Source organism: Lentzea xerophila, from assembly GCF_051094245.1.
In the GTDB taxonomy this organism is placed as follows: Bacteria; Actinomycetota; Actinomycetes; order Mycobacteriales; family Pseudonocardiaceae; genus Lentzea; species Lentzea xerophila.
On the sequence record NZ_CP194934.1, the window covers coordinates 1 to 57,671 of the forward strand.

48 protein-coding genes, 3 tRNA genes and 1 pseudogene (1 of these 52 running past the window's edge) are annotated in these 57,671 nt (G+C 69.7%); 27 read left to right on the forward strand and 25 right to left on the reverse strand.

The genetic code is table 11. The features are described 5' to 3' along the window. Positions 1-1,677, forward strand: a complete 1,677-nt coding sequence (locus ACRSBM_RS00005) for an FAD-dependent oxidoreductase (RefSeq protein ID WP_434438381.1) — start codon at positions 1-3, stop codon at positions 1,675-1,677. Positions 1,678-2,049: 372 nt separating this feature from the next. On the opposite strand, the gene ACRSBM_RS00010 is transcribed toward ACRSBM_RS00005, so the two are convergent. After that, positions 2,050-3,309 carry an IS701 family transposase gene (locus ACRSBM_RS00010; RefSeq protein ID WP_434438383.1) on the reverse strand — a complete coding sequence of 420 codons (1,260 nt, stop codon included), beginning with the start codon at positions 3,307-3,309 and terminating at the stop codon, positions 2,050-2,052. 35 nt (positions 3,310-3,344) lie between these two features. On the opposite strand from ACRSBM_RS00010, the pseudogene ACRSBM_RS00015 reads away from it, so the two are divergent. The 3 genes and pseudogenes from ACRSBM_RS00015 to ACRSBM_RS00025 form a co-directional block, all read left to right on the forward strand. Continuing rightward, positions 3,345-3,608 (forward strand): annotated as a pseudogene (locus ACRSBM_RS00015) (zinc ribbon domain-containing protein); the annotation flags it as partial. A gap of 181 nt (positions 3,609-3,789) precedes the next feature. Beyond that, a complete protein-coding gene (locus ACRSBM_RS00020; protein WP_434438385.1) occupies positions 3,790-4,749 on the forward strand; it encodes an MBL fold metallo-hydrolase in 960 nt (319 codons plus the stop codon). Further along, the gene (locus ACRSBM_RS00025) at positions 4,746-6,002 is read left to right on the forward strand and encodes an FAD-dependent monooxygenase (RefSeq protein WP_434438387.1); all 1,257 of its coding nucleotides are present in this window, start codon (positions 4,746-4,748) and stop codon (positions 6,000-6,002) included. Before ACRSBM_RS00020 ends, ACRSBM_RS00025 begins: the two co-directional genes overlap by 4 nt. On the opposite strand, the gene ACRSBM_RS00030 is transcribed toward ACRSBM_RS00025, so the two are convergent. Together ACRSBM_RS00030 and ACRSBM_RS00035 are read right to left on the reverse strand one after the other, a co-directional pair. Further along, positions 5,993-7,438, reverse strand: a complete 1,446-nt coding sequence (locus ACRSBM_RS00030) for an aldehyde dehydrogenase family protein (protein WP_434438389.1) — start codon at positions 7,436-7,438, stop codon at positions 5,993-5,995. The genes ACRSBM_RS00025 and ACRSBM_RS00030 overlap by 10 nt on opposite strands. Before the next feature lie 9 nt (positions 7,439-7,447). Next, entirely contained in the window at positions 7,448-8,119 is a 672-nt protein-coding gene (locus ACRSBM_RS00035; RefSeq protein WP_434438391.1) for an aminoglycoside phosphotransferase family protein, read from the reverse strand. A 19-nt stretch (positions 8,120-8,138) separates the two neighbouring features. Here ACRSBM_RS00035 and guaA point away from each other — a divergent pair, with 19 nt between their 5' ends. After that, the gene (gene guaA, locus ACRSBM_RS00040) at positions 8,139-9,698 is read left to right on the forward strand and encodes a glutamine-hydrolyzing GMP synthase (protein WP_434438393.1); all 1,560 of its coding nucleotides are present in this window, start codon (positions 8,139-8,141) and stop codon (positions 9,696-9,698) included. A gap of 43 nt (positions 9,699-9,741) precedes the next feature. On the opposite strand, the gene ACRSBM_RS00045 is transcribed toward guaA, so the two are convergent. Continuing rightward, a complete protein-coding gene (locus ACRSBM_RS00045; RefSeq protein ID WP_434438395.1) occupies positions 9,742-9,939 on the reverse strand; it encodes a hypothetical protein in 198 nt (65 codons plus the stop codon). Beyond that, the gene (locus ACRSBM_RS00050; protein WP_434438397.1) at positions 9,932-11,104 is read right to left on the reverse strand and encodes a PspC domain-containing protein; all 1,173 of its coding nucleotides are present in this window, start codon (positions 11,102-11,104) and stop codon (positions 9,932-9,934) included. Before ACRSBM_RS00050 ends, ACRSBM_RS00045 begins: the two co-directional genes overlap by 8 nt. Positions 11,105-11,212: 108 nt before the next feature. Here ACRSBM_RS00050 and ACRSBM_RS00055 point away from each other — a divergent pair, with 108 nt between their 5' ends. From ACRSBM_RS00055 to ACRSBM_RS00065, 3 genes are read left to right on the forward strand one after another with little or no spacing between them, the layout of a single operon-like run. Continuing rightward, entirely contained in the window at positions 11,213-12,406 is a 1,194-nt protein-coding gene (locus tag ACRSBM_RS00055; protein ID WP_434438399.1) for an ATP-binding protein, read from the forward strand. Continuing rightward, a complete protein-coding gene (locus ACRSBM_RS00060) occupies positions 12,403-13,053 on the forward strand; it encodes a response regulator (RefSeq protein WP_434438401.1) in 651 nt (216 codons plus the stop codon). Before ACRSBM_RS00055 ends, ACRSBM_RS00060 begins: the two co-directional genes overlap by 4 nt. Before the next feature lie 16 nt (positions 13,054-13,069). After that, positions 13,070-13,660 (forward strand): phosphatase PAP2 family protein, encoded by a 591-nt coding sequence (locus ACRSBM_RS00065; RefSeq protein ID WP_434438402.1) that lies wholly within the window; start codon positions 13,070-13,072, stop codon positions 13,658-13,660. On the opposite strand, the gene ACRSBM_RS00070 is transcribed toward ACRSBM_RS00065, so the two are convergent. From ACRSBM_RS00070 to ACRSBM_RS00080, 3 genes are all read right to left on the reverse strand, one after another. Next, complete coding sequence (locus tag ACRSBM_RS00070) at positions 13,644-14,930, reverse strand: serine/threonine-protein kinase (RefSeq protein ID WP_434438404.1); 1,287 nt, start codon at positions 14,928-14,930, stop codon at positions 13,644-13,646. The two genes, ACRSBM_RS00065 and ACRSBM_RS00070, sit on opposite strands and share 17 nt — an antisense overlap. Before the next feature lie 373 nt (positions 14,931-15,303). Beyond that, a complete protein-coding gene (locus ACRSBM_RS00075; RefSeq protein ID WP_434438406.1) occupies positions 15,304-15,723 on the reverse strand; it encodes an SsgA family sporulation/cell division regulator in 420 nt (139 codons plus the stop codon). Between the two features lie 121 nt (positions 15,724-15,844). After that, the gene (locus ACRSBM_RS00080; RefSeq protein ID WP_434438408.1) at positions 15,845-16,771 is read right to left on the reverse strand and encodes a DMT family transporter; all 927 of its coding nucleotides are present in this window, start codon (positions 16,769-16,771) and stop codon (positions 15,845-15,847) included. An 81-nt stretch (positions 16,772-16,852) separates the two neighbouring features. On the opposite strand from ACRSBM_RS00080, the gene ACRSBM_RS00085 reads away from it, so the two are divergent. After that, complete coding sequence (locus ACRSBM_RS00085; protein WP_434438410.1) at positions 16,853-17,755, forward strand: LysR family transcriptional regulator; 903 nt, start codon at positions 16,853-16,855, stop codon at positions 17,753-17,755. 3 nt (positions 17,756-17,758) lie between these two features. Here the strand turns inward: ACRSBM_RS00085 and ACRSBM_RS00090 are convergent, their stop codons facing one another. The 6 genes from ACRSBM_RS00090 to ACRSBM_RS00115 all read right to left on the reverse strand — a co-directional run bounded on the left by ACRSBM_RS00090 (position 17,759) and on the right by ACRSBM_RS00115 (position 24,415). Then, complete coding sequence (locus ACRSBM_RS00090; protein WP_434438412.1) at positions 17,759-19,399, reverse strand: serine/threonine-protein kinase; 1,641 nt, start codon at positions 19,397-19,399, stop codon at positions 17,759-17,761. Between the two features lie 124 nt (positions 19,400-19,523). Then, complete coding sequence (locus ACRSBM_RS00095; protein WP_434438414.1) at positions 19,524-20,855, reverse strand: serine/threonine-protein kinase; 1,332 nt, start codon at positions 20,853-20,855, stop codon at positions 19,524-19,526. A gap of 146 nt (positions 20,856-21,001) precedes the next feature. Continuing rightward, complete coding sequence (locus tag ACRSBM_RS00100; protein ID WP_434438416.1) at positions 21,002-21,880, reverse strand: hypothetical protein; 879 nt, start codon at positions 21,878-21,880, stop codon at positions 21,002-21,004. Positions 21,881-22,045: 165 nt separating this feature from the next. Further along, positions 22,046-22,870, reverse strand: coding sequence for a hypothetical protein (locus ACRSBM_RS00105; protein WP_434438418.1), 825 nt, complete (start codon positions 22,868-22,870; stop codon positions 22,046-22,048). 172 nt (positions 22,871-23,042) lie between these two features. Then, complete coding sequence (locus tag ACRSBM_RS00110; protein ID WP_434438420.1) at positions 23,043-23,885, reverse strand: hypothetical protein; 843 nt, start codon at positions 23,883-23,885, stop codon at positions 23,043-23,045. Between the two features lie 203 nt (positions 23,886-24,088). Continuing rightward, positions 24,089-24,415, reverse strand: a complete 327-nt coding sequence (locus ACRSBM_RS00115; protein WP_434438422.1) for a hypothetical protein — start codon at positions 24,413-24,415, stop codon at positions 24,089-24,091. Between the two features lie 70 nt (positions 24,416-24,485). On the opposite strand from ACRSBM_RS00115, the gene ACRSBM_RS00120 reads away from it, so the two are divergent. Then, a complete protein-coding gene (locus ACRSBM_RS00120) occupies positions 24,486-25,538 on the forward strand; it encodes a histone deacetylase (RefSeq protein ID WP_434452899.1) in 1,053 nt (350 codons plus the stop codon). Positions 25,539-25,559: 21 nt separating this feature from the next. On the opposite strand, the gene ACRSBM_RS00125 is transcribed toward ACRSBM_RS00120, so the two are convergent. Next, complete coding sequence (locus ACRSBM_RS00125) at positions 25,560-25,817, reverse strand: chorismate mutase (RefSeq protein WP_434438424.1); 258 nt, start codon at positions 25,815-25,817, stop codon at positions 25,560-25,562. Positions 25,818-26,124: 307 nt separating this feature from the next. On the opposite strand from ACRSBM_RS00125, the gene pcrA reads away from it, so the two are divergent. Together pcrA and ACRSBM_RS00135 are read left to right on the forward strand one after the other, a co-directional pair. Next, positions 26,125-28,437 carry a DNA helicase PcrA gene (gene pcrA, locus ACRSBM_RS00130; protein ID WP_434438426.1) on the forward strand — a complete coding sequence of 771 codons (2,313 nt, stop codon included), beginning with the start codon at positions 26,125-26,127 and terminating at the stop codon, positions 28,435-28,437. Positions 28,438-28,955: 518 nt separating this feature from the next. After that, complete coding sequence (locus tag ACRSBM_RS00135) at positions 28,956-29,183, forward strand: hypothetical protein (protein WP_434438428.1); 228 nt, start codon at positions 28,956-28,958, stop codon at positions 29,181-29,183. A gap of 462 nt (positions 29,184-29,645) precedes the next feature. On the opposite strand, the gene ACRSBM_RS00140 is transcribed toward ACRSBM_RS00135, so the two are convergent. Further along, positions 29,646-30,434, reverse strand: coding sequence for a M23 family metallopeptidase (locus tag ACRSBM_RS00140; RefSeq protein WP_434438430.1), 789 nt, complete (start codon positions 30,432-30,434; stop codon positions 29,646-29,648). A gap of 208 nt (positions 30,435-30,642) precedes the next feature. After that, positions 30,643-31,623, reverse strand: coding sequence for an esterase/lipase family protein (locus tag ACRSBM_RS00145; protein ID WP_434438432.1), 981 nt, complete (start codon positions 31,621-31,623; stop codon positions 30,643-30,645). 136 nt (positions 31,624-31,759) lie between these two features. Here ACRSBM_RS00145 and ACRSBM_RS00150 point away from each other — a divergent pair, with 136 nt between their 5' ends. The 7 genes from ACRSBM_RS00150 (at position 31,760) to purH (ending at position 40,521) form a co-directional block, all read left to right on the forward strand. After that, positions 31,760-33,439 (forward strand): hypothetical protein, encoded by a 1,680-nt coding sequence (locus ACRSBM_RS00150; protein ID WP_434438434.1) that lies wholly within the window; start codon positions 31,760-31,762, stop codon positions 33,437-33,439. A gap of 207 nt (positions 33,440-33,646) precedes the next feature. Continuing rightward, positions 33,647-34,813 carry an ADP-forming succinate--CoA ligase subunit beta gene (gene sucC / locus ACRSBM_RS00155; protein WP_434438435.1) on the forward strand — a complete coding sequence of 389 codons (1,167 nt, stop codon included), beginning with the start codon at positions 33,647-33,649 and terminating at the stop codon, positions 34,811-34,813. 5 nt (positions 34,814-34,818) lie between these two features. Further along, positions 34,819-35,706 carry a succinate--CoA ligase subunit alpha gene (gene sucD / locus ACRSBM_RS00160; RefSeq protein WP_434438437.1) on the forward strand — a complete coding sequence of 296 codons (888 nt, stop codon included), beginning with the start codon at positions 34,819-34,821 and terminating at the stop codon, positions 35,704-35,706. Positions 35,707-35,872: 166 nt separating this feature from the next. Next, positions 35,873-36,589 (forward strand): DUF5336 domain-containing protein, encoded by a 717-nt coding sequence (locus ACRSBM_RS00165; RefSeq protein WP_434438439.1) that lies wholly within the window; start codon positions 35,873-35,875, stop codon positions 36,587-36,589. Between the two features lie 134 nt (positions 36,590-36,723). Then, complete coding sequence (locus ACRSBM_RS00170) at positions 36,724-38,280, forward strand: cell division protein PerM (RefSeq protein WP_434438441.1); 1,557 nt, start codon at positions 36,724-36,726, stop codon at positions 38,278-38,280. 55 nt (positions 38,281-38,335) lie between these two features. After that, complete coding sequence (gene purN / locus ACRSBM_RS00175; protein WP_434452900.1) at positions 38,336-38,953, forward strand: phosphoribosylglycinamide formyltransferase; 618 nt, start codon at positions 38,336-38,338, stop codon at positions 38,951-38,953. Beyond that, on the forward strand, positions 38,950-40,521 hold the full coding sequence (gene purH / locus ACRSBM_RS00180) for a bifunctional phosphoribosylaminoimidazolecarboxamide formyltransferase/IMP cyclohydrolase (protein ID WP_434438443.1): 1,572 nt from the start codon (positions 38,950-38,952) through the stop codon (positions 40,519-40,521). Before purN ends, purH begins: the two co-directional genes overlap by 4 nt. A 55-nt stretch (positions 40,522-40,576) precedes the next feature. Here purH and ACRSBM_RS00185 read toward each other — a convergent pair whose 3' ends face one another. Beyond that, entirely contained in the window at positions 40,577-41,326 is a 750-nt protein-coding gene (locus ACRSBM_RS00185) for a hypothetical protein (protein ID WP_434438445.1), read from the reverse strand. Positions 41,327-41,548: 222 nt separating this feature from the next. On the opposite strand from ACRSBM_RS00185, the gene ACRSBM_RS00190 reads away from it, so the two are divergent. The 6 genes from ACRSBM_RS00190 to ACRSBM_RS00215 all read left to right on the forward strand — a co-directional run bounded on the left by ACRSBM_RS00190 (position 41,549) and on the right by ACRSBM_RS00215 (position 51,087). Next, the gene (locus tag ACRSBM_RS00190) at positions 41,549-42,526 is read left to right on the forward strand and encodes a hypothetical protein (protein ID WP_434438447.1); all 978 of its coding nucleotides are present in this window, start codon (positions 41,549-41,551) and stop codon (positions 42,524-42,526) included. After that, positions 42,523-44,025: a DNA polymerase Y family protein gene (locus tag ACRSBM_RS00195; protein ID WP_434438449.1), complete on the forward strand. Its 1,503-nt coding sequence runs from the start codon at positions 42,523-42,525 to the stop codon at positions 44,023-44,025. The genes ACRSBM_RS00190 and ACRSBM_RS00195 overlap by 4 nt, the downstream gene beginning before the upstream one ends. A gap of 73 nt (positions 44,026-44,098) precedes the next feature. Continuing rightward, positions 44,099-47,386, forward strand: coding sequence for an error-prone DNA polymerase (locus ACRSBM_RS00200; protein WP_434438451.1), 3,288 nt, complete (start codon positions 44,099-44,101; stop codon positions 47,384-47,386). 140 nt (positions 47,387-47,526) lie between these two features. After that, entirely contained in the window at positions 47,527-48,669 is a 1,143-nt protein-coding gene (locus tag ACRSBM_RS00205) for a tyrosine-type recombinase/integrase (RefSeq protein WP_434438453.1), read from the forward strand. Positions 48,670-49,043: 374 nt separating this feature from the next. Then, the gene (locus ACRSBM_RS00210; protein ID WP_434438455.1) at positions 49,044-50,681 is read left to right on the forward strand and encodes a tyrosine-type recombinase/integrase; all 1,638 of its coding nucleotides are present in this window, start codon (positions 49,044-49,046) and stop codon (positions 50,679-50,681) included. Continuing rightward, positions 50,674-51,087: a DUF6262 family protein gene (locus ACRSBM_RS00215; protein ID WP_434438456.1), complete on the forward strand. Its 414-nt coding sequence runs from the start codon at positions 50,674-50,676 to the stop codon at positions 51,085-51,087. Before ACRSBM_RS00210 ends, ACRSBM_RS00215 begins: the two co-directional genes overlap by 8 nt. Positions 51,088-51,259: 172 nt before the next feature. Here the strand turns inward: ACRSBM_RS00215 and ACRSBM_RS00220 are convergent. From ACRSBM_RS00220 to ACRSBM_RS00235, 4 genes are all read right to left on the reverse strand, one after another. Beyond that, positions 51,260-51,348 (reverse strand) — tRNA-Ser (locus ACRSBM_RS00220). 11 nt (positions 51,349-51,359) lie between these two features. Further along, positions 51,360-51,431 (reverse strand) — tRNA-Phe (locus tag ACRSBM_RS00225). A gap of 104 nt (positions 51,432-51,535) precedes the next feature. Further along, positions 51,536-51,607: transfer RNA gene (locus ACRSBM_RS00230), tRNA-Arg, on the reverse strand. Positions 51,608-51,867: 260 nt separating this feature from the next. Continuing rightward, positions 51,868-52,437 (reverse strand): dihydrofolate reductase family protein, encoded by a 570-nt coding sequence (locus tag ACRSBM_RS00235; protein WP_434438458.1) that lies wholly within the window; start codon positions 52,435-52,437, stop codon positions 51,868-51,870. A gap of 98 nt (positions 52,438-52,535) precedes the next feature. Between ACRSBM_RS00235 and ACRSBM_RS00240 the strand changes: the two genes are divergently transcribed. Continuing rightward, positions 52,536-53,105 (forward strand): TetR/AcrR family transcriptional regulator, encoded by a 570-nt coding sequence (locus ACRSBM_RS00240; RefSeq protein ID WP_434438460.1) that lies wholly within the window; start codon positions 52,536-52,538, stop codon positions 53,103-53,105. Here the strand turns inward: ACRSBM_RS00240 and ACRSBM_RS00245 are convergent. From ACRSBM_RS00245 to ACRSBM_RS00255, 3 genes are read right to left on the reverse strand one after another with little or no spacing between them, the layout of a single operon-like run. Beyond that, a complete protein-coding gene (locus ACRSBM_RS00245) occupies positions 53,095-53,388 on the reverse strand; it encodes a DUF3017 domain-containing protein (protein WP_090005596.1) in 294 nt (97 codons plus the stop codon). The genes ACRSBM_RS00240 and ACRSBM_RS00245 overlap by 11 nt on opposite strands. A 13-nt stretch (positions 53,389-53,401) precedes the next feature. Then, a complete protein-coding gene (locus tag ACRSBM_RS00250; RefSeq protein WP_434438462.1) occupies positions 53,402-54,250 on the reverse strand; it encodes a bifunctional methylenetetrahydrofolate dehydrogenase/methenyltetrahydrofolate cyclohydrolase in 849 nt (282 codons plus the stop codon). Then, a complete protein-coding gene (locus ACRSBM_RS00255; RefSeq protein ID WP_434438464.1) occupies positions 54,247-55,167 on the reverse strand; it encodes a DMT family transporter in 921 nt (306 codons plus the stop codon). The genes ACRSBM_RS00250 and ACRSBM_RS00255 overlap by 4 nt, the downstream gene beginning before the upstream one ends. Positions 55,168-55,305: 138 nt before the next feature. Between ACRSBM_RS00255 and ACRSBM_RS00260 the strand changes: the two genes are divergently transcribed. After that, on the forward strand, positions 55,306-57,671 hold the 5' portion of the coding sequence (locus ACRSBM_RS00260; protein WP_434438466.1) for a glycohydrolase toxin TNT-related protein. The gene runs 364 nt beyond the window's last position; 2,366 of the gene's 2,730 nt are visible here — the first part of the coding sequence; its start codon is at positions 55,306-55,308; its stop codon lies off the right edge, out of view.

Below are 57,671 nucleotides of genomic sequence, written 5' to 3' on the forward strand. Positions count from 1 at the left end.
ATGGGTGAACTCGCCGGTAACTTCGATGTCGTCATCGTCGGCTCCGGGTTCGGTGGCAGCGTGGCCGCGCTCCGCCTGACCGAGAAGGGCTACCGCGTCGCCGTCCTGGAGGCGGGGCGCCGGTTCGCTGACGACGAGTTCGCCAAGACCAGCTGGAACCTCCGCAAGTACCTGTGGGCGCCGCAGGTCAAGTGCTTCGGCATCCAGCGCATCCACCTGTTGCGCAACGTCATGGTGCTCGCCGGTGCGGGCGTCGGCGGCGGCAGTCTCGTGTACGCGAACACGCTGTATCGGCCGCTCAAGCCGTTCTACGAGGACCGGCAGTGGGCGCACATCACCGACTGGCAGGACGAGCTGGACCCGTTCTACGACCAGGCGAGCCGGATGCTGGGTGTCGTCACGAACCCCACGACGACCCCGAGCGACGTCGTCATGCAGAAGGTCGCGAAGGACATGGGCGTCGAGGACAGCTACCACCCGACGCCCGTCGGCGTGTTCTTCGGCGAGCCCGGCAAGAAGGCCGCGGACCCGTACTTCGGTGGTGCCGGGCCCGAGCGGACCGGCTGCACCGAGTGCGGCAGCTGCATGTCCGGGTGCCGGGTCGGCGCCAAGAACACGCTGGTCAAGAACTACCTGTACCTCGCGGAGAAGCTCGGCGCCCAGGTCTTCCCGCTCACCACGGTCACGGGGCTCAACGAGAACGACGGCCGGTGGACGGTCGAGACCAGGATGACCGGCGGCCGGGCCACGAAGACCTTCACGGCCGACCAGGTCGTCGTCGCCGCCGGCACGTGGGGCACCCAGCAGCTGCTGCACAAGGCGCGCACGAGCACGTTGCCGAAGATCTCGAAGAAGCTCGGCGAGCTGACCCGCACCAACTCAGAGTCGATCATCGGGGCCGCGCGGTACACGGTCGACCCGGCCAACGACTTCACGCAGGGCGTCGCGATCACGAGCTCCATCCACCCCGACGAGATCACGCACATCGAGCCCGTCCGGTACGGCAAGGGCAGCAACGCCATGGGCATGCTGCAGACCCTCGCCACGGACGGCGCGCTGAGCACGCCGCGCTGGCTGCAGTTCATCAAGCAGGCCATCCGGCACCCGTTCCGGCTGCTGCGGCTGCTCAGCGTGCACCGGTGGAGCGAGCGGACCGTGATCCTGCTGGTCATGCAGAGCCTGGACAACTCCATCACCACGTTCCTCCGGCGCGGCAAGCTCACCAGCGAGCAGGGTCACGGTGAGCCGAACCCGGCGTTCATCCCGGCGGGCCACGAGGCGAACCTGCTGGCGGCCAAGCACATCGACGGCATGGCCGGTGGCACGTGGGGCGAGCTGTTCAACATCCCGCTGACCGCGCACTTCATCGGTGGTTGCGCGATCGCGGCCAGCGAGGACGACGGCGTGATCGACCCGTACCACCGGGTCTTCAACTACCCCGGACTGTCCGTTGTGGACGGTGCGGCGATCAGCGCGAACCTCGGCGTGAACCCGAGCCTCACGATCACCGCGCAGGCCGAACGGGCGTTCTCGCTGTGGCCGAACAAGGGTGAGCAGGACCAGCGGCCCGCGCAGGGACAGCCCTACCGCCGGATCAGCCCGACGAAGCCGAAGAACCCGGCGGTGCCCGAGCAGGCTCCGGCCGCGTTGCGGTTGCCCATCGTGAAGGCGTCCTGAGCCGGAGTCATTTGGCTACCGGTAATGCGGGCCAGTGCACCGGGCTTCAGCCCGGTGGTGAAGGCCCGCGCGGGAGGCCGGTCACGGCCGAGCGCTCCAAGCCGGGCGGTTCTGCTGCTCGATGTACTGCCGCGGCACGGAGATTGGGGTGCCGTCGACCGAGCTGGTGAAGTATGACCCGGACTAGGGCTGTTGTGTCCGCCAGCAGTGGCGGGCGAGTTTTGGGGAACTGGCTAGTAGTGCTTTGTTAGGTGTTGCTGACCTGGGGTGTTGTTGTGGGTGTTGGGGTCTGGACGGGTTGTCGGCAGGTGTGGCAGACGCCTGTCCAGACCGCGAGTAAGGCCTGGAGTTCGCGCAGGACCGCGTAGAGCGTCAGGCCTGCGCAGGGGCTTTTGGGGTGCGGCGGAGCTGGGTGCAGATGGCTTGGGCGACGGCGGCGAGGGTGACGTGGCGGTGCCAGCCCAGCCAGGAACGGCCTTCGAAGTGGTCCAGGCCGAGGCCGTCTTTGAGTTCGCGGTAGTCGTGCTCGATGCGCCAGCGGATCTTGGCCAGCCGCACCAGATCCCGCAGCCGGATGTCGGCGGGCAGGGTGGAAAGCCAGTAGTCGGTGGGCTCGGGTGCGCCGGGCGGCCACTCGGCCAGCAGCCAGCACTCGGGCAGGCTCCCGTCGGGATTGCGGGGAATGTTGCGGTTGGCCGGCCGGACCCGCAGCGCGAGGAACCGCGACCGCATGCTCGCGGTCGGATTGCCTGGCGTCTTCTTAGTTCCGTGCCGCCAGACCACGAACTTGCCCGCCGACCGGCCGGCGTTCATGGCAAGAGTCTTCAGATCCACAGGTTTGTCCTGGTAACGCGGTCCTGGCGGGCGGCCGTTACCGGCCCAGGCCGCGGTGGTCGGCACCGCGTCGGCGAGGTGGGCGGTCGCGTCTGCCCTGACGGCCAGCACGTAGGCCAGGCCGCGCTCGGTCAGGCCGAGCCGGAACTCGGTGGCATCGCCATAGCCGGCGTCGGCCACCACGGGCCGCTGGGGCAGGCCCCACTCGGTGATGACCTCGTCGAGCATGTCCAGCGCGAGGCGCCACTTCTCCCGATGACGCACCTCGTCCGGGACCTGGCTGCGGGCCCGCCGCGCACGGATCTCGGCGGCGGCCTGCTCATCGGTGGTTTTCTCGTCGTCCCAGGATTCCGGCAGGAACAGTCGCCAGTCGATCGCGGCCGAGGCCCAGTCGGTGACCGCGTGCACGCTCACCCCGATCTGGCAGTTCCCGGTCTTGCCCAGCGCACCGCAATACATGCGTGCCACACCGGGGGAATCCTTGCCGTCCTTGGGAAACCCGGTGTCGTCGATGACCAGCGCGTCCGGATCGACGAACTCACCGGCCCAGGCCGCCAGGCGTCGCCGCACCTCGACGTGATCCCACGTCGAGGTGCTCACGAACTGCTGCAACTGCTGATGATCGACCCCGAGCCGCTCCGCCATCGGCTGCATCGACTTGCGCTTGCCGTCCAGCATCAACCCGCGCAGATACAGCTCGCCCTTCGCCCGCTGATCACGCCGCGCGAACCCGCCGAACATCGACGCGGCGAAGTCCTCGATCACCGGCCGAACCCGAGCCATCTCCTCCGGAGTCACCCGGCAAGAAGATCACACACGACAGCCACCCGAACATCCCACCTAACAAAGCACTACTAGGATCGTGCCGTGCTGCTGCGGTACAACTTCCGCGTCTATCCGATGCCGGCTGGGCCGGTTTCACCGGGATGCTGGAGTACAAGGCGGCCCGCTATGGACGCGTCTTCGCCCGGATCGACCGGTTCGCGCCCACGTCGCAGACGTGCTCGGAGTGCGGGCGGATCGACGGGCCCAAGCCGCTGTCCGTGCGGTCGTGGACGTGTCCGTGTGGCAGCGTCCATGACCGGGACGTCAACGCCGCGAGGAACGTGTTGGCCGCCGGGCAGGCGGACAACTCAAACGACCGTGGAGCGCGGGTAAGACCAGCACGTGTGCCGGCACCGCGCCGCGAAGCGGTAACCCACCCGGACGTCGCGCGGTTCACGCGCGGCGTGGAGGAAATTTCCGCCTTTAGGGCGGAGAGGATGTCAAGGTGGAGGCATGGCCACCAAGCCGTTCGCCTCCAGCGCCGACCTCACCCCCAAGGACGAGGTCTTCGTCGAGCTCGCCGAAGGCGTCTACACCCTGACCGCCGAGGGCGACCCCAACGTCGCGGCCATCGAGGCCGAGGACTTCCTGATCTGCTTCGAGGCCCGCGCCACCCCCGCGGCCGCCCGCAGATGGCTCACCCAGCTGCGCAAACACACCCGCAAGCCCGTGCGCTACCTGGTGCTCAGCCACTACCACGCCGTCCGCACGCTCGGCGCCAGCGCGTTCGACGCCCAGGAGATCGTCGCGCACGAGATGACGCGGGTGCTGATCGCCGAACGCGGGCAGCAGGACTGGGAGAGCGAGTTCGGCCGCATGCCGCGGCTCTTCGAGTCACCGGAGGAGATTCCCGGCCTGACCTGGCCGACGCTCACGTTCTCCGACCGCATGACGATCCCGCTCGGCGACGAGCGCGGTGACCTCGTGCTGCAGTTCCTCGGACGCGGGCACACGGCCGGAGACATCGTGGCGTGGCTGCCGCAGCAACGGATCCTGTTCGCCGGCGACCTGGTCGAGTCGCAGGCCGCGCTCTACACCGGTGACGCGTTCCACGACGAGTGGGCGACGTCCACTTTGGACGAGATCGAGGACCTCGGCGCCGAGGTACTCGTCGGCGGCAGGGGCAAGGTCGCGCGCGACCGCATCGAGGTCGAGGCGGCGATCAACCAGAGCAGGCACTTCCTCAACGAGTTGCGCCGCACGGTCGGCGGTGTCCACGCCGAGGGCGGCACGCTCAAGCAGGCGTTCGAGCTGGCGCACGAGACGCTCGTGGGCCGCTACGGGCGTTGGCCGATCTTCGAGCACTGCCTGCCGTTCGACGTGAAGCGCTACTGGGACGAGTGCGACGGCAAGGACTGGCCGGAGATCTGGACCGCCGAACGCGACCGCGCCGTCTGGGACGCCCTGCAATGACGGTCCTGGTCGTCGGCGCCGGACCGGTCGGCCTCACCGCCGCGCTGTTCCTCGCGAGGGCGGGCGTCCCGAGCATCGTGCTGGAGCAGGCCGAGCGGCGCGCGGCGACCGGCAGCCGCTCGATCTGCGTCCAGCGCGACGTGCTGGAGATCCTGGAACGGATCGGTGTCGGCCAGGCCGTCGCCGACGCCGGCGTCACCTGGTACACCGGCCGCACCTACCACCGCGACCGCGAGGTGCTGACCCTGACCTTCCCGCGGGCCGGGGACTTCCCGCCGTTCGTGAACACCCCGCAGACCGTCGTGGAACGGCTGCTGGAGGAACGGGTCCGCGCGGAACCGCTCATCGAGCTCCGTTACGGGCACGCACTGGAGAGCCTCACCCAGGACGACGACGGAGTGTCCACATCGGACGGAATCAGGGCCACCCACTGCGTCGCCGCGGACGGCGCGCACTCGAAGGTGCGGCGGCTGCTGGACATCCCGTTCGAGGGCTTCTCGTTCGACGACAGGTTCATCATCGCCGACGTCCGCGTCGACCTGGACTTCGCGACGCCCGAACGCCGCTTCTACTTCGACCCGCCGTGGAACCCCGGCCGTCAGGTCCTCCTGCACCCGCAACCGGAGGGCGTCTGGCGGATCGACTGGCAGGTGCCCGAAGACGTCCAGCTCACCGACGACCACATCCGCGCGATCGTCGGAGACAAGCCGTACGAGGTCGTCTGGCAGTCCACCTACCGCTTCCACCAGCGCCGGGCGGCGAAACTCCGCGACAACAGGGTTCTGCTGGCCGGCGACGCCGCGCACGTGATGAGCCCGTTCGGCGCCCGCGGCCTGAACTCCGGGATCTGCGACGCCGACAACGCGGCCTGGAAGATCGCGGCCGACCGCGCCGGCGAGGCCGGCCCGCACCTGCTCGACTCCTACGACGCCGAACGCGGTGCCGCCGCCGACGAGAACCTCCGCATCACCGGCGACACCATGAGGTTCCTCGTACCGCGCACGCCCGAAGAACGAGCGCACCGGCAGGACGCGCTCGAATCCGGCGAGGGCATCGACTCCGGCAAGCTCTTCACCCCGTTCTCCTACGAGAACTCGCCGCTGACGACGGACGGCGGTGAGCTCATGGCCGGGTCACGCGCCGCCGGACCGGGTTTCACGGTCGCGAACGGGCGCCTGATCAGGCCCGACGGCCACGTCGCCGGGAACGCCGGCGACGAGCGCGTGCTGCGCAGAGCCCTCGGCTACAACTGAATTCCGGTCAGGACGGTCACGCGTTCCTCGGTGAAGTCCTCCATCGCCGACCGGACGCCCTCACGCCCGGTGCCCGACCCCTTCACGCCGCCGTACGGCATCTGGTCGGCGCGGTAGGACGGCACGTCACCGATGATCACGCCACCGACCTCGAGCTCGGCCGCGGCCTCGAACGCCACCTGCACGTCACGGGTGAACACTCCGGCCTGCAGCCCGTACTTGGTGTCGTTGGCCTGCGCGAACGCGTCCTCCACGCCGTCCGCGACGGACACCACGAGCACCGGCCCGAAGATCTCCTCGGTCCACACCTTGGCGGTCTTCGGCACGTCCGTGAGCACCGTCGGCTCGACCGTCGCCCCGGTCCGCTTGCCGCCGAGCAGCACCTTCGCGCCGACGTCGGCGGCCATGTTGACCCACTCCTCGACGCGCCGGGCGTTGTCCTCGTCGATCAACGGGCCGACCTCGACCTCGGGGTCGTGCGGGTCGCCGTTCTTGAGCGCCGCCACGGCTTCCACGAGCTTCGGCACGAACTCGTCGGCCTTCGAGCGGTCCACGATCACCCGCTGCACGGCGATGCACGACTGCCCGGCCTGGTAGTTGCCGAACGTCGCGATGCGCCGCGCCGCGTGGTCGAGGTCCGTCCAGTCGGGGCAGATGATGGCCGCCGCGTTGGAGCCCAGCTCCATCACGACGTGCTTGCGCGGAGCGGCTTCCATCAACGACCAGCCGACCTTCGTGGAGCCGGTGAACGAGATGACCGGCAGCCGCTCGTCCTTCACGAGGGCGTCCATGTCCTTGCCCCGGACGGGAAGGACGGAGAACACGCCCTCCGGCAGGCCGGTCTCGGCCAGGATCTCGCCCAGCAGCAACGCGCTGAGAGGCGTCGCCGAAGCGGGCTTCACGATCACCGGCGCGCCCACCGCGAGCGCCGGCGCGACCTTGTGCGCCACCAGGTTCAGCGGGAAGTTGAACGGCGCCACGGCGAGCACCGGCCCGCGCGGCACGTGCCGGACGACCGCCATCCGCCCCACGCCACCGGCGTCGGTGTCGAGCCGCTGCAGCCCGCCGGTGAACCGGCGCGCCTCCTCCGCCGCGAACCGGAACGTGTTGACGGCGCGCTGCACCTCGATCTCGGCCCACTTGAGCGGCTTGCCGTTCTCGGCGGTGATCGTCTCGGCGATCTCCTCCGCGCGTTCGGCGAGAGTCCGCGACACCTGCATCAGCGCCTCGGCCCGCACGTGCGCGGGCGTTCGCCGGAACTCCTTGGCGACGGCCGCGGCCGCCGCGACCGCGCGTTCCACCTGGTCTCTGCCCGGTACGGCGACCGAGGCGACCTCGGTGCCGTCGAACGGGTGGAGAACTTCCAGCGCCTGCTCGCCCTGCTCGGGGCGGCCGGCGACCCAGCACGGCCTGGGTTGCGGCGTGAACGCGTCCATGTGGCCACGTTAAGCCCTATTGGCCTGCACGTACCTGACGAGGTTCAAGTAGTGGCCGACATGCCCCTCCGCCCGTTGGAGCGCGAACGCCGGATGCTCCCGAATCGTCCGGATCATGTCGTTCAGGCGTATCAGCACGTGCTCGGGTTCGTACTCGATCCCGTACGTGTCGCAGAACAGCCGTGTGCGGCGGGCGCGGTCGTCCGGCAGGCCCAGCACGAACTGGATCACCGCCCAGCTGACGTCCCACCAGCCCGGTCCTGGGTGTGCGCTGTCCCAGTCGAAGACGCCTACCGGCAGGCCTTCGCGGTAGACGGTGTTGTAGGGCGCGAAGTCGCCGTGCAACACCACCTCGACGGGCTCTCTCGCCGGGTGTTGCCAGCCGTCCAGGCCAATCGAGACGAACCGTCTCGTCTCGTCGTGCAGCCGCCGCAGCATCCGCGCCGACTCGATCAGCGAGGCGTCGTCGGACGGAAACACGTGGCCAACGTCACCGGCCAGGTAGGAGAGCAGCTCGTGCCGGCCATCCAGCCCGAGCGGAACCGGCGCGATCCCCAAAGGTGCCAAGCGCCGCAACAACTCGTGCACCCGAGGCGCCCAGGGACCCGCCGGCCTGCGCACCGCGTCACCCACCCTGATCACCTGGTTCAGCCCGCCACCGGTCAGCAGTTCCCCGTCCACGCATGAGATCCTTGGCGCTGTGTCCGACACCAGCAACCGCCCTGTTCTCGTCGTCGACTTCGGCGCCCAGTACGCGCAGCTGATCGCCCGCCGCGTGCGCGAGGCCCAGGTCTACTCCGAGGTGGTCCCGCACACCGCGACGATCAGCGAGATCCTCGACAAGAACCCGCTGGCCATCGTTCTGTCCGGTGGCCCGTCGAGCGTCTACGAGGAGGGCGCGCCGCAGGTCGACTCGAAGCTGTTCGAGACCGGCGTCCCCGTCTTCGGCATCTGCTACGGCTTCCAGGCGATGGCGCGCGCACTGGGTGGCGAGGTCGAACAGACCGGCACCCGCGAGTACGGCCGCACGGACCTGAGCGTGCCCACCGAGGGTGGCGCGCTGCACCAGGAGCTGCCCGCGAGCCACCCGGTGTGGATGAGCCACGGCGACGCCGTCACGAAGGCGCCCGAGGGCTTCACGGTCACCGCGACCAGCGAGGGCGCCCCGGTCGCCGCGTTCGAGGACACCGAGCGCCGCTTCGCCGGTGTGCAGTACCACCCGGAGGTGCATCACTCGCCGCACGGCCAGGAGGTGCTGCGCCGGTTCCTGCACGAGATCGCGGGCCTGCGTCCGCAGTGGACCACGTCGTCCATCGTGGACGAGCAGGTCGCGCGGATCCGCGAGCAGATCGGTGACGGCAAGGCGATCTGCGGCCTGTCCGGCGGTGTCGACTCCGCTGTCGCGGCCGCTCTGGTCCAGCGCGCCATCGGCGACCGCCTGACGTGCGTCTTCGTCGACCACGGCCTGTTGCGCGCCGGCGAGCGCGCCCAGGTCGAGCGCGACTACGTGGCGGCCACGGGCATCCGGCTGGTGACCGTCGACGCGCGCGAGCGCTTCCTGAACGCCCTGGCCGGCGTCACGGACCCGGAGGAGAAGCGCAAGATCATCGGCCGCGAGTTCATCCGCGTGTTCGAGCAGGCCGAGCGCGACCTCAAGGCCGAGGGCGACTACAAGTTCCTGGTCCAGGGCACGCTCTACCCGGACGTCGTCGAGTCCGGCGGCGGCGCCGGCACCGCGAACATCAAGTCGCACCACAACGTCGGCGGCCTGCCGGACGACCTGCAGTTCGAGCTGGTCGAGCCGCTGCGCGCGCTGTTCAAGGACGAGGTCCGCCGCGTCGGCACCGAGCTCGGCCTGCCCGAGACGATCGTGCAGCGCCAGCCGTTCCCCGGCCCCGGCCTCGGCATCCGCATCATCGGCGAGGTCACCCAGGACCGCCTCGACACGCTGCGCCAGGCCGACGCCATCGCGCGCGAGGAGCTGACCCTGGCCGGTCTCGACCGCACGATCTGGCAGTGCCCGGTCGTGCTGCTCGCGGACGTCCGCAGCGTCGGCGTGCAGGGCGACGGCCGCACGTACGGTCACCCGATCGTGCTGCGCCCGGTGTCGTCCGAGGATGCGATGACCGCCGACTGGACCCGCCTGCCGTACGAGGTGCTGGAGCGGATCTCGACCCGGATCACCAACGAGGTGGCGGAGGTCAACCGCGTGGTGCTGGACGTGACGTCCAAGCCGCCGGGCACCATCGAGTGGGAGTAGCGACGTGCAGAGATGGCCCCGGTCAGCTGACCGGGGCCATCTCTCATTCGGAGCGCCCTCTTCGCCGCAGTGAGTTGGTCAGCAGGACCACACCCACCAGGATCGCCGTTCCCCCGAGCGCCCACCGGAAGTCGAACCAGAACGACCCGCCGCTCAGCACGTAGGCCGCCATCAGCCCTCCGCCGAGCCCGGCGACCAGCGTCACCGGGTCGATCCGCCTGCGCATCCCCTGCTCAGTCACGGAGCACCTTCACCTCTCCGACGCCGGCCTGCACGTCGAGCTCGATCTTCAGGCCGCCCTCGCCGTTCTCCCCGAGGTCCCTGCCGCTGATGCTCGCGCCGGTGCCGTCCGTCCGCTTGCCGAGGCAGTCGAGCTCGCCGATGGACCCGGCCTCGCACCTGTACGTCACGTCCGCGTTCTTCGGCACGTGGACGATCGCTTCGCCGAGATCGACCTCGACCGCGGTCCGCACCTCGCCGGAGTCCGGCAGCTGGCGGAGGTCGAGCTTGATGCTGCCGACGCTCGTCTCGTACCGTTCGCGCACGTCACCTACGGCCTTGGGCGTCTCGTCGACGCTGCTCAGCCGCGCCGGGCCGCCGTCGAAGTCGATCACCGTCAGGCCGAAGCCCGCCACGGACAGCGGGACCAGCAGCCAGATCAGGCCACGGCCACCGCCGGTGAACGACCCGACCAGCAGACCCGCCGCCAGCACCGCGATGACCAGGCCGATGGTGTGCGGCGCCGTGAACCACGGCGTCCAGATCCCGGCGATCGCGGACCCGGCGATCACCAGGGTCGCCACGCCGAGCGTCATCAGGCCCACGCGCGGCCCGCGTTGCCGGGGTGCGGGCGGCTTCGGTGCGGGAGCGGGTTCGGGCAGGTCCCACGCGAACGGAGCGGCACCGAGCGGGTCCCAGGCCGGTGCCCCCGGCACAGGTGGCGTCGGCAAGGGGTCGGCGAGCGTGGCCGGCTGCAGGTGCCCACGGTTCTTCTGCAGCAGGTAGATGCCCGCGACCGTCGCGGCGAGCGTCACCACGACCTGGAACCCGCCGCTGCCGAACATGAACGCCAGCGCGGGGAACATCAGCAGGCCCATCAGCGCCGTCTGCACGTGGGACATCGAGCTGGAACCCTTGCCGATCAACGACTCCAGCGGTGAGACCTCGTCGCCCTCCTCGGGCAGCAGCAGCCAGCCGGCCAGGTACAGCGGCACGCCGACGCCACCCGACAGCGCGAGCGCGACGAACGCGATCCGGACGATCACCGGGTCGATCTGGAAGCGCAGGCCGATCCCGGTGGCGACGCCGCCGAGCTTGCGACCTGCACGGGGCCGCACCGGACGGTGGGCCCAGAACTCTCTGAGCGTGTCCGCCACGCCCTGCATCGTCTTCTCTGTCCCGCTCACGACGACAAGGTTGCTACGACAGTCGCCCAGCCACATCAGGGACCAGCCCTGATTAACGGAACCGGGGTCATCCCTGATGAACAACCGGCCGGGACGTGTGACGATCGGATGGTGAGTGCACGGATTGAGCCGATGCGGCGTCGACGCACCGGCCGGGTGGTCGCGGGCGTCGCGAGCGGACTGGCGGACCATCTCGGCGCACCCGTCTTCTGGGTGCGCGCGGTCTTCGCCGCGTTCACCGCGTACAGCGGGATCGGGATCATCGCCTACGCGTTGCTCTGGATGTTCGTCCCGCAGTCGGCCGCGGCGGAGCCGGAGACCGAGAAGGACCGCAAGGAGTGGCAGCAGGCCGTCGGGCTCGCCGCCCTCGGCATCGGCGTCGCGGTGTTCACCGGCCTGATCGGCGGCACCTGGAGCGGCTGGGTCACCGGCCCGATCGTCGTGGCACTCGTGGGCGCCGCGGTCGTCTGGCGCGAGGCGGACGAGGCCCAGCGGCGGCGCTGGAAGGACGGGGCGTTCGCACAGGGGAAGACGGGAATCGTGCGGACGGTCGCGGGAGGTGTGCTGGTCGTGACGGGCGTCGCCGCGTTCCTCGTGGTGAACGACTCCGTCCAGAACCTCTCGACCGTCGTGCTCTCCGTGCTGGCCACGTTGATCGGCGTCGCCGTGCTGACCGTGCCGCTGTGGATGCGGCTGGTGCGCGACCTCGACACCGAACGTCACGCGCGCATCCGCACCGAGGAACGCGCCGAGATCGCCGCCCACCTGCACGACTCCGTGCTGCAGACCCTTGCCCTCATCCAGAAGCAGTCCGAGTCGCCGCGCGAGGTCAAACGCCTGGCCCGCAGCCAGGAACGCGAGCTGCGCAGCTGGCTCTACGGGCGTGAGGTGGGCGAACAGCCGCACTCCATCAGCATCGCGATCGCCCAGGTGTGCGCGGAGGTGGAGGACGACTTCGCCATCGCCGTCTCGCAGGTCGTGGTCGGCGACTGCGAGCTGGAGGACGGGATGTTCGCGCTGGTCCAGGCGTCGAAGGAGGCGGTGGTCAACGCGGCCAAGCACGCTGGGGTGGCCGAGGTCAGCGTCTACGCCGAGGTCGAGCCGGACAAGGTGACGGTGTTCGTGCGCGACCGGGGCAAGGGATTCGATCCGGACGCGGTTCCGGACGACCGGCATGGTCTCGCCGGCAGCATCAGGGGGAGAATGACCAGGCACGGCGGGGAGGTGCGACTGCGCACGGCTCCGGGAGAGGGGACCGAGGTGCAGCTCGAGATGCTGAGGAAGACGGAGGCCAGGACATGAGCGTCAGGGTGTTCCTGGTGGACGACCACGCGTTGTTCCGCGCGGGGGTGCGGGCCGAGCTCGACACCATCACCGACGAGATCGAGGTGGTCGGCGAGGCCGGCGGCGTCGGCGAGGCGGTCGTCGGGATCGCGCACCACAAGCCGGACGTGGTGCTGCTCGACGTCCACATGCCCGACGGTGGCGGCGCCGAGGTGCTGCGGCAGATCCGCACCAAGATCCCCGAGGTCACGTTCCTCGCGCTGTCGGTCTCCGACGCGGCCGAGGACGTCATCAACGTCATCCGCGCCGGCGCGCGCGGGTACGTGACCAAGACGATCTCCAGCCAGGAGCTGGTCAGGGCGGTCGTGCGGGTGTCGGAGGGCGACGCGGTGTTCTCGCCGCGCCTCGCCGGGTTCGTGCTGGACGCGTTCGCCGACAGGCCGGGTGCCGCGCCGATCAGCGACCCCGAGCTCGACCTGCTGACGCCGCGCGAACGCGACGTCCTGCGGCTGCTCGCCCGCGGATACGCTTACAAGGAGATCGCGTCCGAGCTGTTCATCAGCGTGAAGACGGTGGAGACGCACGTGTCGAGCGTTCTGCGGAAGACCCAGCTCTCCAACCGGTACGAACTCTCCCGCTGGGCCACTGACCGCAGACTGGTCTGAGAGGTTTCCGGGGGATTTGGTCGAGAAGGTCGCCCGCGGTGCCACCGAGGTGCTGGCGCCGTGGGTCTGGGTGGTGCTGCTGCCGTTCGCGATCGCCGGTGCGGCGGAAGGCTTCTGGAAGACCCTGCTGTGGGGGCTCGTGGTCGCACTGACGGCGTCCGTCATTCCGATGGCCGTCATCGTGCGCGGGGCGCGCAGGGGCAAGTGGGACGGCCACCACGTCCGCAACCGCGAGGGCAGGCTCGTTCCGCTGGTCACGGCGGGTGCGTCGCTGGCGGCCGGCACGGTGATCATGATCCTGGGCGATGCGCCGCGAACCATGCTCGCGCTGGCGGGCAGCATGTTCGCGTCGCTGATCGTCAGCATGGCGATCACGTTCGGGCTGAAGTGGAAGATCTCGCTGCACGCCGCCGTGGCGTGGGCCGCCGTCGTGACGATGGCGATCGTCCACGGGCCGTTGCTGCTGCTGATCGCGTTGCCCGCCGCGCTGGTGGCGTGGTCACGCGTGGAGCTCGGCGACCACACGACGGGGCAGGTGCTGGCCGGCTCGGTGATGGGCGTGGTCGTGGGCGGTGGCAGCTTCTGGCTGCTCAGCTCATCCTGGTAGTGCTGACGATCTTCATCTCGTTCCGTACGTTGCCGACCTCGATCTCGTAGATGCCCTCCGCCTGCTCACCCTTGGCCGTCGTCATCCTGAGCTTGACGGTGACGACCCAGTTCGCGCCGTGCGACCGCACGGGCACGTTCGCGTCGAGGCACTGGACTTCGGTGTAGCCCCTCCATCGGTCGATGTAGGTCTTGATCGGCTCGCTCGCGCGTTCGTAGAGGTTGTGCCAGGCGCTCTCCGGGGCCTCGGGCAGCATCCCGTAGTGCTCCGTGACGAACACGCTCGCCTCGGCCGCCGAGTAGTAGCGGACCTCGTTGTCCACCGGGAAGTCCGCCAGGCTGGTGGGGGAGCCGCCACCGGTGCCGCTCCAGTACGCGGCGGCCGCGCCGCCTCCGATCCCGAGCGCCGCGATGACGGCGAGGATGACGAGGATCCGCGTGTTCGGCCGCTTGAGCCCGCTTTGCTGCTGCGGAATCTGCAGCGGCTGGGACGGCTGCGGCTCGGCGGCCAGCAGATCGGCGGCCTCCTGCGCGGCCGGCCGGTCCTTCGCGTCCTGGGAGAGCAGGCGCATCAGCAACGGCGTGAGCTCACCGGCGTTCTTCGGGTCGCGGAGCTGGCCGCTGGCGGCGCGGTAGATGAGGCCGAAGCTGTTGTCGCTCGGCCCGAAGACCGACTCGCCCTCGATGGCCGCGTAGATGGTGGCGCCGAGCGAGAACACGTCGGACGCCTCGCCGGGCTGCTCACCGCGCGCCACCTCGGGTGCGAGGTAGGCCGGGGTGCCGGAGATCATGCCGGTGTCGGTCATCGTGCCGTCGCCGGTGGCCTTGGAGATGCCGAAGTCGGTGATCTTGACCGTGCCGTCGTGGCCGATCAGGACGTTGCCGGGCTTGATGTCGCGGTGGACCAGGCCCGCGGCGTGCGCCGCGGCCAGCGCCGAGGCGACCTTGGCGCCGATGCTCGCCGCCTGGGCCGGCTTGAGCGGCCCGCGCTCGGCGATCAGCGCCGAGAGGCTGAGTGACGGCAGGTACTCCATCACGATCCACGGCTCTTCGTCGTCGCTGCCCACGACGTCGAACACCGCGATCGCGTGCTGGTGGTGCAACCGGGCGGCGTTGCGGGCCTCCCGCATCGCCCGCTGGTGGTCACCGGTGACGAGCTGTTTGACCGCGACCTCCCGGGCCAGCACCTCGTCCCGTGCTCGCCAGACCACCCCCATCGCACCGCTGCCGATGCGCTCGAGCAGCGTGTAGCGGCCCCCGATGGTTGTCACACCCTGAGACTAATCAATCGCGCAGACGTGCATCGGAGGTTCCCCCGCAGCCCACGATCAGGTGAAGTGACGAGGCGGCGCAGGCGCTGACCGGGAGGACGGACTCGACCGGGAGCGAAGAAGACACCGCGTGCGCTGGAAGGGGTCCTGCCTATGGCAGATCGAAAAGAACGGGTGGGGACCGCGTCTGGTACCTGCTCGCCGTCGGCAAACGGCACGTAGGCCGATCAGCGGTGTTGCCGTCGCTGCCCACGACGTCGACACCGCGGTTCTCCCCTGTGGTCTCCGGTGACGAGCTGGTCGGCCACGCTGCCCCGCGTGCCGGCACCTCGCCCCGCGCCCGTTCGACCACCCTCGGGAGACGGCTGGAGAACTAGTCGATCGTCGAGACCAGCTTCTGCAGCTCGCGGTCGAAGTCGATCCACAGGTCCTCCTCGCCCGGCTGCACGACGTCGTAGGAGGCGTCCAGGAACGCCGCCACGTCCTCGGCGACCGCGCTGAGGATGGCGAACCCGGTCGGCGCGTTCAGCTCGACCAGGACGCGCTCCGGGTCGTCGGAGGCGGGCCGGACCAGGATGTCGCCCTCACCGGACGGCGTCAGCAGGCCGTCGGCCAGCAGGTCGCGGGCGAACATCCACTCGACCCGGCCGGAGCCCGTGAAGAAGACGACGGCGACCGCGTACGGGTCGTCCGGGTCGTAGACGAGCTCCGCCTCGACCGGCGCAGGGGCCGCGCCGGGGGCGAGAAGCTGAAAAGTCGTCCGCGTGGCGACCTTCAGGTTGTCGTTGTTCATGTCGATGTCCTTTCCAGGCCGGTCTTCATGTCCGCCTACAAAGAGGAGACGTCCAACCAGCCCGATAAGGACGCGATTCGTCTCGGAACCATCCTTCTGGGGGAGACGTGCGTCTCACCGTTCAGCGTTTGACCAGGTCGCGTGTCTCGTTTGGTGAGACGGTCTGACCAGCCGAGACGGGCTGCCTCCTGGTCAGCGCGACGCCCACGAGCACCACCAGCATGCCCACCACGACCCTGGCGTTGAGCTGCTCTCCGAGGAAGATCGCTCCGAGGAGTACCGAAACCACGGGCAGCAGGTAACCGACGGTAGTCGCTGTGGTGGCGCCCTCGTCCGCGATGACGCGGTAGTTGAGGATGAACGCGACGCCGGTGCCGAAGACGCCGAGGATCACCACGGCCACGATGCCCAGCCAGTGCAGGTGCAGCGGCTGCAGGCCACCGAACGGCGTCGCCAGGATCAGCATTCCCATCGCGGTGGTCAGCTGCATGGCGGCGAGCTGCGTCGAGGTGGCGCCCGTGTTGACCAGGTAGCGGCCCGCGTAGGAGTAGCCGATGGCGTAGCTCGCGGCGCCGATGAGGCACAGCACCGCACCCCAGCTCGCGATGCTGTTGGCCGCCTGCCACGGCGCGAAGATCAGCAGTACGCCCGCGAAACCAAGTGCGAGGCCCAGCAGCCGGACCAGGTTGCTGATCTTCTCCGAGCCGAGCACGAGACCGATGGCCAGCGCGAACAGCGGCGTCGTGGAGTTGAGCACCCCGGAGACCCCGGAGTCGACGGTCTGGCCGCCGAACGCGAAGAGCGTGAACGGGATGGCGCTGCCGAACAGGGCCACGAAGAGCATGTGCCCCCAGATCCGCCGGTCACGCGGCAGGCTCATCTTCGCCAGCACGAGGACGACGAACAGCACGACCGCTCCGAAGAACGTCCGTGCGAGCGAGATCTGCAGAGGCGCGAGACTGCCGAGCGCGAGCTTCATCCACAGGAAGCTGGATCCCCACAGCAGGGCGAGCACGCCCATCCTGATCAACGTTCCGCGTTGGTTCACACGTCAACCTTGCGCTTCCGGACCCGTGAAAACAATTTAATTGTTGTGGGAAACCTTTAAGCGGCGCTGTAGTGTCGAGGCATGCTGGACGTGCGCCGAATGCAGGTTCTCAGGGCCGTCGTGACCACGGGTTCCATCACCGCGGCGGCGACGAACCTCGGGTACACCCCGTCCGCCATCTCGCAGCAGGTCGCGGGCCTCGAGAAGCAGGCGGGCCTGCCGCTGCTGGAACGCGTCGGCAGAGGCGTGCGGCCCACCGCGGCCGGCCGTCTCCTCACCGACCACGCGGGCCGCCTCGCCGAGCAGCTCGCCGAGGCCGAGAGCGCCTTGACGGCGTTGCGCAACGGCTGCGCCGGAACCCTGCGCGTCCGCTACTTCGCCACCGCCGGCGCCGCCCTCGTGCCACCTGCCGTGGCGACGTTCCGGACCGAGCGCCCGGGCGTCGAGCTCGACCTGAAGCTCACCGAGCCCACCGACCCCTTCGTGGAACTCGCCGCGGGCCGCGCGGACGTCGCGATCACCGTCCTCGAACCCTCCGAACCGGCTCCGGAGGGCATGGTCACGCGGCACCTGCTCGCCGACCCGTTCTACGCCGTGCTCCCGCGAGGCCACGCACTGGCCCGCAAGCGCGTGCTGGACCTGGCCGAACTGTCCGACGAGCCGTGGATCAACGCGGACTGCGGCGCCACGGGCCCGTGCGCGGACCTCGTGACGAACGCGTGCGCGGGCGCGGGCTTCGCTCCGAAGGTCGCCGTGGAAAGCGACGACTACGCGACCGCGCAGGGATTCGTGGCGGCCGGGCTCGGCGTCACCATCATTCCCCGGCTCGGCCTGGGATATGCGCATCCCGGCGTTGTTCTGCGTAAGGTGCGCAATCCCGAGCCGGTGCGGCACATTCACGTGGTGTACCGCGAGGACGCCGCGTGGAATCCCGCCGTGGTGGCGTTGGCGGAAGCCCTCGGGAAAGCCGCGAGGGCCTCCTGACGGTCAGTAGCCGCTGGCCGGGCCGAGCGACTTGTCGCTGGACAGCAGGAACTCCGGGCTGGCCCACTGGAACGAGATACCGCGTCGTTCGGTGGTCTTGTCACCGTTCTTCTTGGTGTACTCGACGTCGACTTCCCAGTAGAAGCTTTGCTTTTCGTCGGCCTTGAGAACCTTGGCTTCCTTGACTTCGGACCAGAAGCTCTGGAATCCGCTGAGGCCACCGGGATAGCTGCCCTTGAAGTTGGCGTTGCCGAAGTTCCAGGCCTCGTCCGGCGCGGTGGGCGCCGTGCTGAAGTACTCGGTGAGGAAGCCGCGCATGTCGGCAGGCGTCGGCTGGGTCGTCCACTGGCCGGCCTTGCCCGCGGACTTCTGCGGCGTCGACTGCTTGGTCTGGCCGCCGTCCGGGGTCTGCTGGGTCGAGGTGGTCGCGCCCGCGTTGTTGCCGGAGCCCCCGCCTTCACCGCTGTCCGAGAGCATGCTCGCGAACATGATGCCGACCACCGCCGCCGCCACGATGGCGAGCGCGGTGTAGACGGTCGACTTCTTGTTCTTGGCGGACGACAGCGGCGCCGGCCTCGGCTTCGGGCGCTGCGAGTACTGCGGCGCGGCGGCCGGGCGGTGGTTCGACGGCGGCTGGTGCTGCTGCGACGGAACGGCGCGCGGCGGCGTGTGCAGGTCGACGCGGGTGGCGTTCGGCGGGGGAGGCGGCGTGGGCGTCAGGGCCCGCGTGGCGGCCTGCTGCTGCGGCTGCTGCACGGGGGCACCGCGCCACGACGGCGGGTGGGTCGGGGCGACCACGGCGGGGGTGAAGGCCGGGGCGGCCTGGCCGTTCGCGACCGCGGCGAGTGCGTCGCGGGCCTCGGCCATCGTCGGGCGGTCTTCCGGCTCCGCGCGCAGCAGGCGCATCAGCAGCGCGGTCAGCGGACCCGCGTTGCGCGGCGGGTTGACCTTGCCGGAGGCGACCTTGTGCAGCAGCGCGATGGTGTTCTCGCTCAGGCCGAACGGGGGCTCGCCCTCGATCGCCGCGTAGAGCGTCGAGCCGAGGGAGAACACGTCGGACGGCGAGCCCGGGTCGTAGCCCTTGGCCACCTCGGGGGCGAGGTAGGCCGGGGTGCCCGCGAGCATGCCCGTCGCGGTGACCGTGACGTCACCGGTCGCGCGGGAGATGCCGAAGTCGGTGATCTTGACCGTGCCGTCGTCGCCGAGCAGCACGTTGCCGGGCTTGATGTCGCGGTGCACGATGCCCGCGTTGTGCGCGGCGGCGAGCGCCGAGGCCACCTGCATGCCGATGGACGCCACGTCGCGTGGCGGCAGCGTGCCGCGTTCGGAGAGCACCGCGGAGAGGCTCTTCGACGGCAGGTACTCCATCACGAGCCACGGCTGGCTGTCGTCCTCGGCCACGTCGTAGACGGCCACGGCGTGCGGGTGCTGCAGGCGCGCCGCGATGCGGCCCTCGCGCATCGCCCGTCTCTTCGCCTCGTCCGTGTCGGCTTCGGCGAGCCCGGGCTGCAGGAGAAGCTGCTTGACCGCGACGGTGCGGTGCAGACGTTCGTCGTGTGCCGTCCAGACGACGCCCATGGCGCCGCTGCCGATCCGCTGGCTCAATCGGTAGCGACCAGCGACCAATCGGCCATCGTCGGTCACAGTTGCTCCCCGCTGTGCGGTCAATTGCTCTCTGTTCAACGGCTGATCACACCATCGGGTTCAGATCACCCAACGGTGCGGGTACCCACCTTACGAGATTTCTACGGCGTAACTGCGCTTAGCCCTACGGACCTGACACAGGGATCGAGCTCGGCGGAACCGAGCTCGACGGTGTTACCGCCGAGGTCGTCGTACGGACACTGCTAGTGGTGCTCGGCGTGCTCGGTGGTGGGGTGGTTGTAGTCGTCCTAGGTGCAGACGTCGTTTGCTGCGTTGTGGTTGCCTCGACCGTGGTGGTGGTCACCTCGGAGCTCGGCGCCTCGGTGGTCGTCGGAGCCACGGTCTGCGAGGACGACGACGGCGGAGCCAAGGGCGTCTGCTGCTCCTTGTCGAAGACGCCCAGCGCGACCATCAGACCACCGATGACCAGCAACAACGCCAGCACCACCGCCGCGACCACCAGCGGCCGGTTGTCCTGCTGCCGGTTGACGGGCGCCATCGGCGGGGCGGTCCGCGGTGGCGAGGTCCTCGCCACCGGACGGACCACGCGGGTCCGGTCGGGCTCCACGATCGCCGTCGGGTCGGGTCCGACCGGCACCGGCAGACCGCTGAACGACGGCGACCTGCCGTGGGCCACGGCGTTGAGCAGCTCGCGGGCCTGGGGCATGGTCGGCCGGTCGTCCGGCTCGAAGTTCAGCAGGTACAGCAGCGTGTCGGCGAGCGGGTGGTCGACGGTCGGCGGGTTGATCCGCCCGGCCGCGACGGCGTGCAGAACACCGAGAGTGTTCTCGCTCACTCCGTAGGGCGGCTCGCCCTCCATCGCGGCGAACAGCGTCGAGCCGAGCGAGTAGACGTCGGAGGCCGGTGTCGGGTCCTGGCCGCGCGCGATCTCCGGCGCGAGGTAGGCGGGCGTGCCGGCGATCAGTCCGGTCTTGGTGACCGTGATGTCGTCGGAGGCGCGCGAGATGCCGAAGTCGGTGATCTTGACGACGCCGTTCTCGGCGATCAGCACGTTGCCGGGCTTCACGTCGCGGTGCACGATCCCGGCCGCGTGGGCCGCGGCGAGTGCCGCCGCGCACTGGGCGCCGATGCTCGCGACCTCGATCGGGTCCATCGGCCCGCCCTCGGCCAGCGCGTCGGCGAGGCTGTAGGACGGCAGGTACTCCATGACCAGGCACGGGACGCCGTCCTCCTCGACGACGTCGTACACGGCGATGGCGTTCGGGTGGTGCAGCTTGGCGGCGATGCGGCCCTCGCGCATGGCGCGCTGGATGGCCTCGTCCTGCTCGGCCTCGTCGAGGCCGGGCGCCAGCAGCAACTGCTTGATCGCCACCTCACGGCCGAGGCGTTCGTCGTGGGCGCGCCAGACGATGCCCATCGCGCCGGAGCCGATGCGGTCGAGGAAGCGGTAGCGGTCGGCGATCAGGCGGCCGTCCGAGGTGTCGGACGTTGTCACGCGACCACCCCGGCGGTGCTGAACAGCGGAACTGCAGCTTTGGCGGCAGGTCCCACGCTCGTGCTCCTCGTGCGGTAGTCAGCGGTCGTCCGGAATGCCCGCACAGGGTACCTGTCGGGGGCCGTCGCCGAGCTACCTGTCGTACATCAGTTCGCCGGGGCGAAGAAGTCGAAGCCGCCGACGACGTCACCCACGGTGTTGAGCACCGGGTCGAGGAGGCCGAGGTCGACGCTCACGTCGACCGGGTTGGACGGGGTGGGCAGCGGCGTCTGCGAGCTGGGCGGGGTGCTGCTGCTCGGCGGGGTGCCGGCGGACGAGGACGGCGGCGGGGACGTCTCGGTCGACGGCGGCGTGCTCGGCTGGCTGGTCTCCGTGGACGTCGACGGCGTGCTGGCGACGGGCGGCGCCTCGGAGGTGGGCTGCTGCGTCGGCTGCTGGGTCTGCGTCTGCGGCTGCTGCGCCGGGCGCTGCTGCTGGGTCTGGACGTACGGGGCGACGCGGGTGGTCGGGCCCGTCGTCGGGTCGGCCTGCGTGGTCTCGGTGGTCTCGGCCTGCTGCGTCTTGTTCGACGGCAGCTTCACGACGCCCTCGGTGCCCGCGCTCGCGCCACGGGCCTGGGCGCGCTCGTCGAACCGCACCTCGGCGAGCGGGCGCTCGTCCGGCGAGGACAGCCACGAGGAGGCGGCGAACGCCACCGAACCGCAGAGGATCACGCCACCGCTGGCCGCGGCGGCCAGCTTGCCGACGGTGAACCCGCCGTTCTGCGTGTCGTCGGCCCGGCCCTCACGGCGCAGCAGCTCGGTGATGTGCAGCTCCTTCATGGGCTGCTTCTTCGGCTTGCTGCCCGGAGCCTTGACCGGCTTGAACTTGATCGTCGGCTCGAACGCCTCGGGGGTGATGTCGTCGGTGATCACCGGGATCTCCACGGTTTCCGCCTCGCGGCGGGCGATCAGCTCGGCGACGGACAGCTGGCCGGTCGACTCCGCCGAACCGTTCAGCCGCCTACGATGGTCTTCAATCGACACCGTTCGTTCACCCTTCCAAGTTCGCGTTTGCGCACTGGCGGGAACATGGATACCGAATCGTGACCCGAGATGTAACCCCTATGGGGGAATTTTCACGTCCGAACACGGTTTTCGCGACGAACGGTCACCGTTCGACTGCGAACGGCGCTCTCAGTTGGGCGCGACCTAACTCCGTTGCGCCGAAAGGACCTCGGTACCGACGATCCGCGGCGTGGTCGTGTCGGTGAGCCAGAAGAGTTGTTCGATGCGCAGCCAGCTGCCGTCGAGCTCCTGCATCGAGACCACCGCGAGCACCGACCCGTCCGGCCGGACCGACGTCTGGTCGACGTTGACCGTCTTGATCTTCCCCCAGGACTCGGTGAACTCCGTGAGGTTCGTGCCGACCAGGTCCGGCGACAGCAGCTTGGCCGCCGCGTTCGGCTTGGTCGTGAGCAGCTCGTAGAACCGCTTCACCACGTCGACCTGCGGCTGAGGGCCTACCGAGACCTCGGGCGTGGACGGTTCGGCCGTCTCCAGCAGCAGCGCGGACGGCTGCGGCATCGGCATCGGTGTGGTGCCCGCGGTGGTCTGCGCCGGCGGCCGTTCGTTCGGCAGCTGGGCGGACAGGACGTCGGGACGCAGCGCGCTCGCGCCGGACAGCGCGACCGGGCGTTCGGAGACGGGGACACCGGTGTTCGCCGGGCGCTTGCCCACGAGGACCGCCGCGCCCGTGATGGCCGAGACGAGCACGATCGCGCCCGTCAGCAGGCCCGCGGCCCTGGCTGCGGGGCTGGTCTTCGCGCGCCGGCGGCGGCCGGGGACGACGGGGATCACCGCCGTCGTCGCGGTCATGTTCTCGGTCGGGCCGAGCAGCGAGGTGACGAGGGCGTCGGTGGCGGCGTCCTCGGTCGACAGGATGCGCACGGGGCCCGGCTGCTGCTTCATCAGCTCAGCCACGCTGATCGAGCCGGCGCGGGTGTGTCTCCGGCCGGTCGTCGCGGGACGCTGCACTGCTCTGGCCCTCCGTACTGTCCGTGTTCACCTGAAGACGTACCGTGGCCTCGCGTGGACACGCCAGCTTGTTGGTGGACTTCATCCGTCCGTGGCGTTCAGCGGTGCTCTGGGTTCGCTCGAAGGTGCTACCTACTACGTTCGGTAGCTCCAGCCGTGACCTTTAGCCACTTCAGCCGCCGAGCTTCAACCGTTCACCGTTGATCAGCGGCAGGTCGCCGGTCGTGAAGCTGAGCTCGCGCTTCTCCGTGCTGACCGAGCCGTCCTTCTTCGTCACCTGCAGCAGGCTGACCGTGAGGCCCTTGCCGGGGTCGACCACGATCTCCTTCACCTCGATCAGCGAGATGTCGGCGAGCCTGCCCTCGAGCAACGCGTCGGAGTTCGACCGCACGGTGTCCGTGGCCATGGCGAGCGCGGTGTCGGAGTTCGTGGTCATCTCGCGGTAGAAGGTCTCGGTCTGCTGGGCGATCTCGGCGCCGTCGACGACCGGGACCTGGGAGACCGGCACGGTCGTGATCACGGGCAGGGTGGTCCCGGAGGGCTGCGTGCTCGTCGCGGACGCCTGACCGCTCGCGCCCGGTGAGCTGGAGCCCATCCGCGGCGTGGGGGTGATCTTGTCGATGTCCGCGGCGAACTGCCTGGTGCCGGTGGGGGCCGGGGCTGTCGCGCTAGTGGACAGCTGGGAGATCAGCGGCACGTCCGACGGGTAGCCGGGCAGGCCGATCTTCTCGACCGTGCCGCCACCGCCGACGAGCTTGGCCGCGGCGAAGCTCAGGCCGACCAGCACGAGCACCGAGGAGACGACGGCGAACCAGGCCGCGCGCCGCCAGGTGCCCGGTGGCGTGACCGAGGCGGGCACCAGGCCGATGTTGAACTTGCGCAGCCCGTCGGTGTCCTGCAGCGGGTCTGGCTGGTGGCGGCGGGGCAGCGGGATGCGATCACCCCCGACGACGGGCCGCGCGTGCGTTTCGTACGGCCCATCGTCGACACGATGTTTGCCCAGCAGTTCGTCCATCCCGACACCCCTCTGCGACGCCACCAGGGTAGGGCCGTCTGGAGGTACCTAAACAACCCGATGGGGGTGTTCAGAACGAGTGACACTCGATCGTGTGAAGCATGCGCGGGCACCGTCCCCTCACCGCGTCAGCAGGGTGCTTGACGCAGGTGAGGGCGCGGATCGGCACCGCGGTTCACCCGTCCGAGGTGGCGAACGCCTGGCTACCTCGGCGGGAGCTGGGCCTGACCGCTGTTCAACTGCTTGTGCGTCTTCTGCACCCCGTTGATCGCGGCCAGACCGCTGCCGCCCGCGATCAGCGCGCCGATCACGTCGGCGGCGAGCGTGTCACCGTTGGTGATCAGCAGGCCGATCGCCGCGCCCGCGGTCGTGATGATCGCGGTCTTCCAGCGGGTGCGGACGAACTGCGAGACAGGTGCTCCGGCGAGGCCCTTCTTGTTCGCGGCCGAACCGAGCAAGCCCAGGTATGCGTCGTGCGCCAAGGCGGCGAGCAGGCCGGCGATGGCGATCAGTGCGGCGATGAGGCCCATGCCTCCAGTGTGCCTCCAGATATTTTCGGTGGACCATCCGTGATCGCCCTGATATCCGATTCGGGTGGACATGTTCTGGCACGACGACTGCCTCGAGCACGATGCCGGTGAGGGCCTGTGGGAGCTGCCGGGTTCCTGGCCGTGGCTCGACGTCGCCGAACCGCACCCGGAGAACGCGGCGCGGTTGCGGACGTTCCGGCACGCGCTGACGCACGGCCCGGTGGCGTCGCACTTGAAGTGGCACGAGGGACGGCACGCGACCGTTGACGAGCTTCTGCGCGTGCATACGGCGGGGTACTTGGACTCGTTGCGCGTGTCAGAGCGTGTGGCACTCGAAGTGAACACGGTCGTCGGGCCGGAGACGTGGCGTGCGGTGTGCGCGGCGGCGGGGACTTCGTTGGCGGCGCTGGAATCCGGTGCACCGCTGGCGTACGCGCTCGTGCGGCCGCCCGGCCACCACGCACAGCCGGACCTGGCGGACGGCTACTGCTTCGTGAACAACGCGGCGCTGGTGGCGGAAACCGCGCGGCGGCAAGGGATGCGGGTCGCCGTGCTGGACTGGGACGTGCACCACGGCAACGGCACGCAGGAGGTGTTCTACGACCGGCAGGACGTGCTGACGATCTCGGTGCACATGCGGCACGGCTCGTGGGGGACGAACCATCCGCAGACGGGCGCGCCCTCGGAGGTGGGCGTCAACGGCAGGAACGTGAACATCGAGCTGTCACTCGGTGCGGGCGATACGGCGTACTTGCGCGCGCTCGACGAAATCGCTTTCCCGCTGCTGCGCGACTTCGAGCCGGACCTGCTGGTGTGCGCGTCCGGGTTCGACGGGTCGGCGTTCGACCCCAACGGGCGCCACAACCTCACCGCTCACGGGTACCGCGAGATCGGCAGGCGGGTGGCGTCGTTCGGCCCGCGTGCCGTGCTCACCCAGGAGGGTGGCTACCTGCGCGGGTACTCCGCGCTGTGCCTGCACGCGCTCGTGGAGGGCCTGCTGCGGCTGCCGGAGCCGTTGCTCGAGGACCCGCTGGCCTACGTGCCGGACGACACCCAGCTCGTGGATGCGGACCTCGAGCGCGTTCGCGCGGCCCTGCGGCCTTTTTGGCCCGGCGTGCTGTGACGCCGGGCCGGTCGGGCCGGACTACCTGCCGAGCGGGCCGCGGCCCATCTTCAGCAGGATCATCGCGAGGTCCTTGCCTTCGGGACCGAGCGGCCGGTAGCGGTTGAGGACGTCGATCTCGCGGTTGTGCACGATCTTCGTGCCGCCGGCCGCCATCCGTGCGGCGCCGATGACCTTGGAGACCTCGACGCGGCGTTGCACGAGGCGCAGTATCTCGGCGTCCAGGTGGTCGATCTCCTGGCGCAGCTCGTCGATGTCCGGTTCGGTGGTGGTGTCCATCAGTGGTGACCTCTCGACTCTTCGAGTCCTGGTCCGGAAGCAGCGAAGCCCCGGGGTCCGAGGACTCCGGGGCTTCGTGGTGGTTTGCAGCGCTAGGCGACCACGGGAGCCGGAGTCCGGATCCCGTAGAAAAACTCGAAGAACGTCGCGCGCACGGATCCAGTGTTGCACAGAACGTCCCGCAGCCGCCAAACCCTGGCAACGGGATGGCCCACCAGGTGGGACACGCCATCGAACGGACGGCTCGTCGAACACATGGTCGGGCGGTACGGGAATCGTCGGTGCCGCCCGGTACCGTGGATGGACGATGAGCGCCTTGTTCGACTTGCCCTCAAGTCCCCCCGTTTCCCGCGCGGGCCACCTGCTCGACGACCTGAACCCCGCGCAGCGCCGTGCCGTCGAGCACGCCGGCACACCCCTGCTCGTGGTGGCGGGCGCCGGCTCGGGCAAGACGCGCGTCCTCACCAGGCGGATCGCGTACCTGCTCGCGGAACGTGACGTGCATCCCGGCCAGATCATGGCCATCACGTTCACGAACAAGGCAGCCGCCGAGATGAAGGAGCGCGTCGCCGACATGGTGGGCGCCCGCGCCCGCTCGATGTGGGTGTCGACGTTCCACTCGATGTGCGTCCGCGTCATGCGCCGTGACGCGAAGACCCTCGGCATGTCGTCGAACTTCTCGATCTACGACAGCGACGACACGCGCCGCCTCATCACGCTCGTCGCGCGCGATCTCGACCTCGACCCGAAGAAGTACGCGGCCCGCACCCTCGCCGTGCACATCTCGAACCTCAAGAACGAGCTCATCGACCCCGAGACCGCCGCCGCCCAGGCCACGAACGACCTGGAGCGCCGCGTCGCCGAGGTCTACACCGTCTACCAGCGGCGACTGGGCGAGTCGAACTCGCTCGACTTCGACGACCTGATCATGAAGACCGTCGAGCTCCTCCAGACGTTCCCGGACGTGGCGGAGCACTACCGCCGCCGCTTCCGCCACGTCCTGGTCGACGAGTACCAGGACACGAACCACGCGCAGTACACCCTGGTGCGCGAACTCGTCGGCAAGGCGGGCGGCGAGCTCCCGCCGGCGGAGCTCTGCGTGGTGGGCGACGCGGACCAGTCGATCTACGCCTTCCGCGGCGCCACGATCCGCAACATCGTGGAGTTCGAGCGCGACTACCCGGACGCCACCACGATCCTGCTGGAGCAGAACTACCGCTCCACCCAGAACATCCTGACCGCGGCCAACGCGGTGATCTCCCGCAACCCCAACCGCCGCGACAAGACTTTGTGGTCCGACCTCGGCGAGGGCGAGAAGATCGTCGGCTACGTGGCCGACAACGAGCACGACGAGGCCGCCTTCGTCGCGAACGAGATCGACCGCCTGGTCGACGGCGGCGAGGTCAACAACTCCGAGATCGCCGTCTTCTACCGCACCAACAACCAGTCGCGCGTCTTCGAGGAGATCTTCATCCGCCTCGGCCTCCCGTACCGGGTGGTCGGCGGCGTCCGCTTCTACGAGCGCCGGGAGGTCCGCGACGCCCTCGCCTACCTGCGCACGCTGGCGAACCCGGAGGACACGGTCTCGCTGCGCCGGATCCTCAACGTCCCGAAACGAGGCATCGGCGACCGGGCGGAAGCCTGCGTCTCCGCCCACGCGGAACGCGAGCGGATCAGCTTCGCCGCAGCGCTGCGCGAAGCCGTGGACGACCGCGTCCCGATGCTGAACCCGCGCTCCCGCAACGCGATCGCGGGCTTCGTCGAGATGATGGACCAGCTCGGCGAGATGGTCGCGCGCGAGGACGACGTGGCCGACATCCTCGAAGCGGTCCTGGAGAAGACCGGCTACCGGACGGAACTGGAAGCCAGCGAGGACCCCCAGGACCACACGAGGATCGAGAACCTCAACGAGCTCGTCACCGTCGCCCGCGAGTTCACCGAACTGGAGCTCCCCGAGGGCGCCGAGCCGATCCCGTCCCTCCCGGCCTTCCTGGAGCGCGTCTCCCTGGTCGCGGACGCCGACTCGATCCCCGACGCGGAATCCGACGGCGTGGTCACCCTCATGACCATCCACACGGCCAAGGGCCTCGAGTACCCGGTCGTCTTCAGCACGGGCTGGGAGGACGGCGTCTTCCCCCACATGCGAGCCCTGGGCGACCCGGCCGAACTGGCGGAGGAACGCCGCCTCGCCTACGTGGGCATCACCAGGGCCCAGCGCCGCCTCTACCTCTCCAGGGCCCTGGTGAGGTCAGCCTGGGGCCAGCCGTCGGCGAACCCGGCCTCCCGCTTCCTGGGCGAGATCCCCCAGGACCTCCTCGACTGGCGCCGGGTGGAACCGTCCCGCTCGGGCCCGGCCGCCGCCACGACGTGGGGCCGTTCAGCCTCAGGCGGCATCGCCTCCCGCGGCCTCTCCCGCCCAGCCCCCGGCAAGGCGGGCTGGAAGGACGCCCCCGCCATGAAGCTGGAGGTGGGCGACCGCGTGACCCACGACAAGTACGGCCTGGGCCGCGTGGTGGCCGTGGACGGCGCGGGCCTGCGGGCCACCGCCACGATCGACTTCGGCGGGTCCGGCACGGTCCGCCTGATGCTGATCGGCAGCGTTCCCATGACCAAGCTCTGACCCCGTCCGCGTGCGGCGGCCCGTGAAGGCGATGCCTTCCCGGGTTGCCTGGGTGTCACGCGGCTGCGGTGGCGTGGCCAGGCGGCGGTCTCGTCGTAGCGCGGCGCTGTGGCCGAGGGCCGACTTACGGAACCGGCCCGATCCGTCCCGGCAACCCGTCCTGACCAGCGCTTTTGCTCTGTCCGCACCTCTCGGCAAAAAAGTCGGAAGAAAGTGCGAAAACCTGCGCAACGGTGAGCCACCAAGTGCGTCTATCTGGGTGTCGCAAGCAGCACAGCCAACGGAACGTTCGGGGCGGTCCAAGGCGATGTCGAGCAGCCTGCAGACGAAGGGGAGCGAAGGGACGGCGGGGGCCTAACTTCGCGGCGAAGTGCGGCCGGACCGAACGGGAGAGCGGTCCGGCCGCACTGTCTGCTTCAAGCCGTTGGTGCAGCTCAGCCCACCAGCGGCCGAAAATTGTCAGACCCTCGGAGCATCATCAACCGCATGAGGCCACAACCCCGGCGGGAGAGCTCCACATGGACCACGTACTGGCGTACGCCCTGCACGAACGTGTGTTCGCAATCCTCAACCAACTGGAATCCCCGGAGACCACGAAGCTGGTCGAGGCCTGGCGCACCCTGCTCCAGCACCACGAGCCGACCGAGAGCGGGGCCTGCAAGGCGTGCGGCCCACGGTGGCGCAAACACATGTGCTCGGTGTGGCGCGTAGCCGCGATGTACTTCGTCCGCCGACCGCCGGTCTGATCCGGCGAGCACGGGGCAGCCGAGCGCGACGTGCCAGCCGCGCAACCGAGAGTGCGGGCAACCGAGAGGCTGCGCAGCCAAGGGCGCGGGTGAACCGAGAGCGTGGGCGGCCATGAGCGTGGGCACCACGAGCGTGGCGGCCGACAGTGGCGCAGTCAGGAGCAGGGCAGCCGAGCACGGGGCAGCCGAGCACGACGTGCCAGCCGCGCCTGAGCCCGCCTCGACTCCCGCTCGAACTTCCTCAACCCAGCGCGGAATACCCAGAACACGAGCGCAGTTTGAGCCGTATGAGGGCCGTGAGGCTCCTGAACCGTCCGGCCCCACACCTGGAGGTGGGTCAGCACCCCTCAAGCCGCGAGAAAGCTACTGAGCCGTAGTTCACGAAACGACGAACCCGAACCAACAACCGCAACCACTGCCCAAGGCACCCAGAAGCACCGGAGACAGCGAACCGGGGTCAGATCAGACGGTCACGCCGCGCGCGTTGAGCCACTGCACCGGGTTGATCTTCTGACCGCCCGGGTTCCACACCTCGAAGTGCAGGTGCGGACCGGTGGAGAAGCCGCGGTTGCCCATGCGGGCGATCTGCTGGCCCGCCTTGACCGTCTGGCCTTCGCGGACGCTGTAGGTGTCGACGTGGCCGTAGACGGTGATGGTGCCGTCGGCGTGCTCGACGCGGACCCAGAGGCCGAAGCCGGAGGCGGGACCGGCCTCGATCACGACGCCGTCGGCGGCGGAGAGGATCGGGGTGCCGATGGGGCCCGCGATGTCGATGCCGAGGTGCATGGTGCCCCAGCGGCCGCCGTAGGCGGAGGTGAACTCGCCGGCGGCGGGGCGGAAGAACTTCGGGCGCTTCTTCTCGGCCTCGACGGCCTCGCGCTGCGTGGTGAGCTGCTGGCTGCGCAGGAGCTTGGCGGCCTCGGCGGAGCCCTCTGACGTGGTCTTGGAGACCGCGAGGATCTGCGGGGCGGAGGCGGTGTCGCCGCCCACGCCGTCGAAGGTGGCGGCGCCGTCGGCGTGGTTCGCGAGCTGGATGTCGGTGCCGTCACCTGCGGCGGCCTGGCCGATCTGGCCGGCGCCTGCTGCGGCGAAGGCGCCTACCGCGACGGCGGCGACGACGATGCGTCCGCGCAGTGCCGACGGTGGCGGGGGGAGCCGGTGGGAGCTGACAGTGCGCGTCGAGGCGCGGTCGACTGCCTCTTCAAGCGCAGCACTGCGTTCATAGCCGCCGGGGGAGCGGTGGTGACTCAAAGCTTGCCCTTCCGCCTTCGGGGAGCCTGATCGGTGGACTGCCGGGCGGGGGATTCCCGGTGAGTCAGGATTCGGGGTTCTGACTCGGTGTCCTTCTGTGATCAGACCGTGACAACGGACCGGGGGACAGTAACGGCGGGAAGGCTCGGAGGGCAAACCCCAGTTCGTTATGTCGTCCGAATGGGCGGCAACCAGCAGCTTTCAACTGTCAACTGTGACGATCGGTCATATCGGGCGGCTGACACGCCTCGCCGCCAGCGGCGATGGGGTGAGCTGACGAGTCATCCGATCGGGTGATGGCCGTCACAACTACGTGAAGGGTCCTCGTGTCAACCGGCAAAGAAAGGTGACCTGAATCACGTATCTGATGCTCCTCGACGACTAATGAGGAGTGCTCCAGGCGGGCGTTGCGCTGGGGCACGATGACCTGGTCCATCTCCGACCAGACGACGACGAAGCGCGTGCGGCAGGGCCGGCACGGCTCGGCGAGCTCCTCCAGCAACTCGGACCCCGGCCGGAGCTGCCGGGTCAACGGAGTCGGCAGCAGATACGCGGCGAGCGTGCCGCTGTGTGGCGTGCCGAGTGTCACGAGTGTGCGAACGCGTGAGTCACCGTGCAGCCGCTGTACGTAGTACCTGGCGATGAGCCCGCCGAGCGAATGGCCGACGACATGGACCCGATCCGACCCGGTCTGCTCGCAGATCCGCTCGATGTGGGCGCCGAGCAGGGCGGCGGAGCGGCGGACGTCCCCCGTCAACGCCGTCAGCACGCTGTAGTTGATGGCGTGAACCACCCCGAAGCCCCGCCTTCGCAGCGCCCCCGACAGCACCGCGAAGGCGGAGCGGTTGTCCCCGATTCCGTGCACCAACACGATCGGGGTGCCCGCCGCGTCCATCGCCGAAACCATCAGTCCGCGCTGCAGCGGGGACAGGCCGTCGGTGCGGTAGTGCCGGTACTGGCCGTCCGGCCGCAGCTGCTCGGCGATCGCGCCCCACGGGTAGAGCACGGCGTGGGCCGTCAACCAGGCGGTTTCCATCGCGGCCCCGCGTATCCCGCCGGGCGTCGCCAGCGCGCGCAGGGCCACCTTCACCTCTTCCGCGACGTCCCGCGCGGTGTGCACGCCCCAGCCGGCGCGGTCGAGGACGGCGTCGGTCAGACGCGTCATCCACGACCGGCCGTTGTCGCCCATGTCAGTGACGGTAAGTGATGAAGTCACCGGCTAGGAGTACCCAGCGGAGCTTTTCCACATGCGAACGAAATTCGTCTCAACAGGCAGCAGCACGGTGACGCGGAATCCACCACCGGCCTTGCTAGGTTCGCCCGCGATGACTCGCACCGAGCTCGAGAACCAGACCCCGGCGGCCGCCAGGCTGCGCACGTCGTGGGCGCTCGCCGCGGCAGGCTCCCTCCTCCTCGCGCTGGGCCCGCTGCTCGGCGTGGTCGACGGCGCCGAACCGGCCTTCACGTCGTGGCCGCTGCTCGCCCTGCTGGCGCTGTTGCCGCCGGTCGTCGCGGGTGTGCTGCTGATGCGCGGACGTCCGTTCGTGGCGGCGGGGCTGCTCGCGGTGGTCGGTGTGTTCGCCGTCGGACGCCTGCTGAGCGACCTGCAGATCGTGTTCGACGCGATGAACGTGGCGCGGCCGGAGCTGTTCCGGCCGGCCACCCTGGTCGCCGTCGCCCCGGCCACGGGCGTGTGGCTGCTGATCGCCGGGCACCTGCTGGTCATCGCGGGTGGCGCACTCGCGGCCGGGCGTGCCGGGATGCCCGCGGACGAGTCCGAGCCCCCGACCCTCGTGGCCCTCCCGGTGATCATCGCGGCGGTGGCGGCGATCGGGTTGCTGGGCAAGCCGTTCACCTCGGCGGACCCGTTCCAGCTCGACCGGGGACCGTGGGACCTGCCGGCGCTCGGCCTGATCGGCGGTCTGCTGGTCGCCGTCGCCGCACCGCTCGCCACCGCGCTCGCGGCCAGTTCGCCCGACCCGGACACCCGCGAGGGCGGAACGATCGGTGTCACGCTCGCCCTGCTGGCCATCGTGCTGCCACCGCTGGTGACGGGCACCGTCGCGGCCGGTCTCGGCATCAGCGTCGGCCCGCTGCTCGCGTTGATCGCCGCGCTGGTGCTGCCGGCGATGCCCCTGCTGGCCCGGTTGGTCCGGCTCGTGCGTGGCCGGCGCGATGAGACGGCCGACCCCGCGTTGCCGTCGATCCGGCGCATGCACGTGACCGCCGGTGTCCTCGCCGTCCTCTCCGCCGCCGCGATGATCGGCGGCGCGGTGCTGCCCCAGCTCGTCCTCTCGACCGGAGGCGCGGCACCCGGCCTGGCGTCCGCGAACCTGCTCTGGGTGGCCGGTCCCGCCTTCGGCGTGCTGGGCCTCCTGCTGCTGGTCCCGTCCACCGCCTCCGCGGTGCGCCCCGCGCTCTACTGCGCCTACTTCGCCATGCAGCTCGCCGTGGCGAGCGCGACCGACCCGGTGCTGGACGCGAGCCGGCTGGGCATCGCCGAGCCGGGCGCCGGCTTCTGGCTGATGGTCGCGGAGCTGCCGCTCGGCCTGCTGGCGCTGGTCTGCGCGAGTCTCGCCGGTGCCGTCGAACGCGAGAACGAGGACACCGGCGAGCGGGAGCAGGTGCCGGTGGCCGAACTGGGCGCCGTCCTGCTGGCGGGACTCTTCGCGGTCGGCGCCTTCGTGTTACCCACCCTGCGCGGCGGCGACTACCGGGGACCGACGGTCGTGCCGGACGGCGACCCGGCACTCTCGTGGTCCCTGCTGATCTCCCTCGTCGTCCTGGTCATCGGTCTCGTGGTCGCACTTCGGTCGAGGCCCGCTCGCGGCGCCGCCGTGCTCGTGGGCGCCGCGGTGCTGGTCGGTGTCCGTGCGCTCGAGCTGCCGCTGACGGGCGACCGGGTCGAGGGCGCGGTGGCCGCACCCGGCACCTGGCTGGCGCTGGCGTCGATCGCGGCCCTGCTGGTCGCGGCCGGCTTGACGGGTGCTCGCGCGACCCGCTGAAAGCGGTCCGGCAGCCGCGTTCACATGTACTGCGCGCGCACGCGTGATCGACCTCACCGCCGTTGAGACCGACCTCACCGGTGGTGGCGTGCGAGCGGTACCTGCAGCTCGATAGTGTCTGGGCCCAGCCGCGTCAAGTGGGTTCGCACGGCCCCTTGAGGACCACCCAGGCGCGGTGTTCCGACACCGACGTCGCAGGAGACCCGAGTGGACCTGTACGAGTACCAGGCGAAGGATCTCTTCGCCGCCCACGGCGTCCCGGTACTGCCGGGCGATGTGGCTACCAACCCCGCCGACGCCAAGGCCATCGCCGCGAAGTTCGGCCAGGCCGTCGTCGTCAAGGCCCAGGTCAAGACCGGCGGCCGCGGCAAGGCCGGTGGTGTGAAGCTCGCTTCCACCGCCGAGGAGACCGAGGAGAAGGCCAAGGCCATCCTCGGCCTCGACATCAAGGGGCACATCGTTCACCGCGTTCTGGTGACGCCCGCCTCCGACATCGCGGAGGAGTACTACTTCTCCTTCCTCCTCGACCGTGCCAACCGCACCTTCCTCGCCATGGCGAGCGTCGAGGGCGGCATGGACATCGAGGAGGTCGCGGCGACCAAGCCCGAGGCCCTCGCGAAGATCGCCATCGACGCCATCAAGGGTGTCGACGCGGCCAAGGCCAGGGAGATCGCCGACGCGGCGAACTTCCCGGCCGAGGTCAAGGACCAGGTCGTCGACGTCATCGTCAAGCTGTGGGAGACCTTCGTCGCGGAGGACGCCACGCTCGTCGAGGTCAACCCGCTGGTCCGCGACCCGCAGGACAAGATCGTCGCGCTCGACGGCAAGGTCACGCTCGACGAGAACGCCGACTTCCGCCACCCGGCCCACGCCGAGCTGGTCGACAAGCAGGCGGAGAACCCTCTCGAGGCGAAGGCCAAGGAGAAGGGCCTCAACTACGTCAAGCTCGACGGCGAGGTCGGCATCATCGGCAACGGCGCCGGTCTCGTGATGTCCACTCTGGACGTCGTGGCGTACGCCGGTGAGCAGTACGGCGTGAAGCCCGCGAACTTCCTCGACATCGGTGGCGGCGCGTCCGCCGAGGTCATGGCCAACGGCCTGGACGTCATCCTCGGCGACGAGGCCGTCCGTTCGGTCTTCGTCAACGTCTTCGGTGGCATCACCGCGTGCGACGCCGTCGCCAACGGCATCGTGAAGGCGCTGGAGATCCTCGGCGACTCGGCCACCAAGCCGCTCGTCGTCCGCCTGGACGGCAACAACGTGGAGGAGGGCCGCGCGATTCTCGCCCAGGCCAACCACCCGCTGGTGACCGTTGTCGACACGATGGACAACGCGGCCGCCAAGGCCGCCGAGCTCGCGGCTGCGGGGGTCTGAGTCAGATGGCTATCTTCCTCAACGAGAACAGCAAGGTCATCGTCCAGGGCATGACCGGTGCCGAGGGCACCAAGCACACCAAGCGCATGCTCGCGTCCGGCACGAACATCGTCGGTGGCGTGAACCCGCGCAAGGCGGGCGAGAAGGTCGACTTCGACGGCACCGTGCTCCCGGTCTTCGGCACCGTCAAGGAGGCCATGGAGGCCACCGGCGCGAACGTGACCGTGATCTTCGTCCCGCCGGCCTTCTCGAAGGCCGCCGTGGTCGAGGCGATCGACGCGGAGATCGAGCTGGCCGTCGTCATCACCGAGGGCATCCCGGTGCACGACACCGCCTACTTCTGGGCGCACGCCGTCGCGACGGGCAACAAGACCCGCATCATCGGCCCGAACTGCCCCGGCATCATCAGCCCCGGCAAGTCGAACGCCGGCATCATCCCCGCGAACATCGCGGGCAGCGGCAAGATCGGTCTGGTGTCGAAGTCCGGCACGCTGACCTACCAGATGATGCACGAGCTGCGGGACTTCGGTTTCTCCACCGCGATCGGCATCGGTGGCGACCCGATCATCGGCACCACGCACATCGACGCGCTCGAGGCCTTCGAGGCCGACGACGAGACCGTCGCGATCGTGATGATCGGTGAGATCGGTGGCGACGCCGAGGAGCGCGCGGCCGCGTACATCAAGGAGAACGTGACCAAGCCGGTCGTCGGCTACGTCGCGGGCTTCACCGCTCCCGAGGGCAAGACCATGGGCCACGCCGGCGCCATCGTCTCCGGCTCGGCGGGTACCGCGGCGGCGAAGAAGGAGGCCCTCGAGGCCGCCGGCGTCAAGGTCGGCAAGACGCCGTCCGAGACCGCCGACCTGATGCGCGAGATCATGCAGAACCTCTGAACAAGTGCTTTGAGCAACTTGAGGGCTGGATTCCGAGTACGTTCGGAGTCCGGCCCTCGCTCGTATGGCGGAACCGATCTGATCCGGTCATCGTCGTAGGGGCAGGAGCGGCTGACGAGCACTGCTAGCGTTTGAGAATCACTCGGTTGGAGGAGGAGACCTCGACATGTCCGTGCCTTACGGCGCACCCCAACAGCAGCCGCCGGGTCCGGCACAGCACCAGGCACCGCCTCAGGCCCCCGGCGCCCCCGGCGCCAACAGCATCAACCTCGGCATGATCCTCCCGCTGGTCGCGGCGGGTCTCGGCCTCGTCGCCTACCTCGTCGCGTTCGCCGACGACGTCAGCGGCAACGTCACCTACCTGCTCGCGGCGGGCATGCTCGCCGGCCTCTCGGTGCTGCCGAGCATCCCGAAGGGGTTCCTGCCGGTCGGTGCGATCCTCGCGGCGGTGCAGACGCTGCTGCAGCTGCAGGGCATCATCAAGTCGCCGTCCGTGCAGGGCCTCGACATCGTGCTGCTCATCGTGGCGCTGCTGGAGACGGCGGCGATCGTGCTCGCCTTCCTGCTCGCCGAGGGCATCGTGAAGTTCGAGCCGAAGCCCGCGAACCCGTACGCCGGTCAGCAGGGCCCGCCCGGTGGCTGGAGCCCGCAGTCCGGCGCGTTCCCACAGCAGGGTCAGCACCCGCAGTCCGGTGCGTTCCAGCAGCAGGCCCCGCAGCAGTCGTTCGGCCAGCAGCAGCAGTTCGGTCAGCAGCCGCAGCAGCCCGCGCAGCCCCAGGGCCAGCCGGGTCAGCCGCCGCAGCAGACCAGCTTCATGCCGCAGCCGGGCCAGTTCGGTTCGCCGGGCACGCCGCCCGGTGGCTTCGGCGGACCGCAGCAGTAAGGTCCGCACACCGTTCGACCTCTGTGTCGGATTCTTCCTGGGGTGGTGCCGGTCTTCCGGTGCCACCCCAGTCGTATGACCCGGCGTGCCTGCCCCGAATGGCTCAGCCAGCCTGACACAGTGGAGAAGTGCCCGTGCTGCAACGCGATGTGACCCGCGAGGTCACCACCGTGCGTCCGCCGGAGTTCTCGCGGTCCGAACGCATGCGCGTGCTGGTCGCTGCCGCTGTCGGGTCCGTGGTCGTCGGGTACGCCGCCGTCGCCGCGGTGCTCGCGCTGGTCTCCGCGACGGCCACGTACGCCGACTTCTCCACCTCCGGGGTGCTCAGCGCCTCCGCGCCCGCGTGGCTGGCCGCGCACCACGTGCCGTTGCGCTTCGACGCGGGCCAGCTCGGGGTGCTGCCGCTGCTGCCCACCGCGTTGCTGATGCTGCTCGTCGGCCGCACGGCCGCGGGTACGGCCGACCGCCTCGGCCTCTACGAACCACTGCAGGCGCGCGGTGTCGTGCTGAGCATCGCCGGTTCGCACGCCGTCGTCGGCGGCACGATCGCGTTGCTGATGGGCGACGGTGTCGTGCGCGCCACGCCGGCCGTCGCGTTCTTCGGCTGTGCCGCCGTCTCCGGACTCGCCGCCACGATCGGCGTCGCCCGCCGCTGCGGCCTGGTCGAGGTGGTGTTCGACAAGCTCGACCCGGTGGCGCTGCACGGTCTGCGCGCCGGGTTCATGGCATTGTTCGCGCTGGTCAGCGTGGGTGCGCTGGCGGTGGCGGCAGGGCTTGCGACCTCGTGGCCCACGACCAGCGGCCTCTTCGCCCAGGCCGGTCCGTCGTTCGGTGTGGGCCTCGGCGTGCTGCTGCTGTGCCTCGGTTACCTGCCGAACGCGATCATCGCCGGCTTCTCCTACGTCGCGGGCGCCGGGTTCTCGCTGGGCGGGGTCGAGGTCTCGCCGCTGCGGTTCGTCGGCGGCCCGGTGCCGCCGGTGCCGCTGCTGGCGGCGATGCCGGAGAACACGGCCGTGTGGACGCCCGCCGTGCTGGTGGGAGCGGCGGCCGTCGGCGTGCTCGTCGGCTGGATCTGCCGCAAGGTCTCCGACCGGCCGACCTCGCGGGTGCGCGCGGTGCTGGTCGCCGCGATCACCGCCGGCGTGGGCAGCCTGGTGCTCGCCGCGACGGCCGGTGGACGGCTCGCGGGCGGTGCGTTCGACCCCGTTACGGTGCCGGCCGGCCTGCTGGCGTTGCTCGTGGTGCTGTGGGTGCTGGTGCCGGGTGCGCTGGTCGCCTGGCTCGCCGGGAACCGCGTGAAGGCCGCGGCGGCGGACGGTGCCGCCGGGTTCGCCGAACCGGACTACGAGTCCGACGACGAGGCCGCCGACACCGACGTCGTGTTCGAGGACGACGAGCTCACCGACCAGTTCGAGCAGCTGGAAGTGGTCGGCGCCGACGAGTTCGAGGTCGAGGAGGGCCTCGAGGACGACGACTACTACGACGAAGACTCGTACGACGAAGAAGACTTCGAGGACGACGATCCCGAAGACGTCGGCGAAGACGTGGCCGAAGACGTCGACATCGACGACGAAGACGTTGCGGACGAAGAGGAACCGGCCGCCGAGTCCGACGAGGACCTCGACGCCGAGTTCGACGAGATGCTGGGCATGGAGCCCGAGGAGGACCTGGACGGCAAGCCGGAACGGTGACGTCATAGGCTGCCCCTGAGCTGCTGCAACACCACGCCACGCCCAGGAGTAGACGCTGAGCACCGAACTTCGGCTTCCCACACCGGCGCGCGTCGTCGTACTCGTCTCCGGTTCCGGAACCCTCATGCAGGCCCTGCTGGACGCCGACCTCCCCATCGAGGTGGTGGCCGTCGGCGCCGACCGCGAGAACATCGAGGGCCTCAAGCGCGCCGAACGTGCCGGGGTGCCCCATTTCGCCGTGAAGCTGCGCGACCACGCCGACCGTGCCGCGTGGGACATCGCGCTGACCGAGGCCGTCGCGTCGTACGAGCCCGACCTGGTCGTGTCCGCCGGCTTCATGAAGATCATCGGCGAGCAGTTCCTCGCCCGCTTCGGCGGCCGGATGATCAACACCCACCCCGCGCTGCTGCCGGCCTTCCCCGGCGCGCACGGCGTGCGCGACGCCCTGGCCTACGGCGTGCGCGTCACCGGATCGACGGTGCACCTGGTCGACGCGGGCGTCGACACCGGGCCGATCCTCGCGCAGGAGGCCGTTGTCGTCGAACCCGGCGACACCGAGGAGACCCTGCACGAACGCATCAAGGTCGTCGAACGCCGGCTGCTCGTCGAGACAGTCGGCCGACTGGCCCGTGAGGGCTGCACCGTGAACGGACGAAAGGTGAGCATTCCGTGACCACTCCTGCCGAGAGGCGACCGGTCCGCCGGGCCCTGATCGGGGTCTCCGACAAGGCCGGCCTGCTGGAACTGGCCACCGGCCTGCACGCGGCCGGAGTCGAGATCGTGTCCACCGGCGGCACCGCGAAGGTGCTGGCGAACGCGGGCGTCCCCGTGACGCCGGTCGAGCAGGTCACCGGGTTCCCCGAGTGCCTCGACGGCCGCGTCAAGACGCTGCACCCGCGCGTGCACGCCGGTCTGCTCGCGGACCTGCGCAAGGACTCGCACGTCCAGCAGCTGCGCGAGATGGACATCGCGCCGTTCGACCTGCTGGTCGTGAACCTGTACCCGTTCACGCAGACCGTCGCGTCGGGTGCATCCGCCGACGACTGCGTCGAGCAGATCGACATCGGCGGGCCCGCGATGGTCCGCGCGTCGGCGAAGAACCACGCGAACGTCGCGGTCGTCGTCGACCCGTCCCGCTACGAGTGGGTGCTGGAGAACGTCCGCGAGGGCGGCTTCACCCTGGCCGACCGGCAGCGCCTGGCCGCCGACGCGTTCCGCCACACCGCGTCCTACGACGTCGCCGTGGCCTCGTGGATGGGCAACGCCCTGGCGCCGGACGACGAGGGCAGCGGCTTCCCCGGCTGGGTCGGCGCGACCTGGAACCGGTCGAACGTGCTGCGCTACGGCGAGAACCCGCACCAGAACGCCGCGATCTACACGCAGGGCGACGGCCGCGTGGGCCTGGCGTCGGCGAAGCAGTTGCACGGCAAGGAGATGTCGTACAACAACTACCTCGACGGTGACGCCGCGTGGCGTGCCGCGTGGGACCACGAACGCCCGTGCGTCGCGATCATCAAGCACGCGAACCCGTGCGGCATCGCGGTGTCCGACGTGAGCATCGCGGACGCGCACCGCAAGGCGCACGAGTGCGACCCGGTCAGCGCGTTCGGCGGCATCATCGCGGCGAACCGCGAGGTCACCGTGGAGATGGCCGAGTTCGTCTCGGAGATCTTCACCGAGGTGATCATCGCCCCGTCCTATGCGGACGGTGCGGTGGAAGTCTTGCAGCGCAAGAAGAACGTGCGCATCCTCGTGGCCGAGCCGCCGGCTCGCGGTGGCGCCGAGATGCGTCCGGTGTCCGGCGGTCTGCTGCTGCAGCAGCGCGACGCCATCGACGCCGCTGGCGACTCGCCGAAGAACTGGACGCTCGCGTGCGGTCAGCCCGCGGACGAGAAGACGCTGGCGGACCTGGAGTTCGCATGGCGCGCCATCCGTTCGGTGAAGTCGAACGCGATCCTGTTGGCGAACGACGGCGCGACCGTCGGCGTCGGCATGGGCCAGGTCAACCGGGTCGACTCGTCGCACCTCGCGGTGAAGCGCGCCGGCGAGCGGGCCAAGGGAGCGGTCGGCGCGTCCGACGCGTTCTTCCCGTTCCCGGACGGCCTGGAGGTGCTGCTGGAGGCCGGCGTGCGCGCGGTCGTGCAGCCCGGTGGCTCGGTGCGCGACCCCGAGGTGATCGCGAAGGCCGAGCAGGCGGGCATCACGCTGTACCTGACCGGTACGCGCCACTTCGCCCACTGAGTGCTCTGAGTGTTTTGAAAGGCCGCTTCCCGTTGGGGAGGCGGCCTTTTCGGTTTCAGAGCTTCGCGACCATCTCTTCCGCGATGCCCTTCGCGGCGGCTTCGAGCTCCGCGGGGTCGGGCTTGGTGTTGGCGAACAGGCCCGCGTCCCAGCCGGAGATGTCGACCTCGAAGACGGTGTCGCCCTTGCGCACGATCATCGAGAACTCGGTGAACGCCGACTTCGTCTCCACCAGCACCGCCGTGGCCTCGTCACCGAGCCCTTCGATCGGCTTCTGCTGCGGCGTGCCCTGGGTGTTGGCCATGTTCTGCGCCACGACCCGGTCGAAGTCGGTCTCCGCCTCTTCCTGCCCGCTCGTGACGTTGACGTCGGTGCTGCGGTGGCCGGTGCCGTCGACGCCCTTGGTCTGGTTCCACGAGCAGTTCGTGCGCGTGCCGTTCGACAGCTTCGCCTCGCGCGAGCCGCGCCCGTTCGGGTTCGTCGTGCGGGCCTTGGCCAGCGCGGCCTCGGACACGTTGCCGCACAACGAGGGAAGCTTGTCGGCGCGCTTGCTGCTGCCGCTGTCCGAGTTCACGTTGAGGTAGATCGCGAGAGCGGTGATGACACCGCCGAGCAGCAGCACGCCGGCGATGATCCCGACGACCAGCGGCGCCTTGCTCTTCCCGGGTGGCGGCGGAGGCCCCCAACCGGGCTGCGGCTGCTGCCAGCCGGGCGGCGGCTGTTGCCAGCCCGGAGGCGGTTGTTGCTGGCGGCCCTGCTGCGGCGGAGGTTGCTGATGCCAGCCGTGCGGAGGTGGTTGGTTCACGGTTTCCCCAGTTCCCGGTACGTCGTCGGCCACCGTAGAGGACTGCGGGCACCCGTGTGGTCGGGTCCACCAAAAGGGTGACGTTCTGGGATTGACACGGGGGTGCGCCGACGCGCTACGATCATCCCGTTCGTTCGAACAAGAGTTCGAATAAGCAAGTCGCCGAACTTCCCGCGGCGGTCGTGCACAGGGGTGCGCACGGTCTCTCGGGAGGTGGGTGGAGTGTCCAGGTCGGCAACGGCGTCGTTGGCCGCGCTCGGGGTGAACCCGGCCAGCGAGCTGACCAGCACCACCACCGACCACACCACGGGGCGGGTACTGCCGGTTCGCGGGGAACTGGCGGGCCTGCTGCCGTGGGGCGGCTTGCGGCGAGGCAGCACGGTGTCGGTGGGCGGATCGACATCGTTGCTGCTCGCCCTGCTCGCGGACGCGACCGCGGACGGCTGCTGGGCCGCCGTGGTCGGCCTGCCGCAGGTGGGAGTGCTGGCCGCGGCCGAACTCGGGGTCTCGGTGCAGCGGCTGGCACTCGTACCCCGTCCCGGCTCCGATCCGGGCCCGGTGATCGCGGCCCTGCTGGACGGCATCGACCTGGTGGCCGTCGCCTGCCCACTGCCTGCCGCGCTGGCACGCCGCCTGACGGCCCGCGCCCGCCAACGCCGCGCCGTGCTCATCGCCTTCGGCTCCTGGCCCTCGGCCGACGTGGAGCTGACCGCGGAGTCCGTGCGCTGGAACCGCCTCGACGACGGCGCGGAAACGTTGCGGCGCCAGCAGATCAGCGTGCGCAGCGGCGGCCGTGGCTCGGCGGGCAAAGCGCGCCGGGTGCTGCTGACGTTCGGCCCTGAAGAGGCATCCACGGAAATCGAGCTCCCGCTGGTGGCCGGCGACCCGGCCCGTTCCGACGAGCCGGCTGATGCCGGTCCGGACCGGGTCGACGAGCTGGCCGCCAGGCGGGTGGATATTGCCGGCGGTGCGCTGGCCGCCGGGCGGGTGGATGCCGCGAGCGGTCCACTGAAGGCCACAGGGCGAGTTGGCGTGCGTTCCGTCGCGGAAGCCGCGGGTGCGCCCTTGGCCAGGCTCGCGCAGGGGTCCCCTCCAGCCGGGGATCCCATTTTTCCAGGCGGCACCGCCGGTTTCCGCGTCGCCGGTGTTCGCGCCGCCGGTTTCCGCACCGCGAACACCACCCGAGAGCACCCGGCGTGAAGGACACCCGCCTGCTGGCGGTCTGGTGCCCCGACTGGCCCGTCGTCGCCGCCTGTACCGCCGCCGGCACCGGTCAGCACGTGCCGGTGGCGGTCGTCGACGGCAACGAGATCGTGTCCGCCTCGGCCGTGGCGCGTGCGGAGGGCATTCGCAGGGCGATGCGCAAACGCATGGCCGAGTCGATGTGCCCGGAGCTCGTCACCTTCGAGCACGACCCGCAGCGCGACGCCCGGTTCTTCGAGCCGGTCGCCGAGGCCGTCGAGGAGCTCGCGCCCGGCATCGAGGTCGTGCAGCCGGGGCTTGTCGCGGTGCCGGCGCAGGGGCCGGTCGGCTACTTCGGGACGGCGGAGCAGGCGGCTGAACGGATCGTCGACCACATCGCGACCCACACCGGCACGGAGGCGCAGGTGGGCGTGGCCGACAGTCTGTTCGCGGCCACGAAGGCCGCGCACCGCAACGTGATCGTGCCGCCGAACCGGACAGCGGAGTTCCTGCGGCCGTTGGGCGTGCACGAGCTCGACGCCGCCGAGCTGGTCGACCTGCTCAGGAGGCTCGGCCTGAAGACGCTCGGCGCGTTCGCGGACATCTCGGAGAACGCCGTGGCGTCGAGGTTCGGCGGTCCGGCGACGAGACAGCACCGTCTCGCCCGCGGCCAGCCCGAACGTCCGCTCGACAAGCGCAGGCCCGCGCCCGAACTGGCCGTCGCGGAGACGTTCGACGAACCGGTCGAGCGGATCGACGCGGCCGCGTTCGCCGCGAAGATCCTTTCGGAACGGCTGCACGAGAACCTGGCGGCGAGAAGTCTCGCGTGCACGCGGCTCGGCATCCACGCCCGCACCGAGAACGGCGAGGAGCTGCACCGGGTGTGGCGGGCCGCGGAACCGTTGACACCAAGGGGAATCGCGGACCGGGTGCGCTGGCAGCTCGACGGCTGGCTCACCCGCGAACGCCTCACCTCCGGCATCCGCACGCTCACCCTCGAACCGGTCGAGGTCGTCAACGGCACCGCGTTGCAGCTCGGGTTGTGGGGCCACGACGACGAACGCGCGGTGCGGGCGTTGCTGCACGTCCAGGGGCTGCTCGGGCCGGACGGTGTGCTCACGCCGGTGCTCGACGGCGGCAGAGGGCCGAAGGAGCAGGTCAGGCTCGTGCCGTGGGGCGATGAGCGGGTCGCGACGAGGAATCCCGATCACCCGTGGCCCGGCCGGCTCACCAGGGCGCCCGCGACGCTCGCCGACGATCCCGCCGTGCTCGAGGACGAGACCGGCGCCGACGTCGGCGTGACCGGCCGGCTCGAACTCACCGCGCAACCGAGAAAGCTGACCGTCAAAGGGAAGTCGCGGCAGATCACGGCGTGGGCCGGGCCGTGGCCGGTCGACGAGCGGTGGTGGGCGCCGGACCGGCACCGGGCCGCGCGCGTCCAGGTGCAGACGGACGACCAGGCGTTCCTGCTGATCCGCAGGGACCAGAGGTGGTTTCTGGAAGGGGTGTACGACTGATGCGAGACGACTACTGGGATCTGCTGGAGGCCCTGATCCCGTTGCCGCGCAAGGCACCTGAGCAGGGAGCCTGATGGGCTGGAACAACCCGCCGGTCCGCTGGAAGGACCTCGAACGAGCCCTCTCCGGCAAGCCCGTGGAGCAGAAACCCGACGGTGGCGACGGTCCGGCGTGGTCACGGCGCCGCGACCGGTACACCGCCCCGCCGGGTTTCGAGCTGCGCGTGGACGAGGGTGCGGTCACCCGCAAGCGCGTGCCGTACGCGGAGCTGCACTGCCATTCCAACTTCAGCTGGCTCGACGGCGCGAGCCACCCCGAGGAGCTCGTCGAGGAGGCGCAACGGCTCAAGCTCGACGCCATCGCGATCACCGACCACGACGGCATGTACGGCGTGGTGCGCTTCGCCGAGGCCGCCAAGGAGCTCGGGATGCACACGGTGTTCGGCGCCGAGCTGAGCCTCGGCCTGAGCAAGCCCGCCAACGGCGCACCGGATCCCGAGGGTGATCACCTCCTTCTCCTTGCGCGCCAACAGGACGGCTACCACGCGCTGTGCCGCACGCTCACCACCGGGCACCTCGACGACGGTGCGGAGAAGGGCAGACCCGTCTACGACATCGACCAGATCGTGGCCGACACCAAGGGTGACGTCGTGGTGCTGACGGGCTGCCGCAAGGGAACCGTCCGCAGGGCGCTCGTCAGGGAAGGCCCGGAGGCGGCGTACGAGGAGATCGTCAGGCTCACCGACCTGTTCGGCAGGGGACGCGTCCACGTCGAGCTGACCGACCACGGCCTGCCGGAGGACAGCAGGCGCAACGACATCCTGTTCGCGATGGCGCAGAAGCTGAACCTGCCCGTCGTGGCGACGAACGCCGCGCACTACGCGACCCCGAGCCGGGGCAGGCTCGCCGCCGCGATGGCCGCGGTGCGCGCGCGGAGCAGCCTCGACGAGATGGCCGGGTGGCTGCCGCCGTCACCCGCCGCGTTCCTGCGCAGCGGTGAGGAGATGTGGCACCGGTTCCGCCGGTTCCCCGGTGCCGTGCACAACGCCGCGTTGCTCGGCATGCAGCTCGCGTTCGACCTGAGGCTGGTCGCGCCGAAGCTGCCGCCGTTCGACGTGCCGCCCGGCCACACCGAGAGCAGCTGGCTGCGCGAGCTGACCTACCGGGGCGCGCGCCGGCGGTTCGGCGACGGCAACGACAAGGCGTACCAGCAGATCGAGCACGAGCTGAAGATCATCGAACAGCTCGGCTTCCCCGGCTACTTCCTCGTCGTGCACGACATCGTCCAGTTCTGCGACGACAACGGCATCCTCTGCCAGGGCCGGGGCAGCGCCGCGAACTCCGCGGTGTGCTTCGCGCTCGGCATCACCAACGTCGACGCGGTCCGCTTCGACCTGCTCTTCGAACGCTTCCTCGCCCCCGCCCGCGACGGCCCTCCCGACATCGACGTCGACATCGAGTCCGACCGGCGCGAGGAGGTCATCCAGCACGTCTACGCCAAGTACGGCCGGCGGCACGCGGCGCAGGTCGCGAACGTCATCACCTACCGCGCCCGTTCCGCGGTGCGCGACATGGCCCGCGCGCTCGGCCACTCGCCGGGCCAGCAGGACGCGTGGAGCAAGCAGATCGACAGGTGGGGCCCGCTCGCCACCACGACCGACGACTGCGACATCCCGCGCGACGTGCTGGAGCTGTCCGCACAGCTGGAGAACTTCCCGCGCCACCTCGGCATCCACTCCGGCGGCATGGTGATCTGCAACCGCCCGGTCAGCGAGGTGTGCCCGGTGGAGAAGGCGCGCATGGACAAGCGCACGGTCCTGCAGTGGGACAAGGACGACTGCGCGTCCATCGGCCTGGTGAAGTTCGACCTGCTCGGCCTCGGCATGCTCTCCGCGCTGCACTACGCCATCGACCTGGTCCGCGACCACGAGGGCGTCGAGGTCGACATCGGCCGGCTCGACCTCAACGACCAGCGCGTCTACGAGATGTTGCAGAAGGCCGACTCGGTCGGTGTCTTCCAGGTGGAAAGCCGCGCGCAGATGGCGACGTTGCCGCGCCTGAAGCCGCGCGAGTTCTACGACCTGGTCGTCGAGGTCGCGCTGATCAGGCCGGGCCCGATCCAGGGCGGCTCGGTGCACCCGTACATCCGGCGCCGCAACGAGGTCGAGAAGTGGGACTACGACCACCCGTTGCTGGAGAACGCGCTGAAGAAGACCTACGGCGTGCCGCTGTTCCAGGAGCAGCTCATGCAGATCGCGGTCGACGTGGCCGGCTTCACCGCCGCCGAGGCCGACGAACTGCGCCGCGCGATGGGCGCGAAACGGTCGACCGCCCGCATGGAACGCCTGCGCGACCGCTTCTACGAGGGCTGCGCCGCGAACGGCATCGGCGAGGAACTGGCCGGCCACATCTACGCGAAGCTGCTGGCGTTCGCCAACTTCGGCTTCCCCGAGTCGCACGCCCTGTCGTTCGCGCATCTGGTGTTCGTGAGCGCGTGGTTCAAGCTCTACCACCCGGCGGCGTTCTGCGCGGCCCTGCTGCGCGCCCAGCCGATGGGCTTCTACTCGCCGCAGTCCCTGGTGATCGACGCCCGCCGCCACGGCGTGACGGTGCACGGCCCGTGCGTGAACAAGTCGCTTCCCTGGGCGGGACTGGAACCCTTCGAAGGCGCCAATGCCGTGCGCATCGGGTTGTCCGCCGTGCGCGGCATCGGCGACGCGGACGCCGAGCGGATCGTTGCCGCCCAGCCGTTCCGCGACATGGAGGACTTCGGCACCCGCGTGCAGCTCACCGCCGCCCAGGTGGAGGCCCTCGCCACCGCGGGCGCCTTCTCCTGCTTCGGACTCGAACGCCGCGAAGCGCTGTGGGCGGCCGGTGCGGTCGCCGCCATCCGGCCCGACCGCCTGCCCGGCACCACGGTCGGCGTCGACGCCCCGGCGTTGCCCGGCATGGACGACGTCGAGCTGGCGGTGGCGGACGTCTGGGCCACGGGCCTGTCCCCGGACAGCTTCCCGACGCAGTTCGTGCGGTCCACATTGGACTCGATGGGCGCGCTGCCGGTGACGACGCTCGCCGCGGTGGAACCCGGAACGCGCGTGCTGATCGGCGGCGCGGTGACGCACCGGCAGCGGCCCGCGACGGCGGGCGGGGTCACGTTCCTCAACATCGAGGACGAGACGGGGATGGTGAACGTCGTGTGCTCGCCGGGGTTGTGGGCGCGGTACCGGCGGGTGGCGCGCAGCAGCGGTGCGATGCTCGTGCGGGGCGTGGTCGAGTCGGCCGACGGCGTGGTCAGCGTCCTGGCGGACCGGTTGCAGCACCTCGACCTGCGGATCCCGTCGAAGTCACGGGACTTCCGCTAGCGCCGGTCACGGCACTAGTTCCCCTGCCAGGATTCGTTATCTTGAGGTGAGTCCCAAAGTCTCTTCGACGTCCACCACAGGCTTCGCCAGCCGTCACCTACCATCATCATCGAGTTGTTAACTTGAGTAGGTAGACGACGATGAACATCATCAGGGCGGCGAAGACCCGCAGCCCTTCCGGCAATCTGTCGTGGACGGTCGTTGACGACATCGGCATCCCGATCGAGGTGGTCGACCAGTACGTACTGTGGCTCAAGGTGACTGGCAGGTCCGTCAACACTTTGCGGGCCTACACCCATCACCTCGCACTGCTGTTTCGATGGCTGCTCGCGCACCGGACCGGCTGGGCAGAAGTGACCTTCGATCAGCTCTCCGCGTTCATGACCGACCTCGCCGCAGGCAAGCCTCCACTCGTCAAGCGCGGTGGCGGAGAGCGCGACGGCGACTCCGTCCGTGCCGTGGCCACCGCCGTGCGGGAGTTCTACGAGTTCCACAAGCTCGAAGGCCGCGGCCCCGTCGATCTGGTTCTCACCAACACGATCGTGCGATCGGCCAAGTCCAAGTACCACCTCCTCGCTCACATCGAGCAACGTGACTCCGTAGCGACCAACCGCCTTGCACGGCCGGCCAAGGCGAAGACCGCGAAAGCACGTGCTTCGCAGATCGAGATCATCGGCTTCGAGGCTGACTTCCAGGTGCTGCTCGACGCCGCGCACACCAAGCGAGACGAGCTGCTGCTGTCGAGCTTCTACGATGTCGGCCTGCGCGTCGGACAGTCGCTCGGGCTGCGCCACAGCGACCTCGACTTCATGCGCAAGCGCGTGCGGATCGAACGCCGTACCGACAACGTCAACGGTGCCCTTTCGAAGCAGCCAAACACGTTCTGGGTTACCGCTCCGAGCAGGTTCTTCGACCTTTACGCCGCCTACCTGCTGACGGAGTTCACACCGGCCGGCATCGACAGCGATTACGTGTTCGTCAACCTGCAACGCGAGCCCATCGGGCGCCCCGTCAGCTACCACAACGCCATGCAGGTCGTACAACGGGCAAGCAGGGCGCTCGGACGTACGCACCTGCACCCCCACGTCCTGCGGCACACCCACGCCACCGCGCTGGCAAAGGCCGGGTGGACGAACGCCGAGATCGCAGCCCGGCTCGGCCAGTCGTTCGCCAGCAGCGCTGACGTCTACATCCACCTTGCCAACAGCGACCTGGAGGACAGGCTCAAGGCGACCGAGCACCTGATCTGGCCGGAGTCCCCCACCCGGACGGTCGACGCATGAGGGGCGACAGCGGCCTGCAAAACATCGCCCCCTCCGGTGCTCCGCGTCAGGACGGACACTTGGATCTCACGGCGCCGGACGGACCGTGGAACCAGGACGTGTGGACGGTGCTTGCGCCGGCCGAGCGGAAGATACGGACGCAAGGACGTTGCTGCGTAACGGAGTGCGACCGGTCCAGCAGGATCGAAGTCCCCTTGTGCGTCGCGCACTACATGCAGTGGACACGCGACGGTAAGCCAGCGGACCAGCGGGCATGGGCGATGTCTACCGCGCGGCCGCTCCAACGGCGGGCCCCGATGACTTCCCAGCGGTCTGGCGGTCTGACCGTCGACTTCGGAGCCCTGCCCTGCGTGTTGGCCACCGAGGTGCGGTACGTGGTCGGCATCAAGTTCCTGCGTGGCGAGTGGACGGCGAACGAGAACTTCGGCGCATTCCTGCGGGCTCTGCTGAACATCGCCGTGCGAACCAGCATGAACAGCGTGCTCGAACGCAATGTCGAACAGTGGCACATGCTCCTGCGGCGTCACCTCGGCCTGTCCGAGGAGCGCTACCAGCGGGCATACCGCGGGTACCTGCGGACCTTCTACTCGACGCTGAGCCGTGCGCTGATCGCCGACCCTTGGGCTGAAGACGTGTGGCTCTGGAAGGGCGTCTTCGCCAACATTCTGGGCGACACCAACCACGCGGCCACCTCCGGCAACATCCGGTGGGACGACGTGGAGACGCCGTGGCTCCGATCCGGAACCAAGACGCTGGCCAAGAACAACCTGCTGGCAGGCCAGCGCAAGTGGAGCACGATCTCCAGCTGGGGCAAGGCCATGTGCCTGCTGGACGCTTACCTGGTCCAGGATGGACTGACCGAGCCGGACATGCTCGACCGCGAGGCGTTCCTCGACTTCCTCGCATGGGTGCGCGAGTTCAAGAGGAGCACCAAACACAACCTTGGGCTCGTCTCGACTGCCGCGTCCATCCTTGAGTCCCTTCGCGCTGAGGGCATGGTGCCGGAACTCGGCTCGCCGGTGTATCTGCGCCGCGGCGAGAACGTCTTGGCGAAGGTCCGTGCGCCCCGTCCCTATCCGCCTGATGTCGTTCAGCTGATTGACGAGAAGGTCATCCCTGACCCGGAGCTGGGCGAGACCGAGCGGGTCATGTTGCGATTCGCCCGCTGGGCAGGCCCGCGCATCAGCGAGCTGGTCGTCATGCCGATCGACGTGCTTCGGCGCAACGCTGGCGGCGGATACTGGGTCGAGTACTTCATGAGCAAGACCGATTCCTGGCGCCGGTTTCCGGTCCCGGACAGCCTCGGAGAGGCCATCCGCGAGCAGCAGGATCGGGTTCGCGCTGAGTTCGGCGACGCTGCCGAAATCCTGTTCCCGCGCAGCACCACGAAACGCCGGGCCACGTACGCGGCGCCGTGGTCATCGAGTGGGTTCCGGGCGTTCGTCCGCGCCTTGTTCGTCAAGCACGGGATCACGCACTCGGCTGTCACTGGCGAGGCGATCAGTGGCGGCGCAGTGCACCGCTTCCGACACACGATCGGCACCGCGTTGCTGAACAACAACTGGTCTCAGTCCGAGGTGCAAGCGTTCCTTGGCCACCTCACTGGCACCATGACCTCCCACTACGCCATGATCACCGACGACACGCTCGCTCGGAAGGCGGCCGAGTTCCATGCGAGCCAGAACCACGAGGCGGCACAACGCCGCCTGGTGCCCTCGGTTGAGCGGCTGCGAGAGAAGTTCTCGGTGGTTCTGCCCAACGGCGCGTGCACTCTGCCGGGCAACATGAGCTGCGACTTCCGGCCAAATCCATGCTTGGACTGCACGTTCTTCCGCCCCGAGGGTGACGGAGTCGAGGAAAGCAACAGCTCGCACCGGCGCCGGTTGAAGCTGTTGGTCAACGAAGCACTGACAGCCGGCGATGAGAAGGTCGTTGCGCTCAACCAGCCGATGCTTGAGCGACTGGACCAGATTCTCGGTCCCGACGAGCAAGATGGAGACGAGAGTGCCTGATCAGCAGGGTCGGGATAGACGGGTCGCTCGGCTCAGAGAGTCCGCCGAAACTCGGTCCGCCGACGCTGTCGCGCGGACCCATCGGGCGATCACGGTCCTGGCCAACCGCGAAGCGCCGGTGACATTTGCCAGCGTGGCCGCCGAGGCGCAGGTCTCGCAGAGCTTCCTGTACAAGCACGGCGAGCTGACGGAGCGCATAAAGAAAGTCGGTCGGCCCAGATCGGGTTCTCGGGCCCGGAACGGTGCCGAGGCAGCGTCAGCGGCGTCCCTGCGTGTGCAGCTTGCAGTGGCGACCGAGAAGCTGGAAAAGGCCAACCAGACGATCGCTGAGCAGACGACGACGATCGAGGCGCTGCGCGGCGAAGTGTCCGATCTTCGTGCTCGACTACGGCGTCACGCGAAGTAACGCCGCCCGGTATCGGTGCGGCCTACGTGGTAGATTTTCCACGACAGAAAAATGGTAGCTGACCTGCGCATCTGTGGCGGCACCTCAAGATAAGATTCGAACCTGGTCCTCCCGCGTAACAGTCGGGCGTGCCGCCACCAGCACTTCAGAGGACACGGCGAATCAGGTGGAGCGGAGGATGCAGGATTCGAACCTGCGCAGCGCTCGCGCGCTGACCACTGTTTTCGAGACAGGTGCCATACCAGACTCGGCCAATCCTCCTTCGTACTGCGTGGCTCCCCAGGGGGTCGAACCCTGACCACCGGATCTTCACCCCGGTGCTCTGCCGGTTGAGCTGAAGAGCCTTGCGCGTCCCGGAGGACGCCTTTCCAGTCGGATGCCCGCGAGTCGAACGCGGTGTTTCCTCATCCCAAATGAGGCGGGTTGCCGTCTCCCTCGCACCCGGAAGTACCCCTGCCAGGAGTCGAACCTGAATCTCGGCGTTCGTAGCGCCGCACTCTCTCCATTGAGCTACAAGGGCGAATTAAATGCGCCACAAATAAGAGAGCCGCCCTGATCGGTTTCCCGATGGGCGGCTCCCTGAGTGGCGTGACGTCATGCCACTACAAGGAGCTCACCTGCGAAAACGGTCGCGAGGAGCGGGGAAATCGGGACGAGCGCCCGCACGCGGCGGCAGCGCTGGTGAAGCGCAGATCCCGCATCTCGTGGCTCGTCATGACGTTCCCCTTCGGCTTGGTGTGTGGCACAAGTATTGCGGGCGCACGCGGCGCCCGTCAATCATTATTTCGCGACGCGTTCGTAAGTCATGAAGGAAACTCCGCTCTCGAACAGTCGCGCATCGGTGCGCTGGAACTTCGTGATGTCGGTCTTCCCGTCGAACAACGGGATACCGCGCCCGAACACCACAGGGTGGAACTTGAACAGCAGCGTGTCGATCTCCGGCAGCAGTTCGGCGGCCAGCTTGCCGCCGCCGCACAGCCAGATGTCGAGGCCGTCCTCCTCCTTCAGTGCCCGGACGCGGCTGACGACGTCCTCGCGGATCACCTCGACGTCGTCCGGCGTGCCGGTCACCTGGGTCGACACGACGAACTGGCGCAGGTGCGCGTAGGGCGAGGCCAGCCCGCCGGGGACCTGGTAGGTGTTGCGGCCCATCAGCACCGTGTCGAAGTGCCGGTTCGGCGCGTGCTGCAGGCCGAGTGCCTCGCGGAGCTGGGTGGGCAGCGTGTCCGGGTACTCGGCGTTGATGCCGGCCATGTGGTCGCCTTCGAAGATGAACCCGTCGAAGGTCCCGTCTTCGGCGGCGATGAACCCGTCGAGCGTGACGGCGACGTAGTAAACGAGCTTTCGCAAAACGATCTTCCCCTCAGTGTCTGCTTGCCGCTGCTCCGCAGGCGGCGTAACCACGACAACTGTAGTACTATGTCTGTAGTGGTTGTCAAGGAGGAAACGTGGTCCGGAACGAGGCACGGCGAACTGCTCTGCTGGACGCGGCGATCGACGTCCTGGCCGAGGAGGGTGCGCGGGGGCTGACCTACCGCGCGATCGACGCGAAGGCGGGGGTGCCGGCGGGCACGGCGTCGAACTACTTCGCGAACCGCGACGAGCTGATGTCGGCGGTGATGACACGGGTGCACGAGAGGCTCATGCCGTCCGACGAGTCCGTCGCGGAGTCACTGGCGCTGCCGCGCGACAGGTCGCTGACGGTGAAGTTCATGCACGACATCATCAAGCGGGCGGACGCCGACAAGGCCTGCTACCTCGCCATGATGGAGCTGCGGCTGGAGGCGACGAGAAGGCCGGAGATCCAGAAGGCGCTCACGAAGACGATCGCCGACAACATCGAGGCCAACGTCGCGTTCAACGAGGAGGCGAAGCTGCCCGGCGACAGGATGACCATCATCGCGCTCTACTTCGCGATGACGGGGTTGATCTACGAACGGCTGACCCTGCCGGACGTGGTGGCGCCGATGGACCTCGACGAGCTCGTCGAGGTCCTCGTCGAGCGCGCTATCGGCTGAGCGGGCCGCCGGTGATCGTCAGGGCGACGGCGATCACCACGACGCCCAGGGTGGAGTAGAGGAACGCGTCCATGCCGCGGCCGCGGATCTTGATCAGGCCCGCCTGCTCGTCGGTCACGAGGATCCGCAGCACCGCCGCGACCAGCAGCGACACGCCCAGCAGGACCGCGCCCTGCCGCCAGTGGTACTGGAAGATCCGCACCAGTCCGAGCGCGCCGACTCCGAGCACCAGCGCGAACGGCAGGTGCTTCGCGGGGCCCGAGCGCCAGCGCTGTTCCGGCATGAGCGCCTCGGCGTCAGACCGCTGCATGGGCGCGCTCGGCGGCTTCGACGGTGTTGGTCAGCAGCATCGCGACGGTCATCGGGCCCGCGCCACCGGGGATCGGGGCGAGCCAGCCGGCGACCTCGCGGACCTCCGGTGCCACGTCGCCGACCAGGCCGGCCTCGGTGCGGGTGATGCCGACGTCGACCACGGCCGCGCCCGGCTTGACCATGTCCGCGGTGATCAGGCCGGGGCTGCCCGCGCCGGCGATCACGATGTCCGCGCGGCGCACCTCGGCCGCGAGGTCCTTGGTGCCGGTGTGGCACAGCGTCACGGTGGCGTTCTCGGAGCGGCGGGTCAGCAGCAGGCCGATCGGGCGGCCGACGGTGACGCCGCGGCCGACGACGGTGACGTTCGCGCCCGCGATCGGCACGTCGTAGCGGCGCAGCAGCTCCACGATGCCGCGCGGGGTCGCGGGCAGCGCGGCGTCCTCGCCGAGGACCAGCTTGCCGAGGTTGACCGGGTGCAGGCCGTCGCCGTCCTTGGCCGGGTCGATGCGCTCCAGGATCGCGTTCGCGTTCAGGTGCTTCGGCAGTGGCAGCTGCACGATGTAGGCGGTGACCTCGGGGTTCGCGTTCAGCTCGTCGATGACGGCCTCCAGCTCCTCCTGCGTGGTCGACTCGGGCAGGTCACGCCGGATCGACGAGATCCCGACCTTCTCGCACGCACGGTGCTTGCCCTTGACGTACGAGTGCGAGCCGGGGTCGTCGCCGACCAGCACGGTGGCCAGACCGACCGAGCCGGGCAGCGCGGCGACCCGCGCCTTGAGGTCCTCGAACAGCGCGTTCCGGGTTTCGTTGCCGTTGAGCAGCGTCGCAGTCACGGCCTCATCCTCCCATTGGGCAGGGCCGCGACGCCCACCGACACCAGCGTCAGCACCACGCCGATCACGGTCGGCGACGCCAGGTGCCCGCTCACCGCGTCCAGCAGCACGGCCCCGATGAGCTGCCCGCACACCCCGCAGAGCCCGACCATCAGCACGCCGATGAACCGCACGGACATGATCGCGCCGCCGACACCGACGATGCCCAGCAACCCGCCCAGGTAGAGCCACCAACCGGACGGGACCGCGCCGGGCACCCCGCCCCACGTCAGGGCGTTGACCAGTGCCAACGCCGCCGTGCCCACGCTGAAGTTCACCAGAATGGCCGCCGCGGAGTTCGCCGCGGCCTCGCGCACCAGCCCGTTCACCGCCTGCTGCCAGCCCATCAGCAGGCCCGCGACCAGCGGCAGCAGCGCGAGCCACAACGCGCCGGGGGACGTGAACTGGTTCGAGACCGCGACCATGACGGCGACGACACCGACGCCCGCTCCGGCGACACGGGTCCTCGTGATCGGCTTCGGTTCGCCGGGCCCGACACCGAGGTTGTCGACGACCATGCTGCTCACGACCTGCCCGATGACGACCGCGACCGTGAACACCGCCACACCGATGGTCGCGACCGCGAGCCCCTGCGAGCCCACCAGCACCGCGCCGCTGATCCCGCCGGCGCACTCCCACCAGCGGATGCGGCGGTGCCTGAGCGCGTCGCGCAACCGCAGCAGCCCGTCCCGGCCGGACCGTCGTGACCCGACGACCGCGAGAAGCACGAACCACCCGCCGGCGAAGGAGATCAACGCCGCGAGCAGGCCGTTGCCCAGCGACTGCGCGAGCGACCCGTTCACCCGAGCCTGCACCGCGATGGCCACGCCACCCGCCGCCGCCAGCAGACCGCCGGTCACCTGCGCGGACCGCGTCACATGCCCTCCATCCCCCACGCCGGTGTTCTTGATCAGCTTTAACCGAGCACGTCGACCGCGTTATGGTCGGTCCTCCACCGTTCGGCGCAGCGGCGGGGGACGTGTGCGATCCGGCGAGTTGCGGGGGAAGATGTTGGCGTGTCCGAGCCGAAGCCGTTGAACCCTACCGAGCAGGACGCTCTGGTTAAGCAGATCGGCCTGACTCTGATGCGGGCCGCACCAGAGGACTGGCGCAGTGTGACCGCCCAGTACCGAGCCACCGGCCGGTACTTCGAACTGGAGGCCGAACTCAAGCTGCAGGACGGCTCCAAGCGCTCGTGGGCGGCGCCGCAGGAGGTCGCCTCGCTGTTCGCGCGGTTGCGCGCCGGCATGCACCGGGAGGGCAGGGGCAGCTGGACGAACGCCCGCTACCAGCTCGACCACCCCTCCAGCTACAACCTCGACTTCGACCGCGCGGAGCCGAGCTGGCAGACGCCTCCTCCGCAGCAGGCCTACGTCGACGAGATGCGGTTCTTCCCGCGCGCCGACGAGAACGTGCCGGACTGGCTGCGCCGCAGGCTGAACCCGCCGACGCCGGTGTTCCGCACGGTCCGCGTCTTCGACGGCGCCGGACCGAACGGCCGCCCGTCGGTCAACCGGCCGCCGGTGCCGGAACCCGAGGTCGCGCCGCTGCTCGCGTACCTGTCGAACGCTCCGGTCGCCGTGGCCGGACGTGGCTTCGACAACGACGTGCTGCATCCCGACGCGCCGCCGGTCGTGCCGTCCGGGTTCCAGACCGACGGCGTGTGGATCTGGCCCGCGGGCGTCTCGTTCTACCTGCGCCGCTACGGCGTGCCGCCCGAGCCCGAGCTGGTCGAACGCGCGCGTGCCGCCGGTTTCAGCCTGCCCGAGGTCTCCGAGGAGTCGAGGCTCGCCGCCGCGGCGAACCTCGGTGCTCCGGCCGCGCCTCCCGGCACCGTGGTGCCGGCGTCGTCAGAGCCGGAACCCCGGCCGGAGCCCGCACCGGCCGCCGACGAGACGCAGTTCGTCGCCGCGCCGAAGTTCGAGGCGCAGAAGGTCGACGCCCAGAAGTTCGAGGAGGGGCCGGAGGAGTACGACTTCGAGCCGCTCTACCCCGAGCAGCAGGCCAACGAGGTCACCACCGTGCAACCGCAGATTGAGCCGGACCCCGAGCCCGCGCGGGACGACGCCGGCGCCACGCTCGCCGTGGCGACACCGGCGCTGGCCGGCGACGGCCCTCCCTACCGGGTGGTCTTCGACTCGGACGGCGTGCCCGGCACCGTCGACGACAGGACCCTGCGCGACACCTACGGCGCCGGCATGGACCTCTTCGCGCCGCACCCGAGCGAGGTCGAGGAGGAACCGGAGGTCGTTCCGGAGGTGGTCGCCGAGCAGGCGGAGGAAGCGGTTCCCGAGACCGACCACGCCGACGTCGCCGACAAGCCCGAGATCCCCACCGCGGGGCCGGACGAGCCCGAGCTCCTCACCCATCACCGCGAGCCCGAACTCCTGACGCACCACCGCGAGGAAGAGGTCACCGATCACCTGATCGGGGACACCGAGGAACGCCCCCGCGACGTCATGCAGGACACGATGGCGTGGAGTCCGGTCCTCGACGAGCCGCTGGCGGGCGCTGCCGAGGTCACCGAGGAACACCCGGTCGTGTCGGCCGCGCCGGTCGCCGACGACGAGCCGGACCTGGCCGAGACCGAGATCGAGTCCACGACCTCGTTCGAGCCCCGGATCGAGCCGGACCTGGCCGAGGCCGAGGTCGAGTCGACCACCTCGTTCGAGCCCCAGTTCGAGCCGGAGGCCGACGCGCGGTTCGAGGCCCAGCTCGACTCGCACTTCGAGCCGGAGCCGGTCGCGGACCCCGTCGAGCCCCCGCCGGTGCTCCCGGTGCCCGTGCCCGCTCCCACGCGGTCTGAGGAGACGACCCAGTTCGACGCGGCGCTGTTCAACGAGCCCGAGCCCGAGCCCGAACCCGAGCCGGAACCCGAGCCGGAGCCGGAGCCGGTGCTGCCGCCGCGCCAGGTCACGCCGGAGGAGGACCGGGAACTGGCTGGCACGCGCCGCGCGCTCGACGACCTCAACGTGCCGCACGGCGTGTACCGGATCGGCGAGCCCGCCGACCGCACCTGGACGCTGCACCTCGACGGCGACAGCTGGGAGGTGTGCTGGTTCGACCACGGCCCGAAGAGCCCAGTGCGGTTCGACAAGGTCGAGGAGGCGTCGGCGTACCTGGTGGGCAAGCTGGTGCTGGGCAACTTCCGCACGATCCCGCGGGCGCCCCAGCCACCACCACCGCGCCCGATGAGCAACGGCTTCCGCGAGGAGCCGCGCCGTCCCGTTCCACCGCAGCGGCCGCCGATGCCGCCGCAGCCGCAGGCCCAGGCTCCGACGCAGGTGCAGCCGGTCCCGCCGCCCGCACCGCAGCCCACGCCACCGCCGCCCGCACCACCGCAGCAGGCATCCTCACCGGTGGCCGCCGCCGTGGCGCAGGA

What these genes read in the sequence shown, in the direction of transcription:
- ACRSBM_RS00005 (WP_434438381.1), top strand. Translation starts at nt 1, where the DNA reads ATGGGTGAACTCGCCGGTAACTTCGATGTCGTCATCGTCGGCTCCGGG.
- ACRSBM_RS00020 (WP_434438385.1), top strand. Translation starts at nt 3,790, where the DNA reads ATGGCCACCAAGCCGTTCGCCTCCAGCGCCGACCTCACCCCCAAGGAC.
- ACRSBM_RS00025 (WP_434438387.1), top strand. Translation starts at nt 4,746, where the DNA reads ATGACGGTCCTGGTCGTCGGCGCCGGACCGGTCGGCCTCACCGCCGCG.
- ACRSBM_RS00030 (WP_434438389.1), bottom strand. Translation starts at nt 7,438, where the DNA reads ATGGACGCGTTCACGCCGCAACCCAGGCCGTGCTGGGTCGCCGGCCGC.
- ACRSBM_RS00055 (WP_434438399.1), top strand. Translation starts at nt 11,213, where the DNA reads ATGGTGAGTGCACGGATTGAGCCGATGCGGCGTCGACGCACCGGCCGG.
- ACRSBM_RS00060 (WP_434438401.1), top strand. Translation starts at nt 12,403, where the DNA reads ATGAGCGTCAGGGTGTTCCTGGTGGACGACCACGCGTTGTTCCGCGCG.
- ACRSBM_RS00075 (WP_434438406.1), bottom strand. Translation starts at nt 15,723, where the DNA reads ATGAACAACGACAACCTGAAGGTCGCCACGCGGACGACTTTTCAGCTT.
- ACRSBM_RS00085 (WP_434438410.1), top strand. Translation starts at nt 16,853, where the DNA reads ATGCTGGACGTGCGCCGAATGCAGGTTCTCAGGGCCGTCGTGACCACG.
- ACRSBM_RS00110 (WP_434438420.1), bottom strand. Translation starts at nt 23,885, where the DNA reads ATGGACGAACTGCTGGGCAAACATCGTGTCGACGATGGGCCGTACGAA.
- ACRSBM_RS00115 (WP_434438422.1), bottom strand. Translation starts at nt 24,415, where the DNA reads ATGGGCCTCATCGCCGCACTGATCGCCATCGCCGGCCTGCTCGCCGCC.
- ACRSBM_RS00120 (WP_434452899.1), top strand. Translation starts at nt 24,486, where the DNA reads ATGTTCTGGCACGACGACTGCCTCGAGCACGATGCCGGTGAGGGCCTG.
- ACRSBM_RS00125 (WP_434438424.1), bottom strand. Translation starts at nt 25,817, where the DNA reads ATGGACACCACCACCGAACCGGACATCGACGAGCTGCGCCAGGAGATC.
- pcrA (WP_434438426.1), top strand. Translation starts at nt 26,125, where the DNA reads ATGAGCGCCTTGTTCGACTTGCCCTCAAGTCCCCCCGTTTCCCGCGCG.
- ACRSBM_RS00135 (WP_434438428.1), top strand. Translation starts at nt 28,956, where the DNA reads ATGGACCACGTACTGGCGTACGCCCTGCACGAACGTGTGTTCGCAATC.
- ACRSBM_RS00145 (WP_434438432.1), bottom strand. Translation starts at nt 31,623, where the DNA reads ATGGGCGACAACGGCCGGTCGTGGATGACGCGTCTGACCGACGCCGTC.
- ACRSBM_RS00150 (WP_434438434.1), top strand. Translation starts at nt 31,760, where the DNA reads ATGACTCGCACCGAGCTCGAGAACCAGACCCCGGCGGCCGCCAGGCTG.
- sucD (WP_434438437.1), top strand. Translation starts at nt 34,819, where the DNA reads ATGGCTATCTTCCTCAACGAGAACAGCAAGGTCATCGTCCAGGGCATG.
- ACRSBM_RS00165 (WP_434438439.1), top strand. Translation starts at nt 35,873, where the DNA reads ATGTCCGTGCCTTACGGCGCACCCCAACAGCAGCCGCCGGGTCCGGCA.
- ACRSBM_RS00200 (WP_434438451.1), top strand. Translation starts at nt 44,099, where the DNA reads ATGGGCTGGAACAACCCGCCGGTCCGCTGGAAGGACCTCGAACGAGCC.
- ACRSBM_RS00205 (WP_434438453.1), top strand. Translation starts at nt 47,527, where the DNA reads ATGAACATCATCAGGGCGGCGAAGACCCGCAGCCCTTCCGGCAATCTG.
- ACRSBM_RS00245 (WP_090005596.1), bottom strand. Translation starts at nt 53,388, where the DNA reads ATGCCGGAACAGCGCTGGCGCTCGGGCCCCGCGAAGCACCTGCCGTTC.